56 protein-coding genes, 1 tRNA gene and 1 riboswitch (2 of these 58 only partly in view) are annotated in these 56,230 nt (G+C 70.4%); of the genes, 29 read left to right on the forward strand and 28 right to left on the reverse strand.

The window, feature by feature from the left end; all coding sequences use genetic code 11:
• On the reverse strand, positions 1-714 hold the 5' portion of the coding sequence (serS, locus tag IE069_RS12690) for a serine--tRNA ligase (RefSeq protein WP_189350932.1). Its footprint begins 573 nt before the window's first position; 714 of the gene's 1,287 nt are visible here — the first part of the coding sequence; its start codon is at positions 712-714; the stop codon falls past the left edge of the window.
• A gap of 38 nt (positions 715-752) precedes the next feature.
• Here serS and IE069_RS12695 point away from each other — a divergent pair, with 38 nt between their 5' ends.
• A complete protein-coding gene (locus IE069_RS12695) occupies positions 753-1,796 on the forward strand; it encodes a diacylglycerol/lipid kinase family protein (RefSeq protein ID WP_189350933.1) in 1,044 nt (347 codons plus the stop codon).
• On the opposite strand, the gene pheA is transcribed toward IE069_RS12695, so the two are convergent.
• Positions 1,793-2,728 carry a prephenate dehydratase gene (pheA, locus tag IE069_RS12700; protein WP_189350934.1) on the reverse strand — a complete coding sequence of 312 codons (936 nt, stop codon included), beginning with the start codon at positions 2,726-2,728 and terminating at the stop codon, positions 1,793-1,795. The two genes, IE069_RS12695 and pheA, sit on opposite strands and share 4 nt — an antisense overlap.
• A gap of 37 nt (positions 2,729-2,765) precedes the next feature.
• Positions 2,766-3,092 (reverse strand): rhodanese-like domain-containing protein, encoded by a 327-nt coding sequence (locus IE069_RS12705; protein WP_189350935.1) that lies wholly within the window; start codon positions 3,090-3,092, stop codon positions 2,766-2,768.
• Between the two features lie 143 nt (positions 3,093-3,235).
• Here IE069_RS12705 and IE069_RS12710 point away from each other — a divergent pair, with 143 nt between their 5' ends.
• From IE069_RS12710 to IE069_RS12730, 5 genes are all read left to right on the forward strand, one after another.
• On the forward strand, positions 3,236-4,795 hold the full coding sequence (locus tag IE069_RS12710) for an amidase (RefSeq protein ID WP_189350936.1): 1,560 nt from the start codon (positions 3,236-3,238) through the stop codon (positions 4,793-4,795).
• Positions 4,792-5,520 (forward strand): hypothetical protein, encoded by a 729-nt coding sequence (locus tag IE069_RS12715; protein WP_189350937.1) that lies wholly within the window; start codon positions 4,792-4,794, stop codon positions 5,518-5,520. The genes IE069_RS12710 and IE069_RS12715 overlap by 4 nt, the downstream gene beginning before the upstream one ends.
• Before the next feature lie 199 nt (positions 5,521-5,719).
• Positions 5,720-7,189: a peptide MFS transporter gene (locus IE069_RS12720; RefSeq protein WP_189350938.1), complete on the forward strand. Its 1,470-nt coding sequence runs from the start codon at positions 5,720-5,722 to the stop codon at positions 7,187-7,189.
• Positions 7,190-7,379: 190 nt separating this feature from the next.
• Positions 7,380-7,859 (forward strand): hypothetical protein, encoded by a 480-nt coding sequence (locus tag IE069_RS12725; RefSeq protein WP_189350939.1) that lies wholly within the window; start codon positions 7,380-7,382, stop codon positions 7,857-7,859.
• 153 nt (positions 7,860-8,012) lie between these two features.
• The gene (locus IE069_RS12730; protein WP_229791140.1) at positions 8,013-8,783 is read left to right on the forward strand and encodes an HNH endonuclease family protein; all 771 of its coding nucleotides are present in this window, start codon (positions 8,013-8,015) and stop codon (positions 8,781-8,783) included.
• Between the two features lie 8 nt (positions 8,784-8,791).
• Here IE069_RS12730 and IE069_RS12735 read toward each other — a convergent pair whose 3' ends face one another.
• Positions 8,792-9,424: an RraA family protein gene (locus IE069_RS12735; protein WP_189350940.1), complete on the reverse strand. Its 633-nt coding sequence runs from the start codon at positions 9,422-9,424 to the stop codon at positions 8,792-8,794.
• Between the two features lie 116 nt (positions 9,425-9,540).
• Here IE069_RS12735 and IE069_RS12740 point away from each other — a divergent pair, with 116 nt between their 5' ends.
• The 6 genes from IE069_RS12740 (at position 9,541) to IE069_RS12765 (ending at position 17,405) form a co-directional block, all read left to right on the forward strand.
• Positions 9,541-10,902, forward strand: coding sequence for a DUF2254 domain-containing protein (locus tag IE069_RS12740; protein ID WP_189350941.1), 1,362 nt, complete (start codon positions 9,541-9,543; stop codon positions 10,900-10,902).
• On the forward strand, positions 10,899-12,260 hold the full coding sequence (locus IE069_RS12745; protein ID WP_189350942.1) for an MFS transporter: 1,362 nt from the start codon (positions 10,899-10,901) through the stop codon (positions 12,258-12,260). The genes IE069_RS12740 and IE069_RS12745 overlap by 4 nt, the downstream gene beginning before the upstream one ends.
• Positions 12,261-12,328: 68 nt before the next feature.
• The gene (gene pgm / locus IE069_RS12750; protein ID WP_189350943.1) at positions 12,329-13,984 is read left to right on the forward strand and encodes a phosphoglucomutase (alpha-D-glucose-1,6-bisphosphate-dependent); all 1,656 of its coding nucleotides are present in this window, start codon (positions 12,329-12,331) and stop codon (positions 13,982-13,984) included.
• 317 nt (positions 13,985-14,301) lie between these two features.
• Positions 14,302-15,588 (forward strand): quaternary amine ABC transporter ATP-binding protein, encoded by a 1,287-nt coding sequence (locus tag IE069_RS12755; protein ID WP_189350944.1) that lies wholly within the window; start codon positions 14,302-14,304, stop codon positions 15,586-15,588.
• The gene (locus IE069_RS12760) at positions 15,585-16,421 is read left to right on the forward strand and encodes an ABC transporter permease (protein ID WP_189350945.1); all 837 of its coding nucleotides are present in this window, start codon (positions 15,585-15,587) and stop codon (positions 16,419-16,421) included. Before IE069_RS12755 ends, IE069_RS12760 begins: the two co-directional genes overlap by 4 nt.
• Before the next feature lie 87 nt (positions 16,422-16,508).
• On the forward strand, positions 16,509-17,405 hold the full coding sequence (locus IE069_RS12765) for a glycine betaine ABC transporter substrate-binding protein (protein ID WP_189350946.1): 897 nt from the start codon (positions 16,509-16,511) through the stop codon (positions 17,403-17,405).
• A 75-nt stretch (positions 17,406-17,480) separates the two neighbouring features.
• Here IE069_RS12765 and IE069_RS12770 read toward each other — a convergent pair whose 3' ends face one another.
• From IE069_RS12770 to IE069_RS12785, 4 genes are all read right to left on the reverse strand, one after another.
• Entirely contained in the window at positions 17,481-18,050 is a 570-nt protein-coding gene (locus tag IE069_RS12770; RefSeq protein ID WP_189350947.1) for an NAD(P)H-dependent oxidoreductase, read from the reverse strand.
• A 92-nt stretch (positions 18,051-18,142) separates the two neighbouring features.
• Positions 18,143-19,654: an aldehyde dehydrogenase family protein gene (locus tag IE069_RS12775; RefSeq protein WP_229791141.1), complete on the reverse strand. Its 1,512-nt coding sequence runs from the start codon at positions 19,652-19,654 to the stop codon at positions 18,143-18,145.
• Between the two features lie 114 nt (positions 19,655-19,768).
• Positions 19,769-20,815 (reverse strand): CobW family GTP-binding protein, encoded by a 1,047-nt coding sequence (locus tag IE069_RS12780; protein ID WP_229791142.1) that lies wholly within the window; start codon positions 20,813-20,815, stop codon positions 19,769-19,771.
• 3 nt (positions 20,816-20,818) lie between these two features.
• Positions 20,819-21,502, reverse strand: a complete 684-nt coding sequence (locus IE069_RS12785) for an SDR family oxidoreductase (RefSeq protein ID WP_189350948.1) — start codon at positions 21,500-21,502, stop codon at positions 20,819-20,821.
• 109 nt (positions 21,503-21,611) lie between these two features.
• Here IE069_RS12785 and IE069_RS12790 point away from each other — a divergent pair, with 109 nt between their 5' ends.
• Both IE069_RS12790 and IE069_RS12795 read left to right on the forward strand, forming a co-directional pair.
• Complete coding sequence (locus IE069_RS12790) at positions 21,612-22,022, forward strand: VOC family protein (protein WP_189350949.1); 411 nt, start codon at positions 21,612-21,614, stop codon at positions 22,020-22,022.
• On the forward strand, positions 22,019-22,639 hold the full coding sequence (locus IE069_RS12795) for a GyrI-like domain-containing protein (protein ID WP_189350950.1): 621 nt from the start codon (positions 22,019-22,021) through the stop codon (positions 22,637-22,639). The genes IE069_RS12790 and IE069_RS12795 overlap by 4 nt, the downstream gene beginning before the upstream one ends.
• A 1-nt stretch (position 22,640) precedes the next feature.
• Here the strand turns inward: IE069_RS12795 and IE069_RS12800 are convergent, their stop codons facing one another.
• Positions 22,641-23,153 carry a class IV adenylate cyclase gene (locus IE069_RS12800; RefSeq protein WP_189350951.1) on the reverse strand — a complete coding sequence of 171 codons (513 nt, stop codon included), beginning with the start codon at positions 23,151-23,153 and terminating at the stop codon, positions 22,641-22,643.
• Between the two features lie 79 nt (positions 23,154-23,232).
• Positions 23,233-23,328, forward strand: a riboswitch (TPP riboswitch).
• 1 nt (position 23,329) lies between these two features.
• Here IE069_RS12800 and thiM point away from each other — a divergent pair.
• From thiM to IE069_RS12820, 4 genes are read left to right on the forward strand one after another with little or no spacing between them, the layout of a single operon-like run.
• The gene (gene thiM, locus IE069_RS12805) at positions 23,330-24,247 is read left to right on the forward strand and encodes a hydroxyethylthiazole kinase (RefSeq protein ID WP_189350952.1); all 918 of its coding nucleotides are present in this window, start codon (positions 23,330-23,332) and stop codon (positions 24,245-24,247) included.
• Positions 24,248-24,285: 38 nt separating this feature from the next.
• A complete protein-coding gene (locus IE069_RS12810; RefSeq protein WP_229791143.1) occupies positions 24,286-24,966 on the forward strand; it encodes a thiamine phosphate synthase in 681 nt (226 codons plus the stop codon).
• Complete coding sequence (gene thiD, locus IE069_RS12815; RefSeq protein WP_189350954.1) at positions 24,959-26,470, forward strand: bifunctional hydroxymethylpyrimidine kinase/phosphomethylpyrimidine kinase; 1,512 nt, start codon at positions 24,959-24,961, stop codon at positions 26,468-26,470. The genes IE069_RS12810 and thiD overlap by 8 nt, the downstream gene beginning before the upstream one ends.
• A gap of 29 nt (positions 26,471-26,499) precedes the next feature.
• Positions 26,500-27,432 carry a LysR family transcriptional regulator gene (locus IE069_RS12820; protein WP_189350955.1) on the forward strand — a complete coding sequence of 311 codons (933 nt, stop codon included), beginning with the start codon at positions 26,500-26,502 and terminating at the stop codon, positions 27,430-27,432.
• A 34-nt stretch (positions 27,433-27,466) separates the two neighbouring features.
• Here the strand turns inward: IE069_RS12820 and IE069_RS12825 are convergent, their stop codons facing one another.
• A complete protein-coding gene (locus IE069_RS12825) occupies positions 27,467-28,798 on the reverse strand; it encodes an MFS transporter (RefSeq protein WP_189350956.1) in 1,332 nt (443 codons plus the stop codon).
• On the reverse strand, positions 28,795-29,862 hold the full coding sequence (locus IE069_RS12830; protein ID WP_189350957.1) for an MBL fold metallo-hydrolase: 1,068 nt from the start codon (positions 29,860-29,862) through the stop codon (positions 28,795-28,797). The genes IE069_RS12825 and IE069_RS12830 overlap by 4 nt, the downstream gene beginning before the upstream one ends.
• A 214-nt stretch (positions 29,863-30,076) precedes the next feature.
• Between IE069_RS12830 and IE069_RS12835 the strand changes: the two genes are divergently transcribed.
• Positions 30,077-31,399, forward strand: coding sequence for a uracil-xanthine permease family protein (locus IE069_RS12835; RefSeq protein WP_189350958.1), 1,323 nt, complete (start codon positions 30,077-30,079; stop codon positions 31,397-31,399).
• Positions 31,400-31,456: 57 nt separating this feature from the next.
• Here the strand turns inward: IE069_RS12835 and IE069_RS12840 are convergent, their stop codons facing one another.
• Complete coding sequence (locus IE069_RS12840; protein ID WP_189350959.1) at positions 31,457-31,693, reverse strand: hypothetical protein; 237 nt, start codon at positions 31,691-31,693, stop codon at positions 31,457-31,459.
• 69 nt (positions 31,694-31,762) lie between these two features.
• On the opposite strand from IE069_RS12840, the gene IE069_RS12845 reads away from it, so the two are divergent.
• Both IE069_RS12845 and IE069_RS12850 read left to right on the forward strand, forming a co-directional pair.
• Positions 31,763-32,764, forward strand: a complete 1,002-nt coding sequence (locus IE069_RS12845) for a phosphotransferase (protein ID WP_189350960.1) — start codon at positions 31,763-31,765, stop codon at positions 32,762-32,764.
• 39 nt (positions 32,765-32,803) lie between these two features.
• On the forward strand, positions 32,804-33,355 hold the full coding sequence (locus IE069_RS12850; RefSeq protein ID WP_189350961.1) for an LURP-one-related/scramblase family protein: 552 nt from the start codon (positions 32,804-32,806) through the stop codon (positions 33,353-33,355).
• Between the two features lie 43 nt (positions 33,356-33,398).
• Here IE069_RS12850 and IE069_RS12855 read toward each other — a convergent pair whose 3' ends face one another.
• The 8 genes from IE069_RS12855 to IE069_RS12890 form a co-directional block, all read right to left on the reverse strand.
• Entirely contained in the window at positions 33,399-33,572 is a 174-nt protein-coding gene (locus tag IE069_RS12855) for a hypothetical protein (RefSeq protein ID WP_189350962.1), read from the reverse strand.
• 9 nt (positions 33,573-33,581) lie between these two features.
• Complete coding sequence (locus IE069_RS12860; protein WP_189350963.1) at positions 33,582-34,376, reverse strand: glycerophosphodiester phosphodiesterase family protein; 795 nt, start codon at positions 34,374-34,376, stop codon at positions 33,582-33,584.
• Positions 34,373-35,242: an HAD family hydrolase gene (locus IE069_RS12865; protein WP_308425394.1), complete on the reverse strand. Its 870-nt coding sequence runs from the start codon at positions 35,240-35,242 to the stop codon at positions 34,373-34,375. The genes IE069_RS12860 and IE069_RS12865 overlap by 4 nt, the downstream gene beginning before the upstream one ends.
• A 16-nt stretch (positions 35,243-35,258) precedes the next feature.
• On the reverse strand, positions 35,259-36,170 hold the full coding sequence (locus tag IE069_RS12870) for a carbohydrate kinase family protein (RefSeq protein WP_189350964.1): 912 nt from the start codon (positions 36,168-36,170) through the stop codon (positions 35,259-35,261).
• A gap of 82 nt (positions 36,171-36,252) precedes the next feature.
• On the reverse strand, positions 36,253-37,080 hold the full coding sequence (locus IE069_RS12875; RefSeq protein ID WP_189350965.1) for an alpha/beta hydrolase: 828 nt from the start codon (positions 37,078-37,080) through the stop codon (positions 36,253-36,255).
• 2 nt (positions 37,081-37,082) lie between these two features.
• Positions 37,083-37,928, reverse strand: a complete 846-nt coding sequence (locus IE069_RS12880) for an enoyl-CoA hydratase/isomerase family protein (protein WP_189350966.1) — start codon at positions 37,926-37,928, stop codon at positions 37,083-37,085.
• Positions 37,929-38,008: 80 nt separating this feature from the next.
• Positions 38,009-39,280, reverse strand: coding sequence for a carboxylate--amine ligase (locus IE069_RS12885; RefSeq protein ID WP_189350967.1), 1,272 nt, complete (start codon positions 39,278-39,280; stop codon positions 38,009-38,011).
• A gap of 55 nt (positions 39,281-39,335) precedes the next feature.
• Positions 39,336-40,049: a FadR/GntR family transcriptional regulator gene (locus IE069_RS12890; protein ID WP_189350968.1), complete on the reverse strand. Its 714-nt coding sequence runs from the start codon at positions 40,047-40,049 to the stop codon at positions 39,336-39,338.
• Between the two features lie 192 nt (positions 40,050-40,241).
• On the opposite strand from IE069_RS12890, the gene IE069_RS12895 reads away from it, so the two are divergent.
• Together IE069_RS12895 and IE069_RS12900 are read left to right on the forward strand one after the other, a co-directional pair.
• Positions 40,242-40,775 (forward strand): gluconokinase, encoded by a 534-nt coding sequence (locus IE069_RS12895; RefSeq protein ID WP_189350969.1) that lies wholly within the window; start codon positions 40,242-40,244, stop codon positions 40,773-40,775.
• An 18-nt stretch (positions 40,776-40,793) separates the two neighbouring features.
• On the forward strand, positions 40,794-42,194 hold the full coding sequence (locus tag IE069_RS12900) for a GntP family permease (RefSeq protein WP_189350970.1): 1,401 nt from the start codon (positions 40,794-40,796) through the stop codon (positions 42,192-42,194).
• A 150-nt stretch (positions 42,195-42,344) separates the two neighbouring features.
• Here the strand turns inward: IE069_RS12900 and IE069_RS12905 are convergent, their stop codons facing one another.
• The 8 genes from IE069_RS12905 to IE069_RS12940 all read right to left on the reverse strand — a co-directional run bounded on the left by IE069_RS12905 (position 42,345) and on the right by IE069_RS12940 (position 50,272).
• Positions 42,345-43,178: a substrate-binding domain-containing protein gene (locus IE069_RS12905; RefSeq protein ID WP_229791144.1), complete on the reverse strand. Its 834-nt coding sequence runs from the start codon at positions 43,176-43,178 to the stop codon at positions 42,345-42,347.
• Between the two features lie 20 nt (positions 43,179-43,198).
• Positions 43,199-44,539: an NADP-specific glutamate dehydrogenase gene (gdhA, locus tag IE069_RS12910; RefSeq protein ID WP_189350971.1), complete on the reverse strand. Its 1,341-nt coding sequence runs from the start codon at positions 44,537-44,539 to the stop codon at positions 43,199-43,201.
• Between the two features lie 161 nt (positions 44,540-44,700).
• A complete protein-coding gene (locus tag IE069_RS12915) occupies positions 44,701-45,132 on the reverse strand; it encodes a universal stress protein (protein WP_189350972.1) in 432 nt (143 codons plus the stop codon).
• A gap of 14 nt (positions 45,133-45,146) precedes the next feature.
• The gene (locus tag IE069_RS12920) at positions 45,147-45,845 is read right to left on the reverse strand and encodes a dienelactone hydrolase family protein (protein WP_189350973.1); all 699 of its coding nucleotides are present in this window, start codon (positions 45,843-45,845) and stop codon (positions 45,147-45,149) included.
• Between the two features lie 226 nt (positions 45,846-46,071).
• Positions 46,072-46,692, reverse strand: coding sequence for a response regulator (locus IE069_RS12925; RefSeq protein WP_189350974.1), 621 nt, complete (start codon positions 46,690-46,692; stop codon positions 46,072-46,074).
• Entirely contained in the window at positions 46,689-47,870 is a 1,182-nt protein-coding gene (locus IE069_RS12930; protein ID WP_229791145.1) for a sensor histidine kinase, read from the reverse strand. The genes IE069_RS12925 and IE069_RS12930 overlap by 4 nt, the downstream gene beginning before the upstream one ends.
• A 43-nt stretch (positions 47,871-47,913) precedes the next feature.
• Complete coding sequence (locus IE069_RS12935; RefSeq protein ID WP_189350976.1) at positions 47,914-50,013, reverse strand: MMPL family transporter; 2,100 nt, start codon at positions 50,011-50,013, stop codon at positions 47,914-47,916.
• A gap of 172 nt (positions 50,014-50,185) precedes the next feature.
• A tRNA-Leu gene (locus tag IE069_RS12940) sits at positions 50,186-50,272 on the reverse strand.
• A gap of 350 nt (positions 50,273-50,622) precedes the next feature.
• Between IE069_RS12940 and IE069_RS12945 the strand changes: the two genes are divergently transcribed.
• The 6 genes in view from IE069_RS12945 to IE069_RS12970 are tightly spaced (at most 1 nt apart) and all read left to right on the forward strand, a layout consistent with a single transcriptional unit that may run on beyond the window.
• Complete coding sequence (locus IE069_RS12945) at positions 50,623-51,393, forward strand: FHA domain-containing protein (protein ID WP_189350977.1); 771 nt, start codon at positions 50,623-50,625, stop codon at positions 51,391-51,393.
• On the forward strand, positions 51,390-51,869 hold the full coding sequence (locus IE069_RS12950) for an FHA domain-containing protein FhaB/FipA (RefSeq protein ID WP_189350978.1): 480 nt from the start codon (positions 51,390-51,392) through the stop codon (positions 51,867-51,869). Before IE069_RS12945 ends, IE069_RS12950 begins: the two co-directional genes overlap by 4 nt.
• Position 51,870: 1 nt before the next feature.
• A complete protein-coding gene (locus IE069_RS12955) occupies positions 51,871-53,301 on the forward strand; it encodes a PP2C family protein-serine/threonine phosphatase (protein WP_189350979.1) in 1,431 nt (476 codons plus the stop codon).
• Positions 53,294-54,661, forward strand: coding sequence for an FtsW/RodA/SpoVE family cell cycle protein (locus IE069_RS12960; RefSeq protein ID WP_189350980.1), 1,368 nt, complete (start codon positions 53,294-53,296; stop codon positions 54,659-54,661). The genes IE069_RS12955 and IE069_RS12960 overlap by 8 nt, the downstream gene beginning before the upstream one ends.
• On the forward strand, positions 54,658-56,103 hold the full coding sequence (locus IE069_RS12965) for a penicillin-binding transpeptidase domain-containing protein (RefSeq protein ID WP_189350981.1): 1,446 nt from the start codon (positions 54,658-54,660) through the stop codon (positions 56,101-56,103). Before IE069_RS12960 ends, IE069_RS12965 begins: the two co-directional genes overlap by 4 nt.
• Positions 56,100-56,230: the start of a protein kinase domain-containing protein gene (locus IE069_RS12970; RefSeq protein ID WP_189350982.1), read on the forward strand. It continues 1,660 nt past the right edge of the window; the window shows 131 of its 1,791 coding nt (coding positions 1-131); the start codon lies at positions 56,100-56,102; the stop codon falls past the right edge of the window. Before IE069_RS12965 ends, IE069_RS12970 begins: the two co-directional genes overlap by 4 nt.

The raw sequence follows: 56,230 nt of genomic DNA on the forward strand, positions 1-56,230 counted from the left end.
GTAGCCGGCGAGGGCGACCTCGGACGTGCCGGTCAGGTACAGGTCGTCGCGCTCGAGGCGGTAGATCTCGTCGTCGTGCGCCACGTCGAAGCCCGTGCCCTGCATGGTCTCCGGGCGGACCAGGGTGGGGGTGATCATCGGCGTGAAGTCGTTCTGCAGGGCCAGGTCGAGCGCCATGTTCATCAGGGCGATCTCCAGGCGGGCGCCGACGCCCTTGAGGAAGTAGAAGCGGGAACCGGAGACCTTGGCGCCGCGCTCCATGTCGATCGCGCCGATGAGCTCGGCGATCTCCAAGTGGTCGCGCGGCTCGAAGCCGTCGGCGTCGAAGTCACGGGGCTCGCCGACGTGCTTGACGACGTTGAAGTCGTCCTCGCCGCCGGCCGGGACGCCCTCGGCGATCAGGTTCGGGAACGCGCGCTGCAGCCCGGTCAGCTCCTCCTGCGCCTCGTCAGCGGAGGCCTCGGCCGCCTTCACCTGCGCGGCCAGCTCCTTGACCTCGGCCAGCAGCGCCTGCTTCTCCTCGCCCGCAGCCTGGGCGACCTTCTTGCCGAAGGCCTTCTGCTCGGCCCGCAGGGACTCGAAGGCGGCGATCGATTCGCGGCGGGAGGCGTCCGCCGCGACGATCCGGTCCACGAGGGACTCGTCCGCTCCACGGGCGCGCTGCGAGGCGCGGAATACGTCAGGATTCTCTACGAGCTCTTTTACGTCGATCACACCTACAGCGTATCGAATGCGGCTACTCTGAGTGCACTATGCAACTCGAGATCCTCGCCCTCCTCCTCGTCGTCGTCGCGGTCATCGTCGCCGTGGTGGCCCTCGTCTCCGTGCGCGCCCTCAGGTCGCGGCTCAGCCGCATCGAGGAAGTGGCCCCTGAAGCCGCCGCGCCGGGCGGCGGCGAGCGGATCGGCGTCGTGCTGAATCCCTCCAAAAAGGGCGCCGCGCTGGCCCTCGACGCGCTGAACACCGCGTGCTCGCACGCGGGCAAGCCGGCCCCCGCCGTCTACGAGACGACACCCGATGACCCCGGCTACGAGATGGCGCGGGCGGCGCTCGACGACGGGTGCACCACCGTGATGGCCGCCGGCGGCGACGGCACGGTGCGCGCCGTCGCCGAGGTGATGAGCGGGCGCGACGAGATCATGGCGCTGCTGCCGCTGGGCACGGGAAACCTGCTGGCCCGCAATCTGGACATCAACGTGGACGACAACGGCTCCTGGCTCGCGAGCGCCCTGTTCGGTTCCGTCCGGAAGATCGACGCCGCCCGGGTGCGCCTGGTCCGCGACGACGGGAGCGAGGAGACGAAGGAGTTCGCAGTCATCGCGGGCGTCGGCTTCGACGCGGAGATGATGGACGCGACCGACTCGGACCTGAAGGCGCGGCTCGGGGCAGTGGCCTACGCCGAGGCCGGCTTCCGGAAGATGCAGGGCACACGCCAGGCCGTGAGGATGCGCCTCGACGACGGCGACGTGCAGGAACTGAGGATCCGCTCGATCATGATCGCGAACTGCGGGAAGCTGCAGGGCGGGGTCCAGCTGGCGCCGGACGCGAAGATCGACGACGGGCTCCTGGACGTCGTGGTCATGAGCCCGCGCTCGCTCGCCGGATGGGGCTGGATCGCCCTCAAGGGCCTGGTCCGCCACCGCGGCCACGACCCGATCATCAACTTCGCGCAGTGCCGGAAGGTCTCGCTGATCTGCGACGAACCGATCGCCGCACAGCTCGACGGCGACACCGACGGCTACGTGCGCCAGCTCGACGTCGAGGTGCTGCCCGGCTCCTTGAACGTGCGCTGCTAGAGCGCCCTGCCGCGGATCGACGCGATCCACTCGGCCGCGTCGGCGAACGCCGCGTCCGTGTTGTGCCGCTTGAGCGAGGGCGGGTCGATCTGCGACGGCCCGGCCGCCGGGTAGGAGCCCAGGAACCGCAGCTCCGGGCTGATCCGGTGCAGTCCGGCGAGCGCGTCCGCCATCCGGGCCTCGTCGATGTGCCCGTGGGTGTCGACGGAGAAGAAGTAGTTTCCGAGCCCCTTTCCGGTCGGGCGGGATTCGATCCGGGAGAGGTTCACGCCGCGGGCGGCGAACTGCTCGAGGATCTCCATCAGCCCGCCCGGCCGGTCCTCGGGCAGCGGGATCACGATCGTCGTCTTGTCGCTGCCGGTCGGGCGCGGGATCGCCCCCGGGCGGTGGACCAGCACGAAGCGGGTGACCGCGCCGGCGTTGTCCTCGATCGCGTTGCGCAGCACCTTCAGCGGGTTCTGCTCGGCGACGAGCGGCGAGCAGATGGCGGCGTCGACGTCCGGGTCGCCGTCCAGGATCGCCATGGCGCCGGCTGCCGTGGAGGAGGCGGGCACGAATTCGGCCGCCGGCATGTTCGCGTCCGCCCATCCGCGGCACTGCGCCCACGCGTGGCCGTGGGTAGCGACCGTCCTGATCTGCTCCAGCTCCTCGATCCCGTCGCGCACGATGAGGTCGAAGGTGATCGGCACGAGCGCCTCGGCGACGATCTGCAGGCTGCCGCCCGTCGCGATCGCGTCGAGCGTCGCCGAGACGCCGCCCTCGACGGAGTTCTCGATCGGCACCATCGCCGCGTCGGCCTCGCCCGTGCGCACGCGCTCCAACGCGTTGTTCACGCTGGTGGCCGGAACCCGCTCCGCGTCGCCCGCGCCGGGAACCTGCAGCAGCGCGGATTCGGTGAAGGTGCCCGCCGGGCCCAGATACGTGTAGATCATGTGGTCGCTTTCGTGGGCCGGTCACCCGGCGGTGGGGCTAGCGGATAGTGGGCTCTTCGCCGTTCTCGCTGGTCAGGGGGAGGCCTGCCTCGAGCCAGGCGCCGGACCCGCCGGCCACGTTGAAGGCGGTGTAGCCGTTGGCGGTGAGGAACGCGGCGACCTGCGCCGAACGCCCGCCGGTCCGGCAGATCACGTAGGTGTCGTCGTCGGGGTCCAGGTCGTCGAGGCGCTCCGGGACCTCGTTCATGGGGATGTGGGTGGCGCCGGTGGCGTGGCCGGCCTCCCACTCGTAGGCCTCGCGCACGTCGAGCACCTTGGCCCCCTCCGGGACCTCGTTCACCTCGACCGTCTCGAAATCGCTCATCTCGGCCTCCTCGTCCTCGTTGTCGCCGCGGCGGCCCGCGGCGGTGGTTTCGTCGCCCCCAGCCTATAGCGGGTGGGCCGCCGCGGGCGGAAGGTTTACGCTCGCAGTGGAGACCTGACCGCGCGCAAGGAGACGGGGAGAACATGCACATCGAGGAATACACCGTGCGCCAGCTGCGCGAAACCATCCTGTCGGGCGAGCTGTCCGCGCGCGAGGCCGCGGCCGCGCACCTGGACCGCATCGCGGACGCGGACGCCGGCCTGGGGGCGTTCGTGAAGGTCACCGCGGACCAGGCCATGACGACGGCGGCGGGTCTCGACCGTTCATGGGCGGCCGCCGGCGCGGGGTCCCGCCGCGCCCGGCTCGGCGCCCTGCACGGGGTCCCGGTGGCGTGGAAGGACCTGTGGGACGTCGTCGGGGTGCCCACGATGCGCGGGACCGCGGCGTTCGAGCCGGCGGTCGCCGACGCGAACTCGGCCGTCGTCAGCCAGGTGCACGCCCACGGGGCGGTGAGCCTCGGCAAGACGCAGGTCCCCGAGTTCGGGCTCGCCTGCTACTCGGAGAACCTCGTCTCCCCTCCCTCGCGGAACCCGCTGGATCCGGCCCTGACCTCGGGCGGTTCGAGCGGTGGAAGCGCCGCGGCGGTCGCCGCCGGCATGCTGCCGGGTGCGATCGGCTCCGATGCGGGCGGCAGCATCCGGATCCCGGCCTCCGCGTGCGGACTGGTCGGGCTGAAACCGGGCTACGGCGTCGTGCCGGCCGACCTGCAGGCGGCGCGCGCCCTGGACCCCGGCGCCGAAATGCGGGCGGGCGCGTTCCACGTGACCCGCACGAACGCGCCGCGCATGGCGGTCTCCGGTCCGATCGCGCACGACGCCGCCGACGCGGGCGCCCTGTTCGACGCGCTCATGGGCTCGACCCGCCCCGGCGGCGCGGGCCGCTTCGAGGAGGCGGCGCTCTCCCGCGACCCGGGCCGCTTCGCCCCGACGCCGCGCGCGTCCGGCGGCCGGAGCGGGGCCGGACCCCAGCCCGGGCGCCCCCTGCGCGTGGGCATCTCGACGGCGAGCCCGTTCGAGTCCGTCTATCCGATCTCGATCTCCGCCGAGGCCCGCGCGGCGCTCGACGCCGCCGTCGCGGCACTGGGGGCGGCCGGCCACCGCGTCGAGGAGGCGGACCTGTCCTACGATCCCCGCTACGGCGACTCCTTCTACACCACCTGGACCTCGGGGCTGGCCGACATCCCGCTCCGCGACGGGGCCGAGGAGCGGCTGGGCGTGCTCGCCCGCGATTTCCGGGCCGCCGCGCTCGCCCGCGACGAGGCGACCATCCTCTCGGCCGCGAACATCCTGCTGGACATCGCCCGCGACTTCCGCACCCAGTGGGGCGCGTACGACGTCGTGCTGACGCCGGCGATGGCGACGACGCCCCCGCCCGTGGGCTACTTCACGGGGGATCCTCAGGACCCGCACGACGGAGCGACCGATTACCGCCTCCAGTGCCAGTACACGCCCTTCACGTCGATGGTGAACGTGAGCCAGCTGCCGGCCATCGCCATCCCCACGCTGACCACCGAAAACGGGCTGTCGATGGGGGTCCAGATGATCGGTCGGGCGGGCTCCGAGGCGCAATTGCTGGCGCTGGCGGGCCAGCTGGTGCCGTACTTCGACACCTCCCCGTCTTCTCCGTCGATCGAGTTCGCATGAACGGGGAATCGAACAGCGAACCGGGTCCCCGGGGCCTGAGCGACGTGTACCCCGACGGGTCGGGCTACTGGGCGCCGTCACCGGACGCGGTCAAACCGCGCGTCCCCGACTGGATGGAACGGCCGGCACTCGACCCCGGCCGCGCCGCGCATCGGGACCGCCCACCGCTTCGGCGCCCCACCGCCCACAGCCACGTGGTGGGTTTCGGCGCGTGGTGCGAACTCGAAGCACCACCCCGGTTCCTGGACGCCGCCGGCCGACCCGAGCAGGGCCCGGCCGACGACTCGCTGAGCGTCTCGATCCTGGTGTTCTGCCGGCTCGACGACGGGCGCGCGGTCCTGGTTGCCGAGCGCGGGTTCACCGTGTCGGCGATCCGGGTGGCGCGCCCGCGTCCGCCCGTTGAATCCGCCGGACAGGAGGAGCACGACGCTGCAGTGGCACCGCCGTCCACCGGGCGCAGGCTGCGCGGCCGCATGTCGCCCGCGCAGATCGAAGAGGACGTGCGCGCCTGCCTCCAGCCGGACGAACCGCCCGAAGACGACCCGGACACGGATTCCGCCCGGTTGGACGACGAGCTCGCGTACGACGACTTCGCCTGGGAGGCCCGCGGGCGCGGCCTGGACGTCACCGCAGATGCCCTGCGGGGCATGGACTTCACGGTGGAGCTGAGCCCGCGTCTGCGCGAGTGGGCCAGCGAGTCCGGCACGGCGCCGTCGTCCGGCTGACGGTTGCGTCGGCCGGCGCGGCTCGTCGGCATCCCCGCTCCTCTCGATCTCCCGGCAGATCAGGATCTGAGGGGCCCGGAATCGAGCAGCAATCCAGCAAAATCCATCACAACTTCGAGCCCCCGCACACCGCACGCGACACTGTGAGTCAGATCACTTAAGTATGCCCTACGTCGCATATTGGCGTTTCATTGTGTGAATGACCACTACACACAACCCGTCTACCCCCGCGGGTAAGAAAGCTGAGGAGACGTTCTTCGGGCACCCCCGGATGCTGTTCAACCTGTTCACGGTTGAACTGTGGGAACGCTTCTCCTTCTACGGAATGCAGGCCATTCTGGCCTACTACATGTACTACGAGGTCTCCCAGGGCGGCCTCGCACTGGACCAGGGTCTTGCTCTGAGCCTGGTCGGCGCCTACGGCGGCGGCGTCTACCTCAGCACGATCCTCTCCGCGTGGATCGCGGACCGCGTGCTCGGCTCCGAGCGCGTCCTCTTCTCCTCCGCCATCGTCGTCATGGCCGGCCACGTCGCACTGGCGGTGCTCCCGGGCACCATCGGCCTGGCCGCCGGCCTGATCCTCGTGGCCCTCGGCTCCGGCGGCGTGAAGGCGGCCTCCGGCTCGCTCGTCGGCTCGCTCTACGCCCGCGAGGACAACCGCCGCGACGCCGGCTTCTCTATCTTCTACATGGGCGTGAACATCGGCGGCCTCCTCGGCCCGCTGCTCACCGGCTTCCTGCAGACCCGCGTCGGCTTCCACTTCGGCTTCGGCGCCGCCGCCGTCGGCATGGCCATCGGCCTGGCGATCTACGCCAGCGGCCGGAAGAAGCTGCCCGCTGCCGCCCAGCAGATCGCGAACCCGCTGCCGGCCCCGCAGCGCAAGAAGTACACGTGGGGCACTCTCGCCGCCCTGGCGGTCATCATCGCGCTCCTGGCCTCCGGCGTCGTGAACGCGGACAACCTGGCCAACACCATGGCCGGAGCGGCCGTCATCGCCTCGGCGATCTACTTCGTCGTCATCCTGCGCTCCAAGAAGGTCGACGCCACGGAGCGCAAGCGCGTCACGGCGTTCATCCCGCTGTACATCGCCTCGGCCGCCTTCTGGGCCCTGTTCCAGCAGCAGTTCACGTTCATCGCCGTGTACTCGGACAAGCGCCTGGACCGCACCCTGTTCGGCTGGGAGATGCCGGCCAGCTGGGTCCAGTCGATCAACCCGGTCTTCATCATCATCTTCGCGGCCGTGTTCGCGGCGATGTGGACGAAGATGGGCGACCGCCAGCCGTCGACCCCGCTGAAGTTCGGCGCGGCGCTGGTCATCATCGGCATCGCCTACCTGGTGTTCATCCCGCTGGAGTCGCTGGACAAGACACCGCTGCTGGCCCTGGCCGGCATCCTGCTGCTGTGCACGTGGGCGGAGCTGTTCCTCAGCCCGATCGGCCTGTCCGTGGCGACCAAGCTCGCCCCGGTCGCGTTCACCACGCAGATGCTCGCCCTGTTCTACCTGTCGATCTCGCTGGGCACCACGCTCGCGGGCATCCTGGCCGGCTTCTACACGGAGGGCAACGAGATCCCGTACTTCCTGGCGCTCGGCGGCACGTCGATCGTCCTGGGCGTCGCCCTCGCCGCCGCGACCCCCGGCATCAAGAAGCTGATGTCCGGCGTGAAGTAGGCAGCACCGCCTCTGTCTTCAGGCAGTACGACGGCGCCGCGCCCGTTCCGCAAGAACCGGGTGCGGCGCCGTTCGTCTATGTCCCTCGGCACGCAGTGCGGGCCTCGGCGAACCGTTGTCTGCGATACATGGTGCTGCTACGTTGTCGGCAGACGAAGGTCCACCAAGGTCTGCATTCGGGGGGATTCTGATGAAGACGGCCAGACGATGGAGAATCGCCGGGGCGGCCGCGGTCCTCGCGGTCGGCAGTACAGCGTTGGCCGGATGCTCTGGCCCGACGTACGACGACGCGTCGGAAATCGTCCCATCCTTCGCCGGAGAGCAAGCTGCGAAGGATCACCTGCCGGAGCCGGCGGACACCTTCATCCCCGAGGACATGGATCCCGCGAAAACGCGGCTCGTGGGACAGTCGGCCGACCTCCAGTACTTTGCCGCCCCGCTGGGCGATGAGGAGATCTGCCTCATCCCGGTCAATGGCCAGGGCGACGCCACCATGATGGGTTGCACGTCCGTGGACGGATTCGGGGGCCTCCGCGTGGCGAATGGCGACAAGACCGAGGAAGCATGGCTCGTGGCAACATCCGAGGCGCAGGAAATCCTGAGCGGCGTCGATCAGAGCCAGTGGGAGCAGAAGTCCCCCAATCTCCTCGTGAAGAACGCCCCCGAATAGGACTTTCAGGCCCCGGCGACCTGCAGCCGGCCCCGAGGCGGCGGGGCTCGCCCATTCCGCAAGTCCCCGCCGATAAGGTGGTGCACCGCGCCGGAAGGCATTTCGCCTGGTCGGCCCCTTGTTCCATCTCGATCTCCCGGAGGCTGTCCAACCGTGACCGCACGCCGCACCACCCGCCTGCTCGCCGCCCTGGCCGGCGGCGCCGTCGTCCTCTCCTCCCTCACCGGGTGCACCGCCGCCGAGAGCATTCTGTGGGACATCGTCGACGAGTTGGAGGCGCCTCCCGCGCCGGCCGGCCCGAGTGCCGCGACCGACGCGAACGCGGGCTTCGAGGTGACCGACGAGCCCCTGCTGGACCAGCTGGCGACGATCGAGATCAAGGGTCGTGCCCCGAAAACCGGGTACGAGCGCGACGAGTTCGGCTCCGGCTGGAAGGACCCGGACCGCAACGGGTGCGACGCCCGCAACGACATGCTGCGCCGCGACCTGACCGACGTGGAGCTCAAGGAGGGCACGAACGGGTGCGTCGTGCTCGCCGGGACGCTGGACGACGCGTTCACTGCTACCGAGATCGACTTCGTCCGCGGCCCCGGGACCAGCAGCGACGTGCAGATCGACCACCTGGTGGCGCTCTCCGACGCGTGGCAGAAGGGCGCGCAGCAGCTGAACGAGGAGGAACGCGAGCTGCTGGCCAACGACCCGCTGAACCTGCTCGCGGTCGACGGGCCCTCCAACGCGTCCAAGGGCGACTCCGACGCGGCCACCTGGCTGCCGCCGAACCGCGGGTTCTGGTGCGACTACGTCACCCGGCAGACCGCCGTGAAGGCCAAATACGACCTCTGGATGACGCAGGCCGAGCACGACGCGATCGAACAGACCGTCACGAACCGCTGCCCGGATTCCAGGGCCCTCGCGATCGACTGATCAGGCGCTCAGGCGGGCAGCCCCGCCGTGTCGCCCCCGGCGGCGAGCCCGGCCTCGATCTTGCGCCGGTGCGCGGCCTCCCACTCGTCGAGGCTCTGGCCGGCCTCCGCTTCCTCGCGCTGCTCGGCCGCGTCGAGAAGCTCGATCGCCCGGCCGGACTCCACGACCACGATCCCCTCCTCGTCCGCCACGACGACGTCGCCGGTGCCGACCCGCACGCCGCCGACGACGGTCTCGCTGGAGGGGACCACGTAGTTCTTCGTCCCGGGCTTCGGGAAGACCCCGCGCGCGAACACCGGGAAGCCCATCTCGCGGACCTCCTGAAGGTCGCGGATGCTCCCGTCGACCACGAACCCGGCGATGCCCCGGCGCTGGGCGACGGCGCACACGTTCCCGCCCGCGACGGCGAGCGACGTCCCGCCGGAGTCGACCACGATCACCGACCCGGGCTCGGCCCGGTAGATCGCCGCGTGCATCATCAGGTTGTCGCCGGGGGCGCAGCGCACGGCGTACGCGGGCCCCGTAACGCGCGGCATGCCGGACCACAGCGGGCGGATCCCCGGGTCCATCACGCGGTCCTCGTCGACCAGGTCGGCGAGCGACGTCGGCGATACGTCGGGCAGGGCGGGCGTGTTCGTCATCGAGTTCTCCCTTGTCGTCGTGCCTTTGGCAGGCCGTCCACTTCTCGAGCGTACGACACCACCAAACCCCGCCCGCCGCTAGACTGCCAACGGGGTCTACGGAAGGGGTGCCCGGCATGCCGCGAGGTCAACGTGTTCAACGCGTCACCGACACGATCCGCCACGAGTTGTGGCCTCTGCCGATGCTCGGCATCGCGGCCGGACTGCTGCTCGGGCTCGGCCTGCCGGCGCTCGACGGCGCACTGCCACACGTGCGCGAACTCGTGTCCGCCTGGGTGTTCGGCGGCAGTCCCGACGCCGCGCGGGCCGTCCTCACCACCATCGCCGGGTCGGTCGTCACCGTCACCACGCTCACGTTCTCGGTGACGATCGTGCTCCTGCAGCTCGCGTCCTCCCAGTACACCCCGCGCCTGCTGCGGACCTTCACGGGCGACACGGTGGTCCACGTGACCCTCGCCGTCTTCCTCGGCACGTTCGCCTACTCGCTGGCGGTGCTGCGCACGGTCCGCAACGGCACCGCCGATTACGAGGCGTTCGTCCCCGGCATCAGCGTGAGCCTCGCCTTCCTGCTGGCGATCGCCGTGGTGGTCCTCCTCGTCGTCTTCCTGACCCACATCACGCGCACGATCCGCGTGGAAACGATCCTCGCGGACGTCACCCGCGAGGGGAGGGGCGCCCTGGCCCGCGCCTACCGAAACTCCCGCCCCGGCAATCCTCCGGTGTCGGAGCACCCGGCGGAGCCGGTCCCCTCGACGGGGACGGGCTTCGTGGCCGACGTCGACCTCGAGCCGCTGACTCTCCTCGCCACCGAGCGCGACTGGACCATCACCTTCGAGATCAGTCCCGGCGACTTCGTCACACCCCAGCAGAGCCTCGCCCGGGTCTGCCACACGAGCTCGCCCCACCACCTGACGTCCGACGACGTCGCGCTGCTCGTCTCGCGTATCAACGACGCGGTGGTCACGGGCCGCGAACGCACCACGGTGCAGGACCCGCGCTTCCCGATCCAACAGATCGTCGACATCAGCAACCGCGCACTCTCCCCCGGCGTCAACGACCCGACGACGGCCCTGCACTGCCTGCACTACCTGGGCGCCCTGCTCGGCGACATCGCCGGATCCGACGTCCGCGACGTCGTCGAGTGGGACGAGGACGGCGCCGTCCGCGTGATCCTGCCGCAGCCGACCTTCACGGACCTGGCCACGTTGGTCCTGCGCGACGCGCTCACGTTCGGCCGCGGCCAGGCCGTCATCGTCGACAAGGCCTTCTCGCTGCTGCGCGAGGCGGCGCTGTGCGACACCGCCGGACGCTACTCGAGGCAGATCGAGGACCTGGTCGACGACCTGGCGGCTCTCGTCCCCCTGCAGGACTTCACGCCTCGCGACGCCGCACGCCTCCGGACGTCGATCGACGACGCCCGCCGGGCGGCCGCCGACGACGTGGCCCACCGCCACCTGATCGCAGACTTCGGCGCATGAGCATCGATCAGCGGCGCGCGCGCGTCCAGCGCCGCACGCTCACCGTGGTCGTCATCAGCCAGGTGCTCGGCGGGGCAGGGCTGGCCGCCGGCGTCACCGTGGGGGCGCTGCTGGCCGGCGAGCTCCTCGGGCACGACGGCGTCGCCGGCCTGCCGGTGGCACTGTTCACCCTGGGTGCCGCGCTGACGGCCTACCTGGTGGGCCGCCTGACGGGGCGGTTCGGCCGGCGCGTGGGACTGGGAATCGGTTTCGCGGCCGGCGGTCTCGGCGGGTTCGGCGTGGTGGCCGCGGCCGTCGCGGGCAACATCCCCCTGCTCTTCGCCGCGTTCTTCGTCTACGGGGCGGGGACGGCCACGAACCTGCAGGCCCGCTACGCGGGAGGCGACCTCGCGCTTCCCGACGCCCGCGGCCGGGCCATCAGCATCGCCATGGTCTCGACGACCCTCGGCGCGGTCGCCGGCCCCAACCTGGTCGAGCCCATGGGGTCGGTCGCCGTCGGGCTCGGCATCCCGGCCCTGGCGGGGCCTTTCCTGCTCTCGGGCGCCGCGTACCTCGCGGCGGGGATCGTGCTGCTGGCCCTGCTGCGGCCGGACCCGCTGCTGTTCGCCCGGCAGCTCGAGGAGGAGCGGTCGGAGGAGACGCTGGCGGCCGCCCCCGCGGCGGAAGCGTCCCGCGCGGGCCTGGCCCGCGCGCCCACCGGGGCCGACCCCGCAACAGGCGCCGCGGCCCCGTCCCACCCAGCGCGGCACGACGGCGCAGCGGACGGTGCGGCCGCCGTCGTCGTACCGGAGACCCGGCCGCGGACCGGGGCCTACGTGGGGGCGGCGATCATGGTGCTGATCCAGATCGCAATGGTCGCGATCATGACCATGACCCCCGTGCATATGCGCGCACACAACCACTCGCTCTCCGACGTCGGGCTGGTGATCGGGCTGCACATCGCCGCGATGTACCTGCCCTCGCTCGCGACGGGCGCGCTCGTGGACCGGATCGGGCGGACGCCGGTGGCGGTCGCGGCCGGGGTGACTCTGCTCGCGGCGGGGCTGGTCGGCGCGTTCGCCCCCGGGGACTCGCTGGGGCTGCTCGTGCTCTCGCTGGTGCTGCTGGGGGTCGGCTGGAACCTCGGGCTGATCTCCGGGACCGCCCTCGTGGTCGACGCGACCGTGCCGGAGAACCGGCCGCGGGTGCAGGGGTCGATCGACGTGCTGGTCTCCCTGGCCGGTGCCGGCGGCGGGGCGGCGTCCGGGTTCGTCATGGTGTCGTCGAGCTACGCGGGGCTGTCGGTCGCCGGCGGCGTGCTCGCGATGCTGTTCATCCCCGTGCTGTGGTGGGCGCGGCGGCGGGTCGCGTCGACTTAATCGGACACACACCGGGTGTTTCCCGCCGTTCCCTACCCGCCGGCGGCGGTGCGTGCAAAGCTGGGGTCATGGTTGGCACTCGCGCGGGGCAGCCCGCTGAAACACAGGACCTGATCGACGTCGACGCTGTGCTGGGGGCGTACTTCGACGTCCTCCCGGATGCGGAGAATCCCGACCAGCGCGTCGCGTTCGGCACCAGCGGCCACCGCGGGTCCTCGCTGAAGGGCTCCTTCAACGAGCACCACATCGTCGCGATCACCCAGGCGATCGTCGACTACCGGACGGACGCCGGCATCGGCGGCCCGCTCTTCCTCGGCAAGGACACGCACGCGCTCTCGGGCCCCGCCCAGGACACCGCGCTCGAGGTCCTGGCCGCCAACGGCGTCGAGGTCCGCACCGACGCGCGCGAGCGCTTCACGCCGACCCCCGCGCTCAGCCACGCGATCCTCACCCACAACCGCGGGCGCGCCAACCCGGCGCACCAGGCCGACGGCGTCGTCATCACCCCCAGCCACAACCCGCCGGCCGACGGCGGCTTCAAATACAACCCGCCGCACGGCGGCCCCGCCGACTCCGACGCGACCGGCTGGATCGCCGACCGCGCCAACGGGTACCTGGCGAACGGGCTGGCCGGGGTTCGCCGGCTGCCGCTGGCGGAGGCGAAGGCCGCGCACACCAGCGGCACCTACGACTACATGGCCAACTACGTGGACACCCTCGGCAGCGCGATCGACCTGGACCTGATCCGGACCGAGGGCGTGCGCATCGGGGCGGATCCGATGGGCGGCGCGTCCGTCGACTACTGGGGCGCGATCGGCGAGCGGCACGGGCTGAACCTGACCGTCGTCAACGAGGAGGTCGACCCGCGCTGGGCGTTCATGAGCCTGGACTGGGACGAGAAGATCCGCATGGACTGCTCGTCGCCGTACGCGATGGCCTCGCTCATCAACGCGGTCGCCGCCGGCGACGCCGCGTTCGACATCGCCACGGGGAACGACGCCGACGCGGACCGGCACGGCATCGTCACGCCCGACGCCGGGCTCATGAACCCGAACCACTTCCTGGCCGTCGCGATCGACTACCTCTACCGCAACCGGCCCGACTGGCCGCAGAGCGCCGGCGTCGGCAAGACCCTGGTCAGCTCGTCGATGATCGACCGGGTTGCCGCCTCGCTCGGCCGCGAGCTGGTCGAGGTGCCCGTGGGCTTCAAGTGGTTCGTCCCGGGCCTGCTCGACGGCACGGGCGTGTTCGGCGGCGAGGAGTCGGCGGGCGCGTCGTTCGTGCGCTTCGACGGGTCGCCGTGGAGCACGGACAAGGACGGCATCCTGCTGTGCCTGCTCGCCTCCGAGGTCCAGGCCGCCACGGGCTCCTCGCCGAGCGACCACTACCGCGGGCTGTCCGCCGAGTTCGGGGCGCCGTCGTACGCGCGCATCGACGCCCCGGCGACCCGGGCGCAGAAGGACGCGCTGAAGAAGCTGTCCGCCGCGGACGTGACCGCGTCGACGCTCGCCGGCGAGGAGATCACCGCCAAGCTGACGGAGGCGCCGGGCAACGGCGCCGCGATCGGCGGGCTGAAAGTGACCACCGAGAACGCGTGGTTCGCCGCCCGCCCGTCCGGCACGGAGGACGTCTACAAGATCTACGCGGAGTCGTTCGCGGGCGACGAGCACCTGGGCCGGGTGCAGCAGGAGGCCAAGGCGCTGGTGGACTCCGTCATCGGCTGAACATCCGGAGAATCGGCCCCGGTGCGCCGAATTCATTACGAAGCGGTAACTCTCCGGGAGCTCGCGCATTCCCCCGGCTTGCCGCGCCCCGCGGGCCCTCTCGCCGATCCACGGGGCGCCCCCGAGCCCGAAATACCGGGAAATCCGTCCGAGATTCCTCCCACAGCGAACAGGTGCTTGTTAAGCTGGGTCACAGAAAGTCCTCAGTATCGGTCTTGGCATGTCAGGACCGCGCACAAGATGTGTACGGCGCTACTCCAAGGCCGACCGAACTCGGCTACACAACGCGCAGACCCGGGGCGCGTGGACAGGAACACGTGAGTACTCAATCCGCCGAAACGAAGCCGGCGCTCAGCGTCCGCAACGCCTACAAGGTCTTCGGGCGCCGGGGCAAAGAGGCCGTGAAACTCCTCGAGAACGGGAAAACCCGCGACGAGATCGAATCACTCGGGACGGCCGCGGTCATCGACGCCACCTTCGACGTGAAGCCCGGCGAGATCTTCGTCGTGATGGGCCTGTCGGGATCGGGCAAGTCGACCCTGATCCGCATGCTCAACGGCCTGCTGCCAATGACCGCGGGGCACGTGGAGATCCACGGCGCCGACATCGCCAAGACCAGCAAGAAGAAGCTGCGCCAGACACGGCAGAACAACGTTTCGATGGTGTTCCAGCACTTCGCGCTGCTGCCGCACCGCACCGTCCGCGACAACGCCGCCTACGCCCTCGAGGTCCAGGGCGTCTCCCCGCGCGAGCGCACGAAGCGCGCGGAGGCGTCGCTCGACATGGTGGGCCTGGGCGGCTTGGGCGACAAGTTCCCTGACGAGCTCTCCGGCGGAATGAAGCAGCGCGTCGGCCTCGCCCGCGCGCTGACCGCCGACACGGACATCCTGCTCATGGACGAGGCGTTCTCCGCTCTCGATCCGCTGATCCGCCGCGAGATGCAGGAGCAGCTCGTCGCACTGCAGGCCGACCTCGGCAAGACCATCGTCTTCATCACCCACGACCTCAACGAGGCCATGTTCCTCGGCGACCGCGTGGCCGTCATGCGCGACGGCCGGATCGTCCAGATCGGCACCCCCGACGACATCCTGACCCACCCGGCCGACGACTACGTCGAGAAGTTCGTGCAGGACGTCGACCGCACGCGCGTCCTGACCGCCGGCGGCGTGATGGAGAAGCCGCGCGCGGTCGTCAACCTCTCCGGCGGCCCGAAGAACGCGCAGCGCCTGCTCAAGGAGCTGCAGCTCTCCGCGGCCTTCGTCGTCGACCGGCAGCAGAAGCTCCAGGGCGTCATCACCGACCGCGAGGTGACCAAGCTGATCGAGGCCGGTTCCGAGACGCTCGACCCTGCGGTGCTGGGCTTCGCGTACCCCGTGGGCGAGGAGGTCCCGCTCGCCGACCTCTTCGGCCGCTCGGTCGAGAGCCCGGTTCCCCTGGCCGTTGTCGACGACGACGGCAGACTGGTGGGGGCGATCCCCCGCGTGACGCTGCTGGCAGCGCTCGGCAACGTGCCGTCCTCGACCACCGGAATCGACGTGGTCGGCGGCGACGCGGCCACCGGTGACGGCACCGACAACTCGACCGGGGAGGAAAATACCCGATGACCGACTTCCGCATCCCGCTCGCCGACTGGGTCGACGCCTTCCTCGCCTGGCTCGAGACCACCTTCGCCGGCCTCTTCGACGCGATCCGTACTGGGTTCCTCGGCGCCTACGACGGCCTCGAGGGACTGCTGCAGCTGCCGCCGTTCTGGGTGGTCATCCTGGTCTTCATGGCCATCGCCTTCTGGGCGAAGGGCTGGAAGATGGCGCTGTTCGTCGCTCTCGGCTTCACGCTGGTCTACGGGGTGGACCAGTGGGACAACACGATGTCCACGCTGTCCCTGGTACTGGTCGCCACGTTCGTCGCCGTCGCGATCAGCATCCCGCTGGGCATCTGGGCCGCCAAATCGGACCGGGTCTCGACGATCGTGAGGCCGATCATGGACTTCTTCCAGACCATGCCGGCCATGGTCTACCTGATCCCCGCACTCGCGATCTTCCGCGTCGGGGTGGTGCCCGGCATCGTGGCGACGATCATCTTCGCCATGGTGCCCGGCGTCCGCCTGACCGAACTCGGCATCCGCGGGGTCGACAAGGAGGTCGTCGAGGCGGGTCACGCGTTCGGCGCCGCCCCGGGCCGCATCCTGCGCCAGATCCAGCTGCCACTGGCGATGCCGACGATCATCGCGGGCATCAACCAGATCATCATGCTCGCCCTCTCGATGGTCGTCATCGCGGGCATGGTCGGCGCTGGCGGACTCGGCGGCGACGTCGTGGCGAGCCTGAACCGGATCGACCCCGGGTTCGGCTTCGAAGCCGGCATCTCGGTCGTGGTCCTCGCGATCTTCCTGGACCGCGTCACCCAAGGATTCGCCGCGTCGACGAAGCGCAAGTAGACGCGTCGCAACGAACCGGCCCGGTTTCCGGGCACAGGAAATCCACCCACGCCGCCGGTTCGCCGGCGGCCTCACGGAAGGATCAACATGAAGAACACACGCACACTCAAGGGCATCGCCGTCTCCGCAGCAGCCTTGCTCGCACTCACCGCTTGCAGTGGCGGCGACGAGGGTGACGGAGGTGGCGACGCCGCAGAGAGCAAGGACGTCACCATCGCCGTTTTCAACGGCTGGGACGAGGGCATCGCCGCGTCCGAGCTGTGGAAGAACATCCTGGAGGGCGAGGGCTACGACGTCACGCTCGAGTACGCCGACGCGGCACCGGTCTTCCAGGGCCTGTCCGACGGCGACTACGACGTCACGCTCGACGGCTGGCTGCCGCTGACCCACGCGGAGTACGTCGACGAATACGGCGACGAGATCGTGGACTACGGCGCCTGGAACGACGAAGCCAAGCTGACGATCGCCGTGAACTCCGACGCCCCGGTCGACTCCCTCGAGGAACTGGCCGACAACGCGGACGTGTTCAACAACCGCCTCGTCGGCATCGAACCCGGCGCCGGGCTGACCACGGCGACCGAGGATTCCGTGATCCCGAGCTACGGCCTCGAGGACATGGAGTTCCTGACCTCGTCGACACCTGCCATGCTCTCCGAACTGGACACCGCTACCGAGAACGGCGAGAACATCGCTGTCACGCTGTGGCGTCCGCACTGGGCGTACGACGCCTACGACATCAAGGACCTCGAGGATCCGGAGGGCGCCCTCGGCGACGCCGAGGAGATCCACGCCTTCGGCTCCACCGCGTTCAGCGAGGCCAACCCGGAGGTCGTCGGCTGGCTCGAGGACTTCGAGATGGACTCGGAGACCCTGCACTCGCTCGAGAACGTGATGTTCAACGAGAACGACACCGACGACTACGCGCCGATCGTGGAGGACTGGATCGCCGAGAACCAGGACTACGTCGACGGCCTGACCAGCTAGTCGCCGACGCTTCGACAAAAAGGAGGGGCCGCGGAATCCATGGATTCCGCGGCCCCTCCTCTCGTGCGGGAGGTGTCAGCTCTGGGCGACCAGTTCCTGCTCGGCGGCGGCCTGCAGCGCGGTCAGGACCTCGGAGACCTGGCCCACGACCTCGGCGTCGTCCTTGGGGTGCAGCTCGGCGAACCGGGTCAGCGAGCCCGGGATGGAGAGCTTGATGTCCTCGAGCACCTTGGCGCCGGCGATGCCGGCGGCCTTGCGGGCTTCGTCCTGGGCCCACGCGCCGCCGAAGCGGCCGAACGCGGTGCCGATCACGGCGGTCGGCTTGCCGGTCAGGGCGCCGGCGCCGTATGGGCGGGACAGCCAGTCGATCGCGTTCTTGAGTACGGCCGGCATGGTGCCGTTGTACTCCGGGGAGACCAGCACGAACGCATCGGCGGCGCCGGCGGCCTCGCGCAGTGCTGCGGCGGCCTCGGGGACCTGGCCCTCGACGTCGATGTCCTCGTTGTAGAAGGGCAGGGACGCCAGGCCGGAGAAGACGTTGACGTCGACGCCGTCGGGCGCGTTGACGACGGCCGCCTCGGCGAGCTGGAGGTTCGTGGAGCCGGAACGCAGGGAACCGACGAGAGTCAGAACGTTGATAGCCATCAGTGGATCTCCTTGGAAAGGGTGTGAATGGATTCCGTGCAGTAGAACTCATTCGTATGCATGAATCATTCCCGCCCCGGTCGTGGGGTCGCTCACATCCCCGGTTTGTCCCCCGGGTTCACCTCGAGCTTCTGCTTGCTGGCCGACCCCAGGTTCACGGACCGCACCACACGGGTCTTTCCCTTGCGGTACGGCGGGTAGGCGATCTTGAGCGTGTCCACGAGCGCGGTCTTCGAGAACACGGGCCGCAGCTGGCTGAACGTGTCGAACCCGAACCTGCCGTGGTAGTTGCCCATGCCCGAGGCGCCGACGCCGCCGAACGGGAGGGTGCTCATGCCGGCGTGCAGGTTGCACACGTTGAACGCGATGGCGCCGGCCCGCACCTGCTGCTCGAACGCGCTGTGCGGGCGGGGCCGCTCGCTGAACAGGTAGGCGGCCAGCGGGCTGGGGCGGGCGTTGATGAACTGCATCGCCTCGTCGAGGCTCTCCACGCGCAGGATGGGCAGGAGGGGGCCGAAGATCTCCTCCTGCATGATCGGCGACGCGGGATCCACGCCCACGAGGACGGTCGGCTCGATGTAGAGCGTCTCCGCATCGTGGCGCCCGCCGATGACCGTCACGGACCGGTCGATCTCCGCGTCCTCGATGAACCCGACGAGCCGGTCGAACGCCTTGCGGTTCACGATCCGGCCGTAGTCGCGGCTCGTGGACGCGTCGCGCCCGAAGAACCGCACGAATGCGCGGTGGATGACCTCCGGCAGCTTCTCCATGCCCTGTCCGACGGCCAGCACGTAGTCCGGCGCCGTGCACGTCTGCCCGGCGTTGAGCGCCTTGCCGTGCGCGATGCGCCGCGCCGCGGCGTGCAGGTTCCCGTCCAGCACGACGGCGGGGCTCTTGCCTCCCAGCTCGAGCGTCACCGGGGTCAGGTGCCTGGCCGCCGCCTCGGCGACGATCCGGCCGACCCGCTCGCTGCCGGTAAAGCAGATGTGGTCCCACTCGAGCTCGAGCAGCTCGGCCGCGACGCCGGCGCCGCCCTCGACGACCCGCACCGCCCGCGGATCCAGGTAGCGCGGGACCAGGCGCGCGATCACGGCGGAGGTGGCGGGCGCGAGCTCGGACGGCTTGAGCGCGACCACGTTGCCGGCGGCCAGGGCCCCGACGAGCGGGCCGAGCAGCACCTGCACCGGGTAGTTCCAGGCGCCGATGACCAGGGCGGCCCCCTTGGGCTGCGGCTCGGTCTTCGCGGACGCCGGCTGCAGCATCATCGGCACGCGGGCGTGGTGCGCCTCCATCCATTCGGACAGGTGCAGCAGGGCGAAGTCGACCTCGTGCTTGACGATGTCGATCTCGGTCAGGTGGGCCTCCACCGGTGGCTTGCCCAGGTCGGAGGCGAGGGCGTCGAGCAGCTCCTGCTCACCCTCGACGAGCAGCCGGCCGAGCCCCTTGAGCTGGGTCGCGCGCATCCGGCGCGCGTGCATGAGGCGGCTCGAGCGCGCGTCCCGCAGCTGGACGTGCACGTCCTGGACGCTGGGCGCGTGGCCGCTGCCGCCGTCGTACTGCCCGATCTCGAGCGCGGGCAGCTTGCGGTGAGGTTTCGATCCCATGCGGCAACGGTAACCCGCGCCGCGGGCGCTGGACGAGAGAGATGACGCCGCGGTCACCGACGTTCTGCGCGATGGATCGCGGGCACCGTCCCCCAGAACGCTGGCGACCGGCAGCTAGCCGCCGCTGAGGCGCACGTGGCGCTCCAGCCGCATGAGAGACGGGCCATGGGGCTCGGACTCCGCGGGGTCCAGTGCGGCCTCGAGCGCGGAGCGGGCGGCGCCCTCGTCGAGATCGACGCCGATCGCGACCAGCGCGTTCTGCCGCGGCGGCTTCCGCTCGGCGAGGTGCAGGTAGCCGCCGACCGCGTTGGCGGTGAACCCGCGCCGGCCGGCGGCGGTCCGCACCGCGAAGTGCCCCTTGAGCCGGTAGGCGCCGGGCACCGGCCGCTCGAGCGCGGCGAGCACGCGGGCCGCATCGACGGGCCCCTCGCTCGTGGCGGTGGCCGAGTGCGCGTGCACGTGGTCGTGCCCGGTACCGTGCAGCGGGTTGCCGGACGCGGCGGCCTCGATCAGCAGCTCGCGCAGCGGCAGCTGGTCCGGGTCCTCCTCGGGGCGGGCGACGTCGAAGAGCAGCGCCGCGTCGATGCGGCCGCCGACCGCGCCCACCACCTCGGCGCGGGCGTTGCGCTCCCGCACGCGGGCGCGGATCCGCTCGACCATCGGCTCGCGCTCGGCCTCGGGCAGGCGGTCGAGCTTGTTGACGACCACCAGGGAGGCGACCTGGTAGCGCAGGGGCGGCAGGTCGCCGTCGTCCACCGTGCCGAAGTGGTCGGCGGCGTCCACGACGTCGACCACGGCGGCCAGGCGCGTGCGCTCGGACTCGCGGTCGCGGATCAACTGGGCCAGGGCCACCGGGTCGGCGAGCCCGCTGGCCTCGACGACGATCGCGTCGAGTGCCAGCCGCGGGGCGGAGAGCTGCTCGAGGGCGTCGTCGAGCTCGGAGACGTCCTCGATGCAGCACAGGCAGCCGCCGGCGATGGAGGCCGCCTGGTCCACCTGGCCGGTGACCAGGCCGACGTCGATGTTGATGTCGCCGAAGTCGTTGACGATCACGCCGACCCGCGCCCCGGGCTCGCGCAGGACCCGGTTCAACAGGGTGGTCTTGCCGGCGCCGAGGTATCCGGCCAGCACGATCACCGGCACCGGTGCGGGAACCGCCACGGGCTACTTCCGCGCCGGGCGCACGGACAGCGATTCGATGGTGCCGCGCTCCGGCAGGTCGACGACGGTGCGCACCGCGGCGGCGACGTCCTCGGGCGCGAGGTGGCGGCCGGCGTCGTACTCCTGGCCGTAGGCCTCGGTGAGGCGCTCCTGCATGGCGGTGTCGGTCCGGCCGGGGTGAACGCTGGAGACGCGGACGCCGTTGGCGCGCTCCTCCTCGCGCAGCGCGTCGGTCAGGGCACGGAGGGCGAATTTGGAACCCGCGTAGGCCGAGAGCCCGGGACCCGCGGCGAACCCGGCGCCGGAGTTGATCGCGACCACCAGGCCGCGGGCGGCGCGCAGGGCCGGCAGCGCCTGGCGGGTCAGCTCGGCGACGGCGAAGACGTTGACGTCGAAGAGCCGGATCCACTCCGCGCGGTCGGTCTCCTCGACGGTGCCGAAAGCCTCGAGGCCGGCCGAGTGCACCAGCACGTCGAGCCTCTCCGGCAGCGGCGCGAGGTCGCCGGTCAGCTCGCAGACCCACGGCTCGGCCGACGGCAGCGACTCCACCACGGCGTTCACGGCGGCCTCGTCGCGGCCGCCGATGAGCACGTGGTGGGTGTCGGCGAGCGCGCGGGCGATGGCTTCGCCGATGCCGCGGCTGGCACCGGTGATCAGGGCGACGGGGCGGGCGGACGGCTCGGTCATGGGGGACTCCTCGGATCGTGCGGGCTTCGGCCTCCAACCTACTACCGGCGGCTGGGAGGGGCCGCGATTCGGGGTCGCGTCTCCGCCCGCGCCGGAAGACAATGACCCCATGACCTCTTTCATCAGCCACACGTCGATCGACTGCCGCGATGCGCACGCCCTGTCCGAGTGGTGGAAACCCGTGCTCGGCTACACCGACGACCCGGCTGATCCGAACCTGCCCGAGCACGACGAGTGCCTGATCGTCGACCCGGCCGGCGCCGGCCCGTCCGTCCTCTTCCTGCAGGTCCCGGAGCCAAAGACCGTCAAGAACCGGATCCACTTCGACCTGCGCCCGCGCGAGGGCGGACGAGACGAGGAGCTCGCCCGGCTGCTCGAGCACGGGGCCACCGTGGTGGGCGACTTCCGCGGAAAGTACGGGCCGGGCACCGGATGGGTCGTCATGGCCGACCCCGAAGGCAACGAGTTCTGCATCCTCCGCTCACGGGCCGAGGTCGCCGCGGCCGAGTCGCCGGCGTGACCGGCAAGATCGATTTCAAGAAGTCCCTCGACGCCTACCGGGCGACGCAGGATCGGTTCCGCCTGCTCGAGCTCCCCGAGATGAGCTACCTCGCCGTCGACGGCCGCGGCGATCCGAACACGTCGCCGGCCTACGCCGACGCGATCGCGGCGGTCTATCCGCTCGCGTACACGCTGAAGTTCGCGAGCAAGCGGGAGCTCGGGCGCGACTACGTCGTCCCGCCGCTTGAGGGGCTCTGGTGGGCCGAGGACATGGACGCGTTCACCACCGCGCGCGACAAGTCCCGCTGGGAGTGGACGCTGATGATCATGGTCCCGGACTGGATCGAACCGGACTTGTATGACGACGCCGTCGCACGCGTGCGCGCGAAGGACCCGCCGGCCCTCCTCGGCGACGTCCGCCTGGTGTCCCTCTCCGAGGGCCTCTGCGTGCAGACCCTGCACGTCGGCCCGTACGACGACGAGGCCGCCGTCCTCGAGTCTTTGCACCGGGAATTCGTGCCGGAGAACGGGCTGCGGCTGAGCGGCCGCCACCACGAGATCTACCTGAGCGACGCCCGCCGGGTGGCGCCGGAGCGTTTGCGGACGATCCTGCGCCAGCCGGTCGTTTCCGCCTGATTCAGCGGTTCGCCAGGAGATCGACGTAGGCGCCCTCAACCAGCGAACCGGCGTCGACCCCGAGGACGCCCAGGAGGCTGCGGGCTTCAGCGGCCGCAGCATCATGGGTCGCCGCGTGGTCGACCGGGACCTCCAGCTCCACGAAGTCGCCCAACCCCTCGACGGCGTCCAGATGCACCCGTGTCCGCCCGATCCGGTAGACCGTCCGCTGCTTGCGCACCCGCCCGATCTCGGTGTTGGCCGCGGCCAGCACCGCGCGCGCCCCGTCCGGATCGGACGTCTCCGAGTGGAGGTAGAACGACGCCTTGGGGCCGGCGTCGTCCGCCCGCCGGTAGAAGATCAGCACGCCGCGGGCCGCACCCAGGACGCGGAGCTTGAGCCGACCGTTCGGGCACGCGAAGAACGTGTCGTCCTGCTCGACGACGTCCGGCCCCGCATCCGCCATGGCGGCGACCGCCGCCCGGAGCCCTTCCGGGTCGCCGGCCCGGGCCTTGATCTCGATGTTCGTCGGCATGCGCGTAGTCAATCACACCGTGACGCCCTGCCGGCCGGCCGAGATGACGCGGCGCCGCGCCGACGCGTAGGCTGGCCCACACAGTGGCACGGGGTGTCCCGCACAGGGACTGAGAGAACACCCGCACACACCTGATCTAGTTCGTACTAGCGGAGGGATGTCGCTTCATGGTTCCCATGTCGCCCACCTTGTCCGACCCCGCACCCGCGGACGCCGGATTCATTCAACGCGCGGCGGAGCTGACGTCCGCCGTGCGCGAGACCAGCCCGTTGATCCAGTGCGCCACCAACCAGGTGGTCGCCAACTTCACGGCCAACGTCCTGCTCGCCTCCGGCCCGGCTCCGGCGATGGTGGACGTCCCGGGCGAGGCCGGCGAGTTCGCCGCGATCGCCTCGGCCACGCTCATCAACCTGGGTACCCCGCACGAGGCCCAGCGGGTCGGCATGCTCGAGGCCGTCGCCGCGGCCGCCGCGCACGGCACGCCCTGGGTGCTCGACCCGGTCGCCGCCGGGCCGCTCACCCTGCGCACCCGGTTCGCGCACGAGCTCCTCACCCACTCCCCCGCCGTGGTCCGCGGCAACGCCTCGGAGATCCTCGCCCTCGCGGGCACCGGCTCCGGCGGGCGCGGGGTGGACGCCACGGACGACGTCGACGCCTCCGTTCCCGGCGCGGTCCGCCTCGCGCTCACGGCGAACGGGCACGACGGCGCCGCCCCAGCCCGCGTGGTGGCCGTCTCCGGCGCCACCGACCTGATCACCGACGGCCGCGACGCGATCCGCGTCGGCGGCGGGTCCGAGCTGCTGACCCGGGTGACCGGCGGCGGCTGCGCCCTCGGCGCGATCATCGCGGCGTTCGTGGCGGCGGGCCGGGCCTCGTCCGTCTCCGACCTGGAGGCCGCCGCGATCGCCCACGCGTTCTACTCGGAGGCCGCCGAGCGCGCCGCCGAGCGGGCGGCGGGGCCGGGGTCCTTCCAGGCCGCGTTCCTCGACGCACTGGCCGCCGTCACCCCGGACGACGTCGGCGCGTTCGTGGGCGCCCGGGTGAGTACCGCCGTCGTACTGGGCGGCGAAGATCCCGCAGGAGGCATGGGATGACACACGCCTACTCCCCGGATGACCTTGGTATATACCTTGTGGCGGATGCAGACGTCACCGCTGGTCGCGACCTCGCGGACATCGTTGGAGCGGCCGTCGACGGCGGTGTCCGCATGGTCCAGCTGCGCGCCAAGGAGCTGCCGGCGCGCGACTTCCTGGCCGCCGCGATCGCCTCAGCACGCCACACGGCCGGCCGCGCCACGCTGGTGGTCAACGACCGGGTGGACGTGTTCCTCGCCGCCCGCGCGGCCGGCGCGGCGATCGACGGGGTGCACGTCGGCCAGTCGGACCTGCCGGTGGACGCGGTGCGGGGGCTGATCGGGCCGGGCGCGGTGCTGGGCCTGAGCGCGTCGCTGCCGTCCGAGCTCGACGCCCTCGCCGCTCTGGGCGCCGGCACCGTGGACTACCTGGGCGCCGGCGCGATCCGCGCGACCCCCACGAAGAAGGACCACCCGGAGCCGCTGGGCTGGGACGGCTTCGCGCGTTTCACCGCCCTGGTGCGCGAGCGCGCCGCCGCGGCCCCCGCTTCCGCCCTCAACACGTCCGCGGGCTGCCCGCTGCCCTGCGTCGCGATCGGCGGGGTCACCGCCGACGACGCGCCGGCCGCGCGCTCCTCCTCCGCCGCCGGGCTGGCCGTGGTGCGCGCAATCTGCGCCGCCGACGACCCCGCCCGCGCTGCTGCCGACCTCGTCACCGAATGGACGCAAGCACATGCCTGAGACCACCCCGAACATCCTCTCGATCGCCGGTTCCGACCCGTCCGGCGGCGCCGGCATCCAGGCCGACCTGAAGTCCATCGCCGCGTGCGGCGGCTACGGGATGGCCGCCCTCACCGCCCTCACCGCCCAGAACACCCACGGCGTCACGGGCGTGCACCTGCCGCCGGCCGACTTCGTGACCGCGCAGCTGGACGCGGTCGCCGCCGACGTCCGCGTGGACGCGGTCAAGATCGGCATGCTCGCGAATGTGGAGACCATCGAGGCCGTCGGCGCGTGGCTCGCCGCCCAGCGCACCGGCTCCGGCCCCGCGGTGGTGCTGGACCCGGTCATGGTCGCCACGAGCGGGGACCGCCTCACCGACGACGACGCCGTCGCCGCCCTGCGCTACCTGCTCTCCCACGCGGACCTCGTCACCCCCAACCTGCCCGAGCTCGCCGTCCTGCTCGACACCGAGCCGGCCGCCACGTGGGCCGACGCCCTCGAGCAGGCCCAGCGCCTGGCGACGCAGGCGGACCTGCTGGTGCTCGCCAAGGGCGGGCACTTGGCCGGACACGACGACGGCGCCGCGGGCGGCCGGTGCCCGGACGCGCTCGTGGGACCGGACGGCGTCGTGCTGGAGCTGGACGACGAGCGCGTGGCGACGACGAACACGCACGGGACCGGCTGCTCGCTGTCCTCGGCGATGGCGACCCTGTACGCGCGGTTCGGCGACTGGCCCACCGCGCTGCGGGCCGCGAAGGGCTGGCTGACGCAGGCGCTGCGCGACGCGGATTCCCTCGACGTCGGCACCGGGCACGGCCCGGTCAACCACCTGGGGCAGCTGTGGGACGGGCGCTCGGTCCCGGACCCCCGCGCCGACCTGGCGCACTGGTGGGAGCTGATCGGGGACCTGCGCGCGCGGATCGACGGCGTCTGGTTCGTGAAGGAGCTCGCCGACGGTTCGCTGGCGCGGGCCGACTTCGAGCACTACCTGGCGCAGGACTCGATCTACCTGCGCACGTACTCCAAGGTGCTCTCGAAGGCCGCGCAGCTGGCCCCGACGCTGGCGGAGCAGCAGTTCTGGGCGAAGAGCGCGAGCGAGTGCCTGGAGATGGAGCTCGGGTTGCACGAGGCGCGACTGGCCGAGGCGGAGGCCCGCGGCGAGACGCCGGCCGGCCCGGACGGTGCGCCGGCGTCGCCCGAGACGCGCTCCTACCTCAACCACCTGCTCTCGGCCGCGGCGGTCGGCTCCTACCCGGTGGTGGCCGCGGCCGTGCTGCCCTGCTACTGGCTGTACCAGGACATCGGGACGCGGCTGGCGGCCGCCAACCGGCCGGACCACCCGTACGCGGACTGGCTGGGCCTGTACTCGTCCCCGGAGTTCGACGCCGCCACCCGGCAGGCCATCGACATCACCCAGCGTCTGGCCCGGCAGGCGCCGCCGGCGGAGCGGGAGGCCATGCTGGACGCCTACCTGGAGTCCTCGCGGCAGGAGATGGACTTCTTCGCCCAACGCCGCCCGTGAGACGGCGCCGGCGGGCCTAGGCTGGGTGCGTGATCAAGTACACGCTGAAGCAGCTGCAGTATTTCGTGGCGGTCGCCGACGCCGGGTCCCTCTCGGGCGCGGCGGTCGCCTGCCACATCTCGCAGGCCGCGGTCTCGCAGTCGCTGACGGAGCTGGAGCGCGAGGTCGGGGCGCAGCTGGTGGTGCGCCACCGCGCCCGCGGCGTCGTCCTGACGGCCATGGGCTCCCGCTTCCTGCAGGACGCCCGCTCGCTGATCCGCCACGCGGAGGACGTGCAGGCGTCCGCCACGGAACGGCAGGAGGAGCTCGTCGGGCCGCTCGTGATCGGCTGCTACACGAGCCTCTCCGCGTTCTGGCTGCCCGTGATCGGGGAGAAGTTCATCCGGCCGAACCCCGGCCTGGACGTGACGATCATCGAGGGCGACGGCGCCGAGCTTCAGGAGCGGATGCTGGACGGGTACGTCGACGCCGTGCTCACCCACACCCGGCACCTGCTGCCGCAGGTCGACTCGACGGCCGTGATGAGGGGGCGCCCCTACGTCCTGGTCGCGGCCGACCACCGCCTGGCCCACCGCGGGAGCGTGCAGCTGACGGAACTGGCCGACGACGACTTCGTCCAGCTCGACATCCCGACCGTCCGAGAGAACCAGCTGGTCAACCTGCGCCTGTCCGGCCTGGACCCGCACATCGCGTGGAAGTCCAGCAGCTTCGAGGCGGTGCGCGGCATGGTCGCCCGCGGACTCGGGTACACGGTGCTGGTCCAGCGCCCGCCGGTCGACGTCAGCTACGACGGCCTGCCGCTGGCCGCCCTGGAGATCGACGGCGACGTCGGCCACAGCGACATCTGCGTCGCCTACTCGCCCGCGCACCGCATGAGCCTGCGGCTCGCCGCGTTCATCGACTTCTGCGTGGCCGCCGGCGAGGAGAAGGAACGACGCCGGGAGCCGGCCAGCGACGGCTGACCGGCTCCCGGGCTCCTGCGGTGCTGCTGCGGACCTAGTGCATGTCCGCGGCGTCGAGGTCCTTGTCCTTGCCCTCCCGGATGCCGCGCATCGCGAGGGCGGCCACCAGGAACGCGCCCACCCAGACGGCTCCGGCCAGCCAGAGCCCTCCGCCGGCGACGATGACCAGGGCGCTGACGATCATCGGCGTGAATCCTGCGCCGATCGTGGAGGACAGCTGGTAGACCAGCGAGGCGCCGGTGTACCGGATGCGGGTCGGGAACAGCTCGGCCGTGAAGGCGCCGAACGGACCGAAGATGAACGCCTGGACCAGCCCGTTGGCCAGGAACAGGGCGATCATGAAGATCCAGATCTCTCCGAGCTCCAGCCCCCACATTATCGGCAGGGCCAGGAGGGCGCCCGCGGCGATGCCGATCATCATGACGGGGCGGCGGCCGATCCGGTCGGAGTACCGGGCGGCGATCCAGACGCCGATCACGGTCAGGGTGGCGCCGAGGGCCTTGATGAGCAGGACCGAGGTGCGGTCCATGCTGGCGCTCTCGACGACGTAGGAGACAGCCCAGACCGTCATGACCCCCTGGACGGTGTAGGAGCTCATGCCCACGAGCGTGCCGAGGATGACGGACTTGGGGTACTTGGTCAGCACCTCGGACAGGGGCAGCTTCTTCTCCGCGGCCTTGTCCTCCAGCGCCACGAACAGCGGCGACTCCGCGACCTTGAGGCGGATGATCAGGCCCACGCCGATCAGCACGATGCTGAAGAGGAACGGAACCCGCCAGCCCCAGGACAGGAACTGGTCCTCCGGCAGCACGGAGACGGCGGAGACGGCGAGCGTCGCCAGCACGGCGCCGGCGGGCCCGCCCATGTTCGCGAAGCTCGCGGCGAAGCCGCGGCGCCGCTTCGGCGCGTGCTCGAGCGCCATGAGCATGGCGCCTCCCCACTCGCCGCCGACGGCGAGACCCTGGATCACGCGGAGCAGGATGAGGATCACGGGTGCGGCCATGCCGATCTGCGCCGTGGTGGGCAGCAGGCCGATGAGCGTCGTGGCGATGCCCATCATCAGCATCGAGGTGACGAGCACGCCCTTGCGGCCGAGCTTGTCGCCGAAGTGGCCGAACACGATGCCGCCGAGCGGCCGGGCCAGGTAGCCGGCCGCGAGAGTCGCGAAGGAGGCGAAGATCGCCACGGACGGCTCGAGTTCGGTGAAGTAGACCTTGTTGAAGACGAGCGAGGCCGCCGTCGCGTAGAGGATGAAGTCGTAGAACTCGATCGCGCTGCCGATGAAGGACGAGGCGAGGATGCGCCGCATCTGCGGCGAGTTCAGGCTGGGGACCTTCAGTTCGGGTTCGCTGGTGGTGGTGCTCATCGGGTGGCTGCCATTTCTGTCGTCCCGGCGGCCCCGGCATCGTCGCCGGCTCCGCCGAAGTGGATGATATCGAGATCGTCGGGGACCAGGAAGTCCCCGGAGAAGGAGGCGCCGTGGGAGCGCCAGACGTCGACCGGCGTCGTGCCGGGGACCAGGTGGTGCAGGGCGAGCGCCGAGGCGCCGGCGCGCTCGGCGATCCGGATGGCCTGCGCGGGCGAGGTGTGGGAGCGGCGGTGGTGGTCCATCGACGCCCTCGCCTCCTCGGTGTCCTGCCCGCCGTAGCTGCGTTCGACCCAGTCGAAGTCGATGGCCTCGTGCAGCAGCAGGTCCGTGCCGGTGGCGAGGCGCACGAGGTTGTCGCAGGGGGCGGTGTCGCCGGAGATCGTCACCGAGCCGCCGGCCGTGTCGAACCGGAAGGCGAAGGCCGGGGCGATCGGCGGGTGCTCCACCAGGGTGGCGGTCACGGTGACCCGCTCGTCCCGGTACACCTCGAACGGCTCCAAGGATGCCGGCGTCGGATTCTCGTTCGGGTGGTAGCCGGAGGCGGCGGGAATCTCGATGTCGGAGGCCGCGAAGCGGTCGGCCGGCGACGGGCGCAGGGCGTCGATGATGCGGTCGTTGAGGTCGGTCGCGTGGGCATGCATGAGCCGCTCGAACATCTCGGCGGTCCCCGGGGTGGGCGAGGCCGGGTTGAGCGGCGTCGGCGGCGTGACCGCCCGCGGCGAGACCGGGGGCAGGGCCCCGCGGTCGCCCGGGCCGATGATGCGGACCGGATCCTGGCCGGCGCGCAGGGTGAAGAGGCCGAAGACGGCCAGACTGGCCAGGTCGATCGTGTGGTCGGAGTGCAGGTGGGTCAGGAAGATGGAGCGGACGTCGCCGACCGAGTAGCCCGCCTTCATGAGCTGGTTGCCGACTCCCGTGCCGGCGTCGACGAGGTAGACGGCTCCGTCGACGACGACGGCCGTGGAGATCCCCGCGCGGCGGCCGGCGTTCTCGCCGGTCCACCAGCGCGGGCCCCCGGCCGTGCCGAGGGTGACCACGTGGGGTGCGGTGGGGTGGTTCATGAAGTGGCCTCCAGGAGCGCTTCGTTGTGTGCTGGCGATCACTCAAGCGTGAACCCGGAATGAACCGTTGTAAAACTGTTTTTTTCTGACATTATGAACGGTTTTCCTTATAACTAGTTCGGGGCCGCTCCCCGGTAAAATGCCTGGAGTCCGCCGGCCCGCACTGGCACGGCGCACCGGCCCCACCCGCACCGCACCCTCTCGGAAGGCCCCCATGAGCAACCCCCTCGGCTTCGGCTGGAAGCTGCACGGCGACGGCAGGACCATCCGGCCCGGCTCGGTCGTCGCCCCGGACGAGCGCCTGAACTGGCTGCAGACCACCGGCATCGGCGTCCAGCACGTCATGGCCATGTTCGGCGCGACCGTCCTGGTCCCCGCGATCACGGGCTTCCCGGCCACCACCACGCTGCTGTTCTCCGGTATCGGCACCCTCCTCTTCCTGATCATCACGGCCGGCCGGGTGCCCAGCTACCTGGGTTCCTCGTTCGCGTTCCTCGCCCCGGTCGCCGCCGCCACCAGCGCCCACGGCATGGCCGGAGCGCTCGGCGGCATCGTCGTCGCGGGCGCGGCGCTGTTCCTGATCGGCGTGATCGTGCAGAAGGCCGGCACCGGCTGGATCCACCGCCTGATGCCGCCGGCGGTCATGGGCACGATCGTCGCCCTGATCGGCCTGAACCTCGCCGGCACCACGCTGACCCCGATGCAGGAGGTCCCGCTGACGACGTTCGCCACGGTCGGCGCGATCGTCATCTCCGCGGTCCTGTTCAAGGGGCTGCTCGGCCGCCTGTCGATCCTCGTCGGCATCGCGGTCGGCTACGTCGTCGCGCTGGCCCAGGGCCAGGTGGACTACACGACGGTCTCCGCGGCCTCCTGGGTCGGCGCCCCGGTCTTCACCGCGCCCGCGTTCCACCTGGACGTCATGCTCGTGTTCGTGCCGGTGGTCTTCGTCCTCATCGCGGAGAACATCGGCCACGTCAAGACGGTCTCCCTCATGACCCGCCGCGATCTCGACGGCGTCTACGGCCGCGCGATCATGGCGGACGGCGCCGCGACCATCCTCGCCGGCGCGGGCGGCGGTTCCGGTACGACGACGTACGCCGAGAACATCGGCGTGATGGCGTCGTCGCGCGTGTACTCGACGGCCGCCTACTGGGTGGCCGGCGTCGTGGCGGTCCTGCTGGCGTTCTCACCGAAGGTCGGGGCGGTCATCAACACGATTCCGGCCGGCGTGACGGGCGGCGCGGGCATCATCCTGTACGGCATGATCGGGATGATCGGCGCGCGCCTGTGGGTGCAGAACAAGGTGGACTTCGCGAACCCGATCAACCTGATGACGGCGGGCGCCGGCCTGATCATCGCGATCGCCATGGGCTCGAGCGCCCTCATGATCGGCAACCTGCAGCTCGGCGGCATCGCGATCGGCACGATCGCCACCCTGGCGATCTTCCACATCATGACGCTCATCGCCCGGGCCCGCGGCACGGAGCCGGTCGACGAGGAAGAGGAGCACGCGGTCGAGCCGAGCAAGGTCGGCTGACCCGCCGGCCGGCTGTCTCGAGGGCCCCGTACGCCGACCGGCGTGCAGGACCTTCATTTATTCGAGGCCGGTATCCCCAGCGCCGCGCCCTGGCCGCTCGCGCCACGCCAGCACGACGGCCTTCACGGCGTAGCCGACGACGAAGACGCCGAGCAGCGCCCATAGCCGGGGCGCGTCGAAAAACCGATACAGGATTTCCGCCACGACGATCAGGGCGAGCGTGAAGGCGAGCGAGGACAGAAAGTCTCGAGTCCGCCTGTGGCTCCCAGCCGCACCTACTGAATTCTCAACCATCTGAGCGACGCTAACACGCGATGTCACATCGAGGACGGGGCCCGCGCCTCTTGGACCTAGACTGGAACCGTGGCCCAGTGGAATGAAACGTGGAAGAGCGAGCAGTGGCGCGCCGACGCCGCGCAGTGGATCGACCTGGTCCTGATGACGTACGAGCTCACCAAGACGGGCGAGCCGCAACAGACCTTCAACGGCATCTTCTCCACGCAGATCTCCGTCCCGACGGACCACGGCAAACTGTTCTTCAAGGCCAACAACCCCGGCCAGTACGCCGAGGTCTCGGTGACGGCCGTGGCCGCGAACCTGGCGCCGGATCAGCTGATCATGCCGCTCGCGATCGAGCCGCAGCGCGGCTGGATGATCACCCCCGACTACGGGGAGACGCTGCGCGTGCTCCCGACCACCGACTACCAGCTGTGGGCGCGCATGCTCCGCGACTTCGCGAAGGTCCAGCGCAGCCTCGTCGACTTCGGGGAGACCCTGTTCGACGCCGGCCTGCTGCACCTGGATCCTGCCTGGCTGCCGCACTACATCGACGACCAGCTGGTCCTGCACGCCTCGATGCCGCGCGGGCACGCCCTGCACCTTCCGGCGCGCGACGCCGAGGACCTCGACGGCCAGCTCGGCGAGGTCAAGGGCATGTGCGAGTTCCTCGCCGCCGGACCCGTCCCCCTGTCCCTCGAGCACAACGACCTGCACCGCGGCAACGCGTTCGTCCCGACGACCCCGGACGAGCCGCTGCGCTTCATGGACCTCGGCGACTCGTACTGGGCGCACCCCTTCGGCTCGCTCGGCACGCCGATCCGGGTCATGTGCGAGGAGCTGAAGACGACCCCGAACGACCCCCGCATCCGCAGCGCCGTCACCAGCTACCTGGAGCAGTGGACGGACTTCGGGACGGTCGAGGAGCTGTGGGAGTACGTGGAGCCGGCGCTGCGGGCCGGCAAGCTGCAGCAGCACGCCATGGCGATGCGCATCCTCGCGGACGCCTCCGAGCAGGACCTCGAAGAGCACGCCGGCCTGGCCCTGCGCCCCCTCGCGGAGCTCGCGCAGCCGATCTTCACCGACTGACACTCGCCGGGCAGGGCACACGGTGGCATAATCTGCCTCATGTCGATCCTCGCCCAGAACCTCCTCGTCTTCCAGCAGACCAAGAACTTCTCGAAGAACGACTTCGCCATCATGGACGGCGCGGGGCAGCAGGTCGCCCATGTCGAAACGGGCGGAAGCACCCTCGGGCGCATGTTCAAGGGCGCCCGCCAACTGACCGTCTTCGACGGTCCGGACAATCCGATCATCCAGGTCAAGGACACCATGACGTTCGGCCGCGACCGGCTCGAGGTCCTCGACGGCCAGGGCAATCCGCTCGCCAGCCTGGTCAAGCGCATCACGTTCTTCAAAACCCGCATCACGATCGACCTGCAGGGCGAGGAACTCGATCTCCGCGGCAACCTCTGGGGGTTCGACTTCCAGGTCACCGGCCCCGACGGCGACCTCGCGACCGTCTCCCGCGAATGGTCCGGCATGGGCAACGCCTTCCTCGGCAAGTCGACCTACGCGCTCCACCTCGCCGACGAGCTCACGGCCCCGCAACGGCAGGCGGTCATCGGCTCGATTCTGGCCCTCGACCTCATCCGGGAGAAGGAGCAGCGCAGCAACTGACGCGGCCCAACTGAGGCTCACGAGCAAGCAGCGCCTACGCTCGTCACGGTCTGCTGGGCCCGACACCTTCAGGCTGCGCAGAGTCGCCGGCCCGCCGGCGCTCCTCGTCGTTGTCCCGCAACGCCCCGCGCACGGCCGCGCGGACCACGAGGTAGAGCACGTAGAAGAAGACCGCGGCGAACAGCACGGTCAGGACAAGCGACGACAGAGCACCCATGCCTCGAGCCTACCGGGTGGGGGTCGGGGGCCAGATCCCGCGCTCGGTGTACACCTCGACCAGGGTCTCGGCCTCGTCGGTCATGATCGCGTCGACGCCCAGGTCGAGCAGTTCGCGCATGGTGTCGGCGTCGTCGACCACCCACACGTGCACCTCGAGCCCCGCCTCGTGGGCGCGCGCAACGAAATCGCCCGTCACCACCGGGAGCGGCCCCTGCCTGACCGGCACCTGCAGGGCGACGAGGTTCCGCAGGATCGGCAGCAACAGCCGCCAGGGCTGGAACCTGCCGCGGCTGATCAACCCGAGCAGCGTGAACGCGGCGATGATCTTGGCCCCGCCCGTCACACGCACCGGCGGCATCGCGCGCTCGGCCAGGTGCTTCGTGAACCGGTGACGCCGCAGATCGGAGAACGAGGCCACGACCACCCGGTCCGACGCCGCGTGCCGGGTCAGGAGCTCGGCCATGACCGGCACCGCCGCATCGTCCTTCAGGTCCACGTTGATGTGGAGGCCGGGGAACGCGGTGAGCAGCTGCTCGAACGTGGCGATAGGCTCCTGCTCCGCCACGCGCAACCGGGACAGCTGCTCGGCCGTCAGCTCGCTGACGCGCCCGAAGCCCCGGGTCAGCCGGTCCACGTGCTCGTCGTGGAACACCATGAGCACGCCGTCGGCGCTCGTGCGCACGTCCGTCTCCACGTGGGTGAAGCCGCGTTCGACGGCGGCGCGGAACGCGGCCAGCGTGTTCTCCGCCCCCGTGGGCGAGTACCCGCGGTGCGCGTAGGCCTTGATCGTCCTGGAAGTCATGGGGTCTGCGCTTTCCGGCCGAGGCCCCCGTCGTCGTCCAGGCCGGCCGCGGGCACCGCGCCGTCGAGGATCCGCTCGATCATCTGCGCGACGCCGTCGTCCTCGAGGGTGCCGGTGACGGCCGCCGCCGCCTTCTTGGCGAGCTTGTGGCCCGAGCCCATCGCGCAGCCCAGCCCCGCCCAGGAGAGCATCTCCAGGTCGTTGGGCATGTCGCCGAACGCGGCGACCTCCTCGCGCCGCAGGCCCAGCTCCTCGGCATAGCGCTCCAGGGCGATCGCCTTGTTCACGTCCGGACACGACATCTCCAGCAGCGCGACCCCGGGCGCGGAATGCGTGACCGCCACCAGGTCCGACACCTCCGGGTAGACCGCCTTCCGGAAGGCCTCCGAGGTGGTGGTGCCGACCTTGGCGAGCAGTTTCACCGTGCCCTCGGCCTCCAGGCGCTCCATGGGCAGCTCGTCGGGCTCGATGCCCTCGAGCAGGTGGGACTCCTCCGGTTCCACGAACCCGGGCTCCAGGTACAGGCCGAGCGGGGTCTCGGCGGCGAAGCGCGCCCCGGACTCGATCTGCAGGATGCGGCGCCGGACCTCGCCGACCGTGGCCGCGTCCAGGGTCCGCGACTCGATGATGCGCTCGGCCTCCAGGTCGTAGACGAGGGCGCCGTTGGAGCAGATGACCGTGCCGAGCCGGCCGAAGGCCTCCTGGATCGGCGTGAGCCAGCGGAAGGGCCGGCCCGTGACGAACACGACCTCGAGCCCCGCCGCCCGTGCGGCCTGGAACGCGGCGACCGTGCGCGCGGTGATCCGGCCGTCGGGGTGGAGGATCGTCCCGTCGATGTCGCTGGCGATGAGCCTGATGCCGGTCATGCGCGTGCTCCGGCCACTACTGGACCTCGCTGCGGTACGGCGGGTTGGCGCCGGCGCGGGAGACGGTGACGGCCGAGGCGCGGATCGCGAAGTCGAGGATCTGGCGCAGCTGGTCGGCGGGCAGGCCGCGCAGGTGCTCGCGCTGCGAGGCCCCGATGAGCTCGCGGTCGGCGATGCCGGAGATCAGGGCGGCCATGAACGTGTCGCCTCCCCCGACGCTGTCCGCGACCTCGACGGTGCGGTTCGGGACCGTGACCTCGCCGTTCTCGACGAACCCCGAGGCTCCGCGGGAGCCGTGCGTGACGGCGACGACGGCGGGACCCATCTTCCGCCAGGCGCGGGCCGAGTCCGCGATGCTGCGGCGCGGGTACAGCCAGTCGAGGTCGGCATCCGAGGTGCGCACGACGTCGGAGAGCTTCACGAACCGCTCCGCCTGGGCGACGGCCTCGGTGTGGTTCCGCACGAACGTCGGCCGGATGTTCGGGTCGAAGGTGATGGTGGCGTGCGGACGTGCGGTCTCGACGGCGCGGAGCACCGTGGACGCCCCCGGCTCGACGACGCACGCGATGGAACCGGTGTGGACCAGCTGCGCGTCCTTCAGCGAGGATTCGAACGTGCTGAGCTCGGGCAGCTCCCACGCGAAGTCGAAGTCGTAGGTCGCGGTCCCGGCCGGGTCGAGCGTGCCGCGCGCGGTGCTCGTGGGCATGTCGTCGGGCCCCAGCGCCTCGCGCACCGAGTTCGCCTGCAGGTAGTCGCGGATCATGCTGCCCGGGCCGTCGTCGCCGTAGCGTCCGACGAACGTGACCGGGTGCCCGAGGCGCGCGAGCGCGACCGACACGTTCAGCGGGCTGCCGCCGACGTAGGTTTTGGGCGCGCTGACGCCCCCGGAAAGCACGTCGACGAGACCCTCGCCCATGACTGTCAGCACTGTTTCAACCCCTCGTTCGCCTGCGACCCAATACTACCGACTCGTAGCCTCCGGGTCTGCGGTCCGAGGCACCATTCAGCCCTCAGCGGGCAGGTTTCGCCTCGCGCACCTCGGCGAGACGGTCGAGTTCCTTCAGGCACATCTGCCAGGCGCGGCTCTCCACGTCGACCACCGACAGGTGGTCGCCCGGGATGGCGCGGAAGCGCGGGTCGCCGCCCGCCGCCGCCGCGGCCTCGCAGTAGGAGTGCGCCAACGACACCGGGACGGATTCGTCGGCCTCGGGGTGCAGGACGACGACGTCCACGGGCGTGGGAACGAGGCGCGCCGGGTCCGCGTGGTTCCACGCGTCGGGATCCTCCTCGGGAGTGGAGCCCATGAGGATCTGTGCGGCCCCGTTGCTCAGCCCGAGCTCGTGGGCCTGGTGCAGGTCGAGGACGCCCGCCTGGCTGAGCACCCCGTCGAGGGCGACCACGGGATCGGCCCCGACCGTGCCGGTCGTGAAGCTCGCGCGGCTCGCGGCCCACGCGGCCAGGTGTCCACCGGCCGAATGGCCCAGCGCGAAGGTCGGCAGGTCGAAGTATGCCTCAGGGAGAATCTTTCGGATGTGGTCGATGCCGGCGGCGACGTCCTCGAAGGTGGCGGGCCAGCCGCCCGCATCCGCCGGGTCCTCGGACTCGGTGCGCCGGTACTCGAGGTTGACGGCAGCCCACCCGTGCCGTGCCAGGTCGGCCGCCAACGGAAGGCCCAGCTCGGCGTCGTACTTCGCCCGCCAGAACCCGCCGTGGATGACGACCACCACGCCGCGCGCATGCCCCTCTGGCAGGATCACCTCGACGAACTGGCTCGGCAGGTCGCCGTAGTGGTTGAGCGTATATGCCGCTTCTGGGATATTCTGCTGGGCGGATGACATGGTTACCTCCCTGGGAACGATGCTGATTCTTTGGCCAGAAACGCGTCGCGGCCGACGCGTGAGTCCTCAGTGGTGAATGCCGTGCGGAAGCTCGCCGCCTCGATCTCGAGCCCGTCGGCCACGGAGCGGTGGGCGACGGCGTTCAGGGTCGCCTTGGCGTTGGCCACGGCGGTCGGCGCCTGGCCGGCGACCTCGCCGACGGTGGCCCGGGCGGCCTCCAGGAGCGCCGCCTGGTCGTCGAAGACCCGGTTGACGAGGCCGATCCGCAGGGCCTCGTCCGCGTCGATGCGGCGGCCGGTCATGATGAGCTCGCGGGCGATGCCGACGCCGACCCGCTGCTGCAGCCGCACCGAGCCGCCGAAGCCCGGGACCAGGCCGAGGGAGACCTCCGGCTGGCCGAATCCGGCGTTCGCGCTGGCGTAGATGAAATCGCAGGCCATCGCGAGCTCGCAGCCGCCGCCGAGCGCGAAGCCGTTGACGGCGGCGATGACGGGGACGGGCAGGGCCTCGAGGTTGAGCGTCACCTGGTGCATGTCGCGGGCGTAGGCCTCGGCCTGCTCGGGCGTCATGCCGGACATCTCGCGGATGTCGGCGCCGGCGACGAAGGCCTTCTCGCCGGTGCCGGTGACGATGACCCCGCGGCAGGCCCACTCGCCGGGCTCCGCCTCATCCGCGGAGGGCAGGGTCTCGGCGAGCCGGTTCGTCAGGTCGAGGAGCTCGGCCACGACCTGGCGGGCGAGGGCGTTGAGGGCCCGGGGCCGGTTGACGGTGACCACCAGCGCGGGGCCGTACTGCGTGACGAGGATCGTCTCGTAGTCGGCGGCCTCGTCCACGTCGTCGAGGGTCATCCCTGGTAGCTCCTTCGCAATCGGGGGCGTCCTTCCCGCCAGCTTGCCAGATCCGGGGCCCAACCAATAGCCCCCGGGCCCTATCGGCGGGGCGGGTACTGCTTGAACTTGCGGAACTGGTTGAGCAGGGCGGCCGCCACGTAGAACCAGCGGCGCGGGTGCCGCTCGGCGCGGTAGGCGAGCGGGTTCGTCGTCGTGCGGGTCTTCAGGAGGGCTGCGGCGCGCTGGCCCACGGTGCCGACCATGTGGCGGCGCAGCAGCGCCTTCGGCAGCACCGTGTAGAGCAGCTCGGAGGCGGAGACGGCGAGGCCCTCGGGCGGGACCGAGTCCTCGAACTCGGACCCGAGGTAGTCCCGAACGTAGGCGCGGGCGGGATTCGCCCACGCCCAGTCGTCCGCGTAGGCGGCCGCCGTCAGGTAGTAGTGGTTGCGCCCGAGCCGGGGGTTGAGCTCGAAGAACTTCACCTGCCCGTCGCGCGGGTCCAGCTTGGCGTCGAACATCGCGAAGCCGCGCCAGCCGAGGCGCTCGAGCAGCACGCTGCCCTGCTCGATGAACAGCTCGGCGGCGTCGTCGGGGACGCCGGTGACGATCGCGGCCGAATTCCCGAGGACGACCGGGGCGTGCTCCTCCACGAGGACCTCCCCGTACGCGGCGTAGCGGGCGTTGCCGTCCCGGTCCGCGTAGAACGTGGCCAGGCGCATGTTGGAGTCGCCGCCGGGGATCAGCTCCTGCAGGATGAATTTGCCCTTGTAGCCGCTGGCGTCGATGCGGCGCAGCAGGTCGTCCAGCTCGGTCCGGTCAGCGATGGGGTGGACCTTCTGCTTGCCGGCGAACTTCGCGGCGACCCACGCGGACGAGTCGGACGGCTTGCCGATCAGCGGGAACGGCAGGTCGTCGGGGACGCGCTTGGACTTGGGCGTGTACACGTGCGTGACGGGGTGCGGGATGCCGAGCTCGTCGCAGAGCTCGTAGAAGTTCTCCTTCAGCGCCGCCATCTCGATCATCTCCAGCGAGACGTACGGGATCGTAAAGACCGGCTCCAGCTCCGCCCGGTTGCGCGTGATCATGGTGACGTGCAGATCCAGCGATCCGAACAGCAGGAGGGGACGCCCGCGATCCGCGCCCAGCTCGCGGCCCAGCGCCTGCAGGTGCGCGACGACGTCGTCCTCCCCCATGCTCCCGGCCGGACGGACGTCGACGGCCACGGAGTGGTCGAGGACCCCGTTGCTCGCGGCGGGCACGGCGACGCTGACGGCGCCGTAGGCCTCGTGGAACTCGCGGGCGAGGGAGTAGGTGCCGATGTCGCCGCCGAGGATCACGGGGACGAAGGGCTGTGAATCGGGAACGCGCATGGAACCAATGTATCGGGCGCAACCGGGCGGGCGGCGCATGTGCGGCCCCCGCGCCTCAGGCGGCGGGGTTGGGCGACTCCAGCGCCCGGCGCACCTCGTCGACCAGGACCTGCATGTGGTGCTCGGCCGCGCGCGCGTCGCGCCCGGCCACCGCGTCCGCGACGGCCTCGTGGCCCGCCAGCGCCTCGGGCCGCGGGTGGAACGGCATGAGGCCCTGGTGGGTGCGCCCGGTCAGGACCTCGGCGATGACGCCGTCGAGCTGGGCGAACATGGAGTTCCCGCTGGCGCGCAGCAGCAACTGGTGGAATTCGATGTCCGCCTCGAGGAACTCTTCGAGCTGCCCGGCCTCGCCGAGGCGGCGCATGTCCGCGGCCAGTTCCGTGAGGCGGTCCCGCACGACGGCGCTGGCCCGCACCGCCGCCCGCGCCGCGGAGAGCGGTTCGACGGCGATGCGCAGTTCCGTGAGCTCCGTGAACTGCGATTCGCGCCCCGGCCCCGCCAGGCGCCAGCGGATGACGCGGCGGTCGAACTTGTTCCAGTCCTCGGGCTCCTGCACGACGAGCCCGACGCGCCGGCGGGAGACCACCATGCGCAGCGACTCGAGGACGCGCATGCAGTCGCGCATCACCGTGCGGGAGACCCCGAAGCGCTCCTGCAGCGACTCCAGGGTGAGGCGGTCGCCGGAGGTGAGGGCGCCGTCGACGATCTCGCGTCCGAGAACCTCGAGGATGGGGTTCTGGAGCAGATCTGCAACGTCGTCGTTCGGCATGCCCCTGATCCTATCCACCACGGGCCGGACCACGCAGTCGCGCGCGCGTGACGACCGCCCCGAAATCACACCCGACCCGTTAGGTATTACCTTTCTCACAAAAAGATGCTATCTTTTCAGGACTGCTGTAATGGGCCCTGAAAGTGATCGCGCTCACACCGCCCGGCCGAAGACGTCCACAAGGAGAAAAGCATGGCAACCACGCACACCCCCGCCACCCACATCGTGGTGATGGGAGTAGCCGGATCCGGGAAGACCACGCTCGCCGAGCTGCTCTCGGACGAGCTGGGCTGGCCGTCCGCGGAAGCCGACGAATTCCACCCGCAGTCCAACATCGACAAGATGACGGCCGGGACCCCGCTCACGGACGAGGACCGCTGGCCGTGGCTGCGGAAGATCCGCGACTGGATGAGCGAGCACGAGGCCGAGGGCACGATCGTGACCTGCTCCGCCCTCAAGCGCAGCTACCGCGACCTCCTGCGCGAGGCGCACGGCGACGTCGTCTTCCTGCACGTCAGCGGCAGCGAAGTGATGCTCAGCGACCGCATCTCCCACCGCAGCGGCCACTTCATGCCCTCCAGCCTGCTGCCCAGCCAGCTCCACACCCTCGAGCCGCTCGGCGATGACGAGCCCGGCGCCGAGATCGTCAACGACCGCTCCACCGAAGATCTGCTCGACGCCGCACTCGCCGTCCTGCAGACCCGCTCCGCACCATCACCCGCATAACAATCAACGGAGATTTTCATGACTATTGAAGGTTGGTCCCAGACACTGGGCGCCGGACCACTGCTCGGCATCGCCGCGGCAGCGATCCTCGTCCTGCTCTTCCTCATCATCAAGCTGCGCATGCACGCATTCGTGGCGCTCATCCTGGTCAGCCTGCTGACCGCGTTCGCCACCGGCATCCCGGCGGGATCGGTGGTCTCCACGCTGACGGACGGCTTCGGCTCCACGCTCGCCGGCGTCGCCCTCCTCGTCGGCCTCGGCGCGATGCTCGGCCGACTGGTCGAGACCTCCGGCGGCGCCAAGGTCCTCGCCGACACCCTGATCCGCAGGTTCGGCGAGAAGCACGCCCCGTTCGCGCTCGGCGTCGCCTCCCTGCTGTTCGGCTTCCCGATCTTCTTCGACGCCGGCCTCGTCGTGATGCTGCCCGTCGTCTTCGCCGTCGCCCGCCGCCTGGGCGGATCGGTCCTCCTCTACGGCCTGCCGACCGCCGGCGCGTTCTCCGTCATGCACGTGTTCGTCCCGCCGCACCCGGGCCCCGTGGCCGCCGCTACCTTCTTCGAGGCCAACGTCGGCTACGTCCTGCTCATCGGCCTGATCATCGCCATCCCGACCTGGTACGTGACCTGCTACCTGTTCGGCAAGTGGGCCGGCGGCAAGTGGGACCTTCCGATCCCGAGCCTGCTCGGCAAGGCCGACGAGCAGCACGAGGCCAACCCGCCGAAGTTCGGCACCGTCGTCTCCCTGCTGCTGCTCCCGCTGGTCCTCATCTTCATCAACACCGGCCTGAGCACCCTGTCCGAGGCCGGCGTCCTGCCGGACGGATCGGCCGACACCGGATGGTTCCAGTTCCTGCTGGCCATCGGCTCGACCCCGGTCGCCCTCCTCATCACCCTGCTGGTGGCCGTCCTCGCGATCGGCATCCGCCGCGGCATGGAGAAGTCGGCCGTCGAGTCGACCCTCGAGGGCGCGCTCGGCCCGGTGGCCTCCGTCATCCTGATCACCGGTGCGGGCGGCATGTTCGGCGGTGTCCTGCGCACCTCGGGCATCGGAGACGCGCTGGAGACCTCCCTGACCGGGCTCGGCATCCCGCTGATCCTGGCCGGCTTCCTGATCTCCACGATCATCCGCGTGGCCCAGGGCTCCGCGACCGTGGCCCTCACGACGACGGCCGGCCTGTTGAGCTCGGCCGTGATCGCCGCCGACCTGAACGAGCTGCAGCTGGCCTCCATGGTCATCGCCGTGGCCGCCGGCTCCGTCATCGCCTCGCACGTGAACGACTCCGGCTTCTGGCTGGTCGGCCGCTTCTTCGACATGGACGTCAAGACCACCCTGAAGACGTGGACCGTCCTCGAGTCGCTGATCGCGATCATGGCGTTCGCCCTGGCCGCAGTGGTCTACGTTCTGGCCTCGATCGGCTGAGGCCAGCGACGACGACCGTCAAAAACGGGGGGAATGCGCAACGCATTCCCCCCGTTTTTGCAGGTCATCCGGATCACCAGCACGACGGCGGCTCCTGCGGCTCCCAGCGGGCCGCGCCAACCGCGTGCCCGCGCGATCACTGCCTTGCGTCTACCGGCGCTTGCCGCGCTTCGGGCCGCCCCGCTTGGGACCCCCGCGTGCGCCCGATCCTCCGCGTGCGCCCTTCGGAGCCGCCTTGCCGTTCTGCTTCTGCCCGCGTTTCGGGGCGCCGGCCTTGTCCGCGCCCTGGCGGCGTTTCTGTGCCTTCGCGGCCTCGGCCTGTTCGCGCTCGCGCACGGACGGCTGGCGCGACGACGACGCCTTGCGGCCGCGCACGATCCCGACGAACTCCTCGATGAGCGCGGCTTTCTTCGCCTGCTCGCTCTCCGGGTCGGCGAGGGCGGCCTCGAGTTCGGGGTCCCGGATGTCCGGCCGCGGCCACGCGAGGCCGATCCGGGTCGGACCGCCGAGCGACTCGGGGACGCCCGTGAGGACGCGGTGGACCACGTCCTTGCGGTGGTACAGGCGCGCCACCGACATCGGCAGCACCAGCAGCCCGGCGCCGGTGCCGACGACCTCGAGCGCCATCCGCGTCCCGCCGGCCTCCGCCGGATAGTCGCCCGGGTCGAGGAACGTCTCGTCGGCGATGTCCTCGAAGGGCACCTCGTCGTCGTACGCCTCGACGAGGTGCTCCTTCGCCGCGCACACCACAGGCAGCTCGGTGTAGAGCGGGATGCAGTTCAGCGTGTCCCGGGCGGGCGATTGACCCTCGGGGAAACGCACGAACACCAGGTCGGCGCTGCCGTCAGCGAGCAGCGGCAGCGGGTCGCCGCCGTCGTACAGGACCGCCTCGAGCGGATCGGACAGCCTCTCGTTCCAGCGGTCCAGCCACTTACCGGGGGTCACTCCGGGCACGTATGCGACGCGCAATCCGTTCTCTGCCACGCGCACCAGCCTAGTTCACGTCAGACGAGCCCTTGGGCGAGCATCGCGTCGGCGACCTTGACGAAGCCCGCGATGTTCGCGCCCGCCACGTAGTTCCCCGGCGAACCGTACTCGTCGGCCGTCTCGAGGCAGCGGTCGTGAATGTCGGTCATGATCTGCTCGAGCCGGTCGTGCGTGAAGTCGAAGCTCCAGGAGTCGCGGCTGGCGTTCTGCTGCATCTCCAGCGCGGAGGTGGCCACGCCGCCGGCGTTGGCCGCCTTCGCCGGGCCGAACAGGACGCCGGCCTCGGCGAACAGCTCGATCGCCTTCTGCGTGCAGGGCATGTTCGCGCCCTCGGCGACGGCCACGAGGCCGTTCTCCACCAGGATCTTGGCGTCCGCCTCGTCGAGCTCGTTCTGGGTGGCCGACGGCAGCGCCACGGTGCCGGGCACCGACCAGACGTTCCCGCCCTCGACGAAGCGCGAACGTCCGCCGCGGTGCTCGACGTACTCGGCGATCCGTCCGCGCCGGACCTCCTTGACCTCGCGCAGCAGGTCCAGGTCGATGCCGTCCTCGTCCACGACGAACCCGGACGAGTCGGAGGCCGTCACGGCCACGGCACCCAGCTGCTGGGCCTTCTCGATGGCGTTGATGGCCACGTTCCCGGACCCCGAGACCACGACGCGCTGGCCGTCCATGCTCGATCCGCGCGTGCGCAGCATCTGGTCGGCGAACATGACGGTCCCGTAGCCGGTCGCCTCCGGCCGGACCAGCGAACCGCCCCAGCTCACGCCCTTGCCGGTCAGCACGCCGGCCTCGAAGCGGTTGGTGATGCGCTTGTACTGGCCGAACAGGAAGCCGATCTCCCGGCCGCCGACGCCCACGTCGCCGGCGGGAACATCCGTGTACTCGCCGATGTGGCGGTAGAGCTCGGTCATGAACGACTGGCAGAAGCGCATGACCTCGCCCTCGGAGCGGCCCGCCGGGTTGAAGTCGGAGCCGCCCTTTCCGCCGCCGATCGGCATGCCGGTCAGGGCGTTCTTGAAGATCTGCTCGAACCCGAGGAACTTCACAGTGCCGAGGTACACGGTGGGGTGGAAGCGCAGTCCGCCCTTGTAGGGGCCGAGCGCGGAGTTGAATTCGACGCGGAAACCGCGGTTGACCTGGGCGCGTCCGGCGTCGTCGACCCACGGGACGCGGAAGATGATCTGCCGCTCCGGCTCGCACATCCGGCGCAGGATTCCCGCCTCGACGTATTCGGGGTGCCGCCCCACGACCGGCTCCAGGGCGCCGAAGACCTCGGTGACCGCCTGGTGGAACTCCATCTCGCCCGGATTGCGGTTCAGTACTTCCTGTCGCAGACCCTCAAGTTGCACAGCCACGGTCCCTTCGCATAGACGATTCGCTTCCAAACATCGTCACCACACTAGTTTCCAGAGCCGCTCTCGCCACACTGGAGCACCTCTACCGGCCCCACATGACGACGGCGCCGCTCACCACCGGTGGTGAGCGGCGCCGTCGTACCAGCTGGCGTGGAGGGACGTTACGCGTCGGTCTTGACCACGTAGACGTCGCACGGCGAGTTGTGCGCCACGGACGTGGCGACGGAGCCGAGCACGCGGCCGAGGCCCTTCATGCCGACGTTGCCGACGACGATGAGCTGGGCTTCCTCTTCCTCTGCGGCCTTGACGAGTGCCTCGGTCGGCTTGCCCTTGACGGCCTTGGTCACGATCTTGGCGCCGGGGACGACCTCGCGGAGCTTGAAGGCGACCTGGTTGGTCAGCTTGTCGGCCTGCTCGGCCGAGTCGAGGACCCAGGTGTCGTTGCCGATCTCGACGACCTCGGTGCTGTCCTTGGCGTAGGCGGTCACCACGGTGAGGGTGGCGCCGAGGCCGGCGGCGACGGTGGCCGCGCGGGAGGCTGCCTTGAAGGACGTTGTGCTGCCGTCGACACCGACGATGACTGTTCCGGACATGTTGTTCTCCTTGTTTACTTGACGTGTGCGCGAAGGAACGAGACTGCTCGATCCCAGGCAAGTTCTGCGTGCTCGGGGCTGTAGGTGCCCGCGGTGTTCTCATCGTTGTGGAAGGCGTGGCCGGCCTCGTAGAAGTGGAACACGACATCCGCGCCCGACTCCTCGCGGATCTGCTCCTCCTGCTCCCGCGCCGCGTCGGCGGGGTACATCTGGTCCTGCAGGGCGTAGTGGCCCTGCACGGCCGCGGTGAGATCCTTGTACGAGTCCGGGACGCCCTGGCCCACCCCGTAGAACGGGACGGCCGCGGACACCTTCTCCCCCTGCTGCGCGGCGAGCGCCAGCACGAAGCCGCCGCCCATGCAGAAGCCGATCGCGCCGACCGTGTGGCTGACGACCTCCTCGCGGTGCAGCAGGTAGTCGGTCGCCCCGGCGAGCAGCCTGGCGCCCTCCTCGGCCGGGAGCTTCGACATCATCTCGCCGGCCTCGTCGGCGTCGTGCGTGGTCCGCCCGCCGAAGAGGTCGGGGGCCAGCGCGACGAAGCCCTGCGCCGCCAGGCGGTCGACGACGTCGCGGATGTGGTCGGTCAGGCCCCACCATTCCTGGACCACGATGACGCCGGGCCCCTGCCCGTCCTCGGGGACCGCGAGGTACCCGTGGGCTTCGCGCCCGGATGATTCAAAGGTGACGTTCTGGTGTGGGGTTTTCTCCGCCACAACACTCCCTTCGCGCGACGATGGTTCGTTTCGATTCGTACCTCAGCCTATGCGGCTGTCCGAGCCAGTCTAAGCATGTGATGCAGATTACGAATAGATTCAACGGCGTTGTCGAGCGGGGGTGGCGCGGGAACTCGCACATCCGCGCCGTTTGGACGTTTCAATTCTAGCTGCTCAACCCGCGGAATGACAGGGATCGTGGCGGAGATCATGCGGCCGCAGCCGCTCAGACCAGGCCGGTTTCCCACGCGACGTGGATCGCCCGCGCGCGGCTGTCCACGCCGAGCTTGGTGAAGATGTGCACCAGGTGGCTCTTGATCGTCGCCTCCGTGACGAACAGCGAACGCGCCATCTCGCGGTTGGTCGCGCCCGTGGCCAGGAGCTTCAGCACCTCGAGCTCCCGTCCAGTGAGCTTCGGCAGCGGGTTCCGCATCCCCTGGACGACGCGCGCCGACATGTCCGGCGTGAGGTACATGCCGCCGCGAGCCGCCTGCCGGATGGCCTCGACGATCACCTCCGGGGCCACCTCCTTGAGCAGGTAGCCCGCCGCGCCGGCCTCGATGGCGCCGAAGACCTCCGCATCCCGGTCGAACGTCGTGAGGATGAGGACCGCGGGCGCCGGATCGAGCGACCGGAGGGCCGCCGTCGTCTCGACGCCGCCGATCCCCTCGCCCAGGCGGAGATCGCACAGGACGACGTCGGGGTTCAGGTGCGAGGTCAGCGTGATGGCCTCCTCCCCCGTCGCGGCCTCGCCGACGATCGTGATGCCGTCGCCGGCGTCGAGGACGGCGCGGAGACCCGTCCGGACCACCGGGTGGTCGTCGACGAGAAGGACGCTGACTGTCATGACCGCCCCTCCGCAGAACCCTCGACGGGGAGACTGGCGGACAGCGCGGTCCCCTCCCCCGGAGTGCTCTCGATGGTGAGTTCGCCCCCGAGCTCCCGCAGGCGGGACCGCATGAACTTCAGGCCGTACCCGGAGGACTCCCCGGCATCCGCGGGCTCCCACCGGCCGGCGTCGAACCCGCGCCCGTCGTCGATGATGTCGAGCCGGACGGAGCCGCCGTCGTCGATCAGGCTGGTCACCACGCGGCCGGCCCCGGCGTGCAGCCTCACGTTCGCCAGCGCGGACTGCGCGGTCCGCAGCAGCGCCACCTCGACGTGGATCGGGAGCGCCGGGAGCGACTCGTAGACGTGCAGTTCGGTCTGCACGCCCGTCTCGTCGTGCAGCCGGCTGAGCAGCTGCCCGAGCGCGGAGGCGAGGGCGTCGTCCTCGAGCTCCGCCGGAGCGAGCGCCGCGACGATGCGCCGGACGTCCGCGAGGCTCTCCCCGGCCAGCGCCTCGAGCTGCCGCAGTGTGCGCGCCGCGCCGTCGTCGTGGGTGCTTCCGCTCCCGGCGTGGGCCAGCAGCCGGATCGAGGAGAGCGCCTGGGCGATCGTGTCGTGGATGTCGCGGGAGAGGCGGGTGCGCTCGTCGATCGCGCCGGACCTGCGCTGGGCGAGTGCCAGCTCGTCCTGCAGGTCCGCCATCTCCTCCTTGGCCCGCCGCAGCGAGACGACCAGGCGTTCGCGCTCGGCGGCCTCGCGCAGCAGTTCCAGATAGCCGCGGGAGATCCCCAGCGCGAAGATCCCGCCGATGAGCGGTCCCAGCACGTTCGCGTACGTCGTCGCGCCGTGGTGGAGGACCGGCGCACCGACGACGATCGCGAAGACCAGGACCGAGAACACGATCGCCCAGCGGTCCGGCAGCAGGTGGCCCGCGAGGAGCCAGAGCAGGAACGCGAGCCAGACGAATTCGGCGGAGACGGCCACGGCGGCCACCCAGAGGACCGCGAAGCCGACCAGCCACCACACCACGACGCGGCGCGGCCGCACCCGGGCCGGCGCCAGCGTGCCGGCGGCATGCCAGGCGAGGACTGCGGCGCCGGAGACCACGGAGGCCGCGACCGGCGTGCCATCGTCGATCGCGCGGACCGCCCCGATCACCGTCAACGCGACCGCGATCACGTGGTGCCCGATCTGCATGGCCCGCATCGCGGGGCCTGCGCTGGGAGTCCTCCCCGCCCGGCTATCGCCCGGCAAGGGCGAGTTCACGATGTTCATGACTCGATTCTCCACTCTCCGGGCCGATCTGCCGCGGCCACCAGATCCGATCGCCGAGGACCCCGAAGACCGCGGGGACGATCACCGTCCGCACCACCAGCGTATCGACGACGACCCCGAGCCCGACGATGAGCCCCAGCTGGCCGAGCGTCACGAGCGGCAGCACCCCGAGTGCGGCGAACACCGCCGCGAGCACGATGCCGGCGCTCGTGATGACGCCGCCCGTCCGCGCGACCGCCCGCACCATGCCGTCCCGTGTGCCGCGGACCAGAGCCTCGCTGCGCGCGCGGTGGACCAGGAAGATCGTGTAGTCGATCCCCAACGCGACCAGGAAGAGGAAGGACAGGAGCGGCACCTGCAGGTCCAGCGCCTCCTGGCCGAAGACCACCCGGCTGAGCCAGGCGCCGGCCCCGATCGCGGCCACGGCGCTGGCCGTGTTGACCAGCAGGAGCACGACCGGCGCCACGAGAGAGCGCAGCAGCACCGCGAGCACGGCGAAGCTGACACCCAGCACCAGCGGGGCGATGAGCTTCAGATCCCGCTCGTTGCCGGCGCGTGCATCCAGATCGGTTGCGCCCGCCCCGCCGACCAGCGCATCGGCCCCGTGGACCGAGTGCGCGACCTCGCGCAGGGTCTCCACGAGCTGGAGGCCCGCATCCGTACCGGGGGCGTACTCGCCCGTGACCATGATCCTGCTCAGGGCCCCGTCCGCCGACTCGGCCACCGCGTTGGCGCGCACGACGCCGTCGACGGCCTCGACGGCTTCGACGACCTCCCCGGCCCGCTCGCGGTCGGAGACGATGAGGATCGGCTGCGCCTCGCCCGCGTCGAAGTGCTCCGCGAGCACCTCGAGGCCGGAGGCGGACTCGGACTGCACGCGGAACTTCTCCTGCTGGTCGAGCCCGACCGTGGTGCCGACCAGGCCGGCCGCCATCACGGCGAGCAGCGCCAACCCGGCGGTCAGACCCAGCACGGGGCGCCGCATCACGCGCGAGGCCACCGCCTGCCACACGCGCCCCTGCTCGACCGCGGAGCCGGGCCGCGGGACGAAGGGCCAGAAGACCTTGCGCCCGCAGACCGCGAGGAACGGGGGCAGGGCGAAGAGGACGGCGACGAGGGCGATGAGCAGCCCGAGCGCCGAGGAGAGCGCCAGCCCACGCGTTCCGGGCACCACAGCCAGCACCAGTGTCAGCAGCGCCAGGATCACCGTGGCGTTCGAGGCGACGATGGCGGGAACCGTCCGCCGCCAGGCCTCCGCCAGGGCCGGCCGGTGGTCGGCGGTTTCGAGGAGCTCCTCCCGGTAGCGCGAGACGAGCAGCAGGGCGTAGTTGGTGCCGGCGCCGAAGACCAGGACGCTGATGATGCCGGCGTCGAACTGCAGATCGAGGGCCGCGCCGAGCGCCGCGGTCGCCTGGCCCGCCACCTGGTCGGCCAGCCCGACGACGATCAGCGGGATGAGCCACAGGACCGGCGACCGGTAGGTCGCGATCAGGAGGACGGCGACGATGGCGATGGTCACGATCAGGAGCGTGACATCCGCCCCGTCGAAGGCGGAGGCGATGTCGGCCCCGAAGGCCGGCCCCCCGGTGACCTGGAGGTCCAGGCCGGACGGCTGGATCTCGGCGACCACCCCGCGCAGGCCGCCGACCACCTCGGCGGTCTCCGTGTTGTCCGACCCGACGCTGATCGGGACCACGACGACGGCCGCCCCGCCGTCGTCGCTGACCATCGGTCCGGACGACGCGGACCCGGTGAACCGGTCCAGGGCCGGCTTCGACGCGGTGAGGGCCTCGACGTCGGCGTCCGAGAGCGGCGCGGAATCCCGGCGCTCGGCCACGATCAGCACGGACTGCTCGCCGGCGTCGGGGAACTCCTCCAGGAGCCGGGCCACCCGGGTGGACTCGGAGCCGCCGGGCGCCGACTCGCTCCCGGCGGAGCCCTCGGCGCCTCCGAAGAGGCCGAACAGGACGACGAACGCCACCAGCGCGGCGCCCAGCGAGATCCACGCACCGCGCCGAGAGGTCAACCGGTCGGGAATGCGGACACGTTCACGAAGTTTTTCCATACGGCCAACTCAACCAACGGGTCGGGACTCCGGGCATCGCCGGCGAGATTGAACCTGCCCTCAACCATTCGGTTGACGGGCGCCGGACCTGGCAGGCTCCCGAGTTCTCATCGCGTCGGGCGACGGGTTAAACAACAGAGGCGGCCCCCGCCGGGGACCGCCTCTGTTCACGTGGTGCGCGAGGGGGGACTTGAACCCCCACGATCTTGCGATCACTGGCACCTGAAGCCAGCGCGTCTGCCAATTCCGCCACTCGCGCATGAGTGGTATTCACTTGTTCCTGCGCAGCGAACCACGCTGAACAGCGAGAACCATCTTATCCATACTTTGCCGCAACCGCCTAATCGGGTGCCCGGCCGTGAGCAGGGTCACTCGATCCGGGGCCGGTTCCGCCCCGCGGGCCGCACCCGCTCCCCCGCGATCACGGGGATCGGGGCGGTTTCGGACGTCCCGCCGGCAACGCGGCCCGGGAACCGGGTTTGTTCCATATTCGTTGCGATCCAAGCAGACTGTGTACATTCTCAACACTCTTCAAGGACGCGGCAAGTAGTATCGACATGCGTCACGTCTTTCACAACCGATACGGAACGACAGGAAGGAGCAGCGCCCATGGGTCTGGTCGACAACGTTGAGCGCGGCCTCGAAAAGCTGGTCACCAGCGTCTTCCGTGGTTCCAACGGCGGCGAAGTCCAACCGGTCGAGATCGCGAGCAAGCTGCGCAATCAGATGGACCGCGGGACCCTCACCGTGGCCCAGGGCCGCACGACGGCGCCGAACAGCTTCACGGTCACCCTCGCCCCTGCGGACTTCGAGCGGGTCAAAAAGTACGGCACGGCCCTGGCCGAGGAGCTGTGCGACGTCGTCATCGCCCACGCCAAGGGCCAGCACTACACGCTCACCGGCCAGGTCGAGGTCTCCTTCGAGGAGGACGCCGACGCCCGCGAGGGCGCCCTCGCGGTCGACGCGCGGATCTCCCGCGGCTCCCCCACGCCCCGCGCACCGCGCCCCGGCACGACGTCGGCGGCAGCCCCGGCGCCGTCGACGCCCCCACCCGCGGCGACGGTCGCCACGCCGACGCTGCAGCCCGTGCTGCAGATGAACGGCAAGCGCTACGGCCTGAACTCCGAGTCGATCATCCTGGGCCGCTCGTCGGACGCCGACGTGGAGGTCGACGACACCGGGGTCTCCCGCAAACACTTGGAAATCCGCTCGGAGCACGGCAAGGTGTGGGCTGTGGACCTGGGTTCGACCAACGGCAGCTACGTCAACGGCCAGAAGGTGGACGGGCGGGCCGAGCTCTTCGACGGCTCCGTCATCAGCATGGGCCGCACCCGCATCACCTTCCGCATGCTGCCCCAACGCTCTGGAGGTCGGCCATGACCGAACTCGCACTCACCGCGATGCGCCTCGGCTTCCTGATCCTGCTGTGGATCCTGATCCTCAGCATCGTCGGCGCGCTCCGCCGCGACCTCCTGGTCGGCAAGCGGGCCGGCGCCGCAACCGCACCGCCCCCCGCACGCGCCGCCGACACCGGCGAGCAGGCCTCGCAGCAGCCCCCGAAACAGCACCCCACCTCCCTCGAACTCGTCGAGGGGCCGCAGTCCGGAACGAGCATCGAACTCGCAGCGAGTCCCATCCTGCTGGGCCGCGCGCAGGAGGCCACCCTCGTACTCGTCGACGACTACGCCTCGGCGCGGCACGCCCGCCTGTTCCCGCAGGGCAGCCGCTGGTTCATCGAGGATCTCGGGTCCACCAACGGCACCTACCTGGGCGAATCGCAGTTGACGCGCGCGCAGCCGGTCGACCTGGGCCAGCAGATCCGCATCGGCAAGACCGTCATGGAACTGAGGGCCTGACGTGGCGCTCACCCTGCGCTTCGCGGCGGCCTCCGACGTCGGCAAGGTCCGGTCCAACAACCAGGACTCGGCCTACGCCGGACGCCATCTGGCGGTCGTCGCGGACGGCATGGGCGGACACGTCGGCGGCGACGTCGCCTCCGCCTCGACCGTGCTCGACCTCGTCCACCTGGACCAGGAGACCACCGAGGACGTCGAGACGGTGCTTCCCGACGAGATCCAGACCGCCAACTCGATTCTGAACGAGCTGGTCAGCGCCAATCCCAAGCTCTCGGGCATGGGCACCACCGTGACCGCCCTGCTGCTCACGGGCGAAACATTCCAGTACGCGCATATTGGCGATTCCCGCGCCTACCGGCTCAAAGACGGCAAGTTCATGCAGATGAGCCGCGACCACACCTTCGTGCAGCGGCTCGTCGAGGAGGGGCGCCTGTCCCCGGCGGAGGCCGAGAGCCACCCCCACAAGAACGTCCTGCTGCGCGTCCTCGGCGACTCCGACGCGAGCCCCGAACTCGACATCCACCAGTTCCCGGTCTCCGCCGGCGAACGCTGGATGCTCTGCTCCGACGGCCTGAACGCCGTCGTCTCGGACCCGGTGATCGAGCAGATCGTCCGCGGCACCAAGGACCTGCAGGAAACCGCCGACGACCTCGTCCAGGTCACCCTGGACAACGGGTCCCCCGACAACGTGACCGTCGTCGTCATCGAGGTCGTCGAGGACGACGGCGCCACGATCACCACGCCGGCCGTCCCCCTCGAGACGGTCGCGGAAGACGAATCCCTCGACACGGGCATGCTGCAGCGCGTCGCGGGCACCGAGGACGTCGAGGCCAGCGCGGCGATCATCCGCCACGAGATGAAGAACCGGCCCCACGCGCTGGTCGGATCCGCCCTCCTCGCGACGCAGACCGGCCACATCCCGATGGTGACCACGCGCTCCGCGCAGAAGCGCGCCGCGGCGCTGCTGATGCACAAGACCCCGAGCCAGCAGGCGGAGGTGCTCGAGCACCACGAGGAGCACCAGGCCCCGCGGCGCCGGCTGCTGATCCCGGTCTTCCTGACCCTCATGGGCCTGTTGCTGGCCTCGGTTCTGTGGTTCGGCTACGTCTGGACGCAAACCCAGTACTACGTCGGGAACTATGACGGCCGCGTCGCCATCTTCAACGGCGTCTCGCAGGACCTCGGTCCCGTCAAACTGTCGCAGCTGGACGCGGTCACGGAGATCCCCCTTGACGCGCTTCCCGCCTACACGCAGCAGCGGCTGAAGAGCTCGCTGCCCGCCCGGGACCTCGAGCACGCCCAGGACATGGTCTCCGAGCTGCTCGTCACCGCCCGGCAGACCTGCCCCGTCGTCGTCCCCGGCGAGGGCGAGACGGACCGCGAGACCGCGGCCAACCTGCCGTCCTACTGCCTGGAGGTCGACGATGAATGAGCTCCGCACCGCACCGGTGTCGCGCCGCAATACGGAGCTGTGGCTGCTCATCCTGGCGATGGTTGTCGCAGTCGGCGCCGGCTACCTGGCCGGACTGAGCAACCCGGAGGGGCTGTCCCCCGAGTTCGCGAAGCAGGGGGCCGTGCTCTGCGCCCTGGCCCTCGGCATGCACATCGTGCTGCGCATCTGGGCGAAATATGCCGATCCGATCATCCTTCCGTGCGTCGTGGCGCTGAACGGCATCGGGGTCGCGATGATCCACCGGCTGGACATCACCACGGGAGACACGGCCGCCACCCGCCAGCTGCTCTGGACGGGCGTGGCGATGGCGGCCGCGATGGCCGTCATCTGGGCCATCCGCGACCACCGGATGCTGCGCCGGGCGACCTACATCTTCCTGATGATCTCCGGCGTGCTGATGGTCCTCCCCCTCATCCCCGGACTCGGCGTGGAGATCAACGGCGCCCGCATCTGGGTTCGACTGGCCGGCATGTCCTTCCAGCCGGGCGAGCTCGCCAAGATCACGCTGTCGATCTTCTTCGCGGGCTACCTCTCCAGCAATCGCGACCTCATCCTGCTGGCCGGGCGCAAGATCGGTCCCCTGCAGCTTCCGCGCGTCCGCGACATGGCGCCCATGATCCTTGCCTGGGGCCTGAGCATCGGCATCCTGATCCTGCAGCGGGACCTGGGCTCCGCGATCCTGTTCTTCGGCCTGTTCATGGCCATGATCTACGTGGCCACGGCGCGCATCAGTTGGATCGTCATCGGCCTCGGCCTCGTCGCCGTCGGCGGGCTGCTCGCGGCCCAGTTCATGGGCCACGTCGAGCGGCGCATCAACGCCTGGATCCACGCGTTCGACCCCGAGGTGATCAACGCCCAGTACGGATCCCACCAGATCGTCCAGGGCATGTTCGGCCTGGCGAACGGCGGACTCTTCGGGACAGGTTTCGGCAATGGTCGCCCGGACTTGGTCCCATATGCCAATTCCGACATGATTGTCACAGCGCTCGGCGAGGAGCTCGGCCTCATCGGCGTGATCGCCGTCGTGCTGCTCTACGTCCTGCTGGTCAGCCGCGGCATCCGAGCCGCGCTGGGCACCCGCGACGCGTTCGGCAAGCTGCTCGCCTCGGGGCTCTCGTTCACGATCGGCCTGCAGTGTTTCGTGGTGATCGGCGGCGTGACGCGGCTGATCCCGCTCACGGGTCTGACCACCCCGTTCGTGGCGGCCGGCGGCTCGTCGCTGCTCGCGAACTGGATCATCATCGCGCTGCTGCTGCTGGTGTCCAACAACGCCCGCAAACCGGTCCCGAGTGCCGACCTGGCCAATGAGGTAGTCCTGAAGAAGGAGGCGAACGCATGAATCAGGCCATCCGCAATGTATGGATCGCCGTGATCGTCTTCTTCGTCGCGATCATGGGCTCGTTGTCCTACATCCAGTTCTTCGCGGCCGACGAGCTGAACGCCAACCCGCTGAACAAACGCCAGCTGTTCCGCGACTTCGATCTGGCCCGCGGCGCGATCCTCGTCGACGGCAACCCCATCGCCGAATCCGTGCAGACCGACGGCCAGTTCGAGTACCAGCGGATCTACAACAATCCGGAACTGTACTCCCACCTGACCGGCTTCTACTCCCTGGCACATGGATCGACCCACCTGGAGTCGTATCTCAACGACTGGCTGACCGGCCGCGGCGACAGCCAGTTCTTCAACCGCATGATGAACATCGTCTCGGGGGCCAACAACGAGGGGTCCTCCGTCGAGCTCACCATCGACGGCGAGCTGCAGCGCGAGATCTACAACCTCCTGCCCGACGGCGTCCAGATCAGCGCGATCGTCACCGATGTGAAGACCGGCGACATCAAGGCCATGGTCTCCAAGCCGTCCTACGACACCAACGAGCTCGCGGTGCACAGCACCTCGGAGGCGACGGCCAACATGGATGCTCTCCTCGAGCGTGCCGGCCTGAGCCCGTACGTGAACCCCGCGATCGGCCACTTGAGCGCGCCGGGGTCGACCTTCAAAATCCTCGACGTCGTCGCGGCCCTCGAATCGGGCGAGTACGACCTCGAGACCGAGATCGACAACCCGCAGTCCGTGACCCTGCCGGGTACGTCGACCCCGCTGACCAACTTCGATCAGGGCATCTGCACCCAGCAGGAGAAGGCCAAGCTCTCCTTTATCATCGCGCAGAGCTGCAATACCCCCTTCGTGGAGATCTCCCAGAAGGTCGGAGCCGAAGCCCTCGAGGACGTCGCCGCGCGCTTCGGCTTCGGCGAGCGGGTGGAGATCCCGCAGCGCAGCGCTGCTTCGGTTTTCCCCAGCGATCTCGATCCCGCCGCCCTGGCACAGTCGTCCATCGGCGAGCGGGATGTGAAGGCGACCGCGCTCCAGATGAACATGGTCGCGATGGGTATCGCCAACGACGGGGTGATCATGAAGCCGAACCTCGTCGAGGAGATCATCGCCCCCGACCTCAAGGTGCTGGAGCGCCCGGAGCCGGAGGAGTTCAGCACGGCGACGAGCAAGGAGGTCGCCGACCAGGTGGCCGAACTGATGCGCGAGCCGCTGAAGGGCGGCACCGCGGCAGCAGCCCAGGTCCCGGGGCTGGAGATCGCGGCGAAGACCGGTACGGCCACGCTCGGCGACACCGGACTGGTGAATTCCTGGATCACCGGGTTCGCGCCGGTGGACGACCCCCAGTACGCGGTGACGATCGTCGCCGAGAAAATTGACTACGAGACCGGCCACACATTGACCAGTCCCAACATGAAGAAGATCCTAGAGGCGGTGTTCAACAAGTGAGGCCTACATCGGGTATCACCCTGGGCGGTCGGTTCAAGCTGACGGACCGGATCGCCATCGGCGGCATGGGCGAGGTGTGGAAGGCCCAGGATCTCGTGCTCGGCCGCATGGTCGCCATCAAGATCCT

The sequence above is a fragment of the Zhihengliuella salsuginis genome, from assembly GCF_014651715.1.
GTDB classification, from domain to species: Bacteria; Actinomycetota; Actinomycetes; order Actinomycetales; family Micrococcaceae; genus Zhihengliuella; species Zhihengliuella salsuginis.

Coding starts and splice junctions, on each gene's coding strand:
- IE069_RS12695 (WP_189350933.1), top strand. CDS start 753: ATGCAACTCGAGATCCTCGCCCTCCTCCTCGTCGTCGTCGCGGTCATC.
- pheA (WP_189350934.1), bottom strand. CDS start 2,728: ATGATCTACACGTATCTGGGCCCGGCGGGCACCTTCACCGAATCCGCG.
- IE069_RS12705 (WP_189350935.1), bottom strand. CDS start 3,092: ATGAGCGATTTCGAGACGGTCGAGGTGAACGAGGTCCCGGAGGGGGCC.
- IE069_RS12710 (WP_189350936.1), top strand. CDS start 3,236: ATGCACATCGAGGAATACACCGTGCGCCAGCTGCGCGAAACCATCCTG.
- IE069_RS12715 (WP_189350937.1), top strand. CDS start 4,792: ATGAACGGGGAATCGAACAGCGAACCGGGTCCCCGGGGCCTGAGCGAC.
- IE069_RS12720 (WP_189350938.1), top strand. CDS start 5,720: ATGACCACTACACACAACCCGTCTACCCCCGCGGGTAAGAAAGCTGAG.
- IE069_RS12725 (WP_189350939.1), top strand. CDS start 7,380: ATGAAGACGGCCAGACGATGGAGAATCGCCGGGGCGGCCGCGGTCCTC.
- IE069_RS12735 (WP_189350940.1), bottom strand. CDS start 9,424: ATGACGAACACGCCCGCCCTGCCCGACGTATCGCCGACGTCGCTCGCC.
- IE069_RS12740 (WP_189350941.1), top strand. CDS start 9,541: ATGCCGCGAGGTCAACGTGTTCAACGCGTCACCGACACGATCCGCCAC.
- IE069_RS12745 (WP_189350942.1), top strand. CDS start 10,899: ATGAGCATCGATCAGCGGCGCGCGCGCGTCCAGCGCCGCACGCTCACC.
- pgm (WP_189350943.1), top strand. CDS start 12,329: ATGGTTGGCACTCGCGCGGGGCAGCCCGCTGAAACACAGGACCTGATC.
- IE069_RS12760 (WP_189350945.1), top strand. CDS start 15,585: ATGACCGACTTCCGCATCCCGCTCGCCGACTGGGTCGACGCCTTCCTC.
- IE069_RS12765 (WP_189350946.1), top strand. CDS start 16,509: ATGAAGAACACACGCACACTCAAGGGCATCGCCGTCTCCGCAGCAGCC.
- IE069_RS12770 (WP_189350947.1), bottom strand. CDS start 18,050: ATGGCTATCAACGTTCTGACTCTCGTCGGTTCCCTGCGTTCCGGCTCC.
- IE069_RS12775 (WP_229791141.1), bottom strand. CDS start 19,654: ATGGGATCGAAACCTCACCGCAAGCTGCCCGCGCTCGAGATCGGGCAG.
- IE069_RS12785 (WP_189350948.1), bottom strand. CDS start 21,502: ATGACCGAGCCGTCCGCCCGCCCCGTCGCCCTGATCACCGGTGCCAGC.
- IE069_RS12790 (WP_189350949.1), top strand. CDS start 21,612: ATGACCTCTTTCATCAGCCACACGTCGATCGACTGCCGCGATGCGCAC.
- IE069_RS12800 (WP_189350951.1), bottom strand. CDS start 23,153: ATGCCGACGAACATCGAGATCAAGGCCCGGGCCGGCGACCCGGAAGGG.
- thiM (WP_189350952.1), top strand. CDS start 23,330: ATGTCGCCCACCTTGTCCGACCCCGCACCCGCGGACGCCGGATTCATT.
- thiD (WP_189350954.1), top strand. CDS start 24,959: ATGCCTGAGACCACCCCGAACATCCTCTCGATCGCCGGTTCCGACCCG.
- IE069_RS12825 (WP_189350956.1), bottom strand. CDS start 28,798: ATGAGCACCACCACCAGCGAACCCGAACTGAAGGTCCCCAGCCTGAAC.
- IE069_RS12830 (WP_189350957.1), bottom strand. CDS start 29,862: ATGAACCACCCCACCGCACCCCACGTGGTCACCCTCGGCACGGCCGGG.
- IE069_RS12835 (WP_189350958.1), top strand. CDS start 30,077: ATGAGCAACCCCCTCGGCTTCGGCTGGAAGCTGCACGGCGACGGCAGG.
- IE069_RS12840 (WP_189350959.1), bottom strand. CDS start 31,693: ATGGTTGAGAATTCAGTAGGTGCGGCTGGGAGCCACAGGCGGACTCGA.
- IE069_RS12850 (WP_189350961.1), top strand. CDS start 32,804: ATGTCGATCCTCGCCCAGAACCTCCTCGTCTTCCAGCAGACCAAGAAC.
- IE069_RS12855 (WP_189350962.1), bottom strand. CDS start 33,572: ATGGGTGCTCTGTCGTCGCTTGTCCTGACCGTGCTGTTCGCCGCGGTC.
- IE069_RS12860 (WP_189350963.1), bottom strand. CDS start 34,376: ATGACTTCCAGGACGATCAAGGCCTACGCGCACCGCGGGTACTCGCCC.
- IE069_RS12865 (WP_308425394.1), bottom strand. CDS start 35,242: ATGACCGGCATCAGGCTCATCGCCAGCGACATCGACGGGACGATCCTC.
- IE069_RS12875 (WP_189350965.1), bottom strand. CDS start 37,080: ATGTCATCCGCCCAGCAGAATATCCCAGAAGCGGCATATACGCTCAAC.
- IE069_RS12880 (WP_189350966.1), bottom strand. CDS start 37,928: ATGACCCTCGACGACGTGGACGAGGCCGCCGACTACGAGACGATCCTC.
- IE069_RS12885 (WP_189350967.1), bottom strand. CDS start 39,280: ATGCGCGTTCCCGATTCACAGCCCTTCGTCCCCGTGATCCTCGGCGGC.
- IE069_RS12890 (WP_189350968.1), bottom strand. CDS start 40,049: ATGCCGAACGACGACGTTGCAGATCTGCTCCAGAACCCCATCCTCGAG.
- IE069_RS12895 (WP_189350969.1), top strand. CDS start 40,242: ATGGCAACCACGCACACCCCCGCCACCCACATCGTGGTGATGGGAGTA.
- IE069_RS12900 (WP_189350970.1), top strand. CDS start 40,794: ATGACTATTGAAGGTTGGTCCCAGACACTGGGCGCCGGACCACTGCTC.
- IE069_RS12915 (WP_189350972.1), bottom strand. CDS start 45,132: ATGTCCGGAACAGTCATCGTCGGTGTCGACGGCAGCACAACGTCCTTC.
- IE069_RS12925 (WP_189350974.1), bottom strand. CDS start 46,692: ATGACAGTCAGCGTCCTTCTCGTCGACGACCACCCGGTGGTCCGGACG.
- IE069_RS12930 (WP_229791145.1), bottom strand. CDS start 47,870: ATGCAGATCGGGCACCACGTGATCGCGGTCGCGTTGACGGTGATCGGG.
- IE069_RS12935 (WP_189350976.1), bottom strand. CDS start 50,013: ATGGAAAAACTTCGTGAACGTGTCCGCATTCCCGACCGGTTGACCTCT.
- IE069_RS12945 (WP_189350977.1), top strand. CDS start 50,623: ATGGGTCTGGTCGACAACGTTGAGCGCGGCCTCGAAAAGCTGGTCACC.
- IE069_RS12950 (WP_189350978.1), top strand. CDS start 51,390: ATGACCGAACTCGCACTCACCGCGATGCGCCTCGGCTTCCTGATCCTG.
- IE069_RS12960 (WP_189350980.1), top strand. CDS start 53,294: ATGAATGAGCTCCGCACCGCACCGGTGTCGCGCCGCAATACGGAGCTG.
- IE069_RS12965 (WP_189350981.1), top strand. CDS start 54,658: ATGAATCAGGCCATCCGCAATGTATGGATCGCCGTGATCGTCTTCTTC.